The organism is Phenylobacterium sp. (assembly GCF_030681155.1).
In the GTDB taxonomy this organism is placed as follows: domain Bacteria; phylum Pseudomonadota; class Alphaproteobacteria; order Caulobacterales; family Caulobacteraceae; genus Phenylobacterium.
This window is the reverse complement of the sequence record NZ_JAUXXE010000068.1, coordinates 107,885-163,318: the sequence shown is the minus strand read 5'-3', so window position 1 is coordinate 163,318 and position 55,434 is coordinate 107,885. Positions and strand designations below refer to the sequence as shown.

The 55,434-nt window shown below is 66.4% G+C and carries 53 protein-coding genes and 3 tRNA genes (2 of these 56 only partly in view); 30 read left to right on the top strand and 26 right to left on the bottom strand.

Annotation, left to right across the window (positions count from 1 at the left end; all coding sequences use genetic code 11):
• A protein-coding gene (locus Q8M13_RS17785) for an NADP-dependent malic enzyme (RefSeq protein WP_305301453.1) crosses the window boundary here: on the top strand, positions 1–1,238 show its 3' portion. 1,054 nt of this gene lie to the left of the window's left edge; only the last 1,238 of its 2,292 coding nucleotides appear in the window; its start codon lies beyond the left edge, outside the window; the stop codon is at positions 1,236–1,238.
• 146 nt (positions 1,239–1,384) lie between these two features.
• Entirely contained in the window at positions 1,385–2,683 is a 1,299-nt protein-coding gene (locus Q8M13_RS17780) for an Hsp70 family protein (protein WP_305301452.1), read from the top strand.
• A gap of 11 nt (positions 2,684–2,694) precedes the next feature.
• Here the strand turns inward: Q8M13_RS17780 and Q8M13_RS17775 are convergent, their stop codons facing one another.
• The 5 genes from Q8M13_RS17775 to acs all read right to left on the bottom strand — a co-directional run bounded on the left by Q8M13_RS17775 (position 2,695) and on the right by acs (position 10,348).
• Positions 2,695–5,511 (bottom strand): pitrilysin family protein, encoded by a 2,817-nt coding sequence (locus Q8M13_RS17775; protein WP_305301451.1) that lies wholly within the window; start codon positions 5,509–5,511, stop codon positions 2,695–2,697.
• 123 nt (positions 5,512–5,634) lie between these two features.
• Positions 5,635–6,618 carry an NADP-dependent oxidoreductase gene (locus tag Q8M13_RS17770; RefSeq protein ID WP_305301450.1) on the bottom strand — a complete coding sequence of 328 codons (984 nt, stop codon included), beginning with the start codon at positions 6,616–6,618 and terminating at the stop codon, positions 5,635–5,637.
• A 111-nt stretch (positions 6,619–6,729) separates the two neighbouring features.
• A complete protein-coding gene (locus Q8M13_RS17765) occupies positions 6,730–7,713 on the bottom strand; it encodes a small ribosomal subunit Rsm22 family protein (protein WP_305301448.1) in 984 nt (327 codons plus the stop codon).
• Between the two features lie 86 nt (positions 7,714–7,799).
• On the bottom strand, positions 7,800–8,351 hold the full coding sequence (locus tag Q8M13_RS17760) for an SRPBCC family protein (RefSeq protein ID WP_305301447.1): 552 nt from the start codon (positions 8,349–8,351) through the stop codon (positions 7,800–7,802).
• Between the two features lie 44 nt (positions 8,352–8,395).
• Complete coding sequence (gene acs / locus Q8M13_RS17755; protein WP_305301446.1) at positions 8,396–10,348, bottom strand: acetate--CoA ligase; 1,953 nt, start codon at positions 10,346–10,348, stop codon at positions 8,396–8,398.
• A gap of 152 nt (positions 10,349–10,500) precedes the next feature.
• Between acs and Q8M13_RS17750 the strand changes: the two genes are divergently transcribed.
• Both Q8M13_RS17750 and Q8M13_RS17745 read left to right on the top strand, forming a co-directional pair.
• Positions 10,501–12,078: a M28 family metallopeptidase gene (locus Q8M13_RS17750; protein WP_305301445.1), complete on the top strand. Its 1,578-nt coding sequence runs from the start codon at positions 10,501–10,503 to the stop codon at positions 12,076–12,078.
• 121 nt (positions 12,079–12,199) lie between these two features.
• Positions 12,200–12,955, top strand: coding sequence for a creatininase family protein (locus Q8M13_RS17745; RefSeq protein ID WP_305301444.1), 756 nt, complete (start codon positions 12,200–12,202; stop codon positions 12,953–12,955).
• Positions 12,956–12,958: 3 nt separating this feature from the next.
• Here the strand turns inward: Q8M13_RS17745 and Q8M13_RS17740 are convergent, their stop codons facing one another.
• From Q8M13_RS17740 to tsaD, 4 genes are read right to left on the bottom strand one after another with little or no spacing between them, the layout of a single operon-like run.
• Positions 12,959–13,327, bottom strand: a complete 369-nt coding sequence (locus tag Q8M13_RS17740) for a Rieske 2Fe-2S domain-containing protein (protein ID WP_305301443.1) — start codon at positions 13,325–13,327, stop codon at positions 12,959–12,961.
• Positions 13,324–13,611 carry a YciI family protein gene (locus tag Q8M13_RS17735; protein WP_305301442.1) on the bottom strand — a complete coding sequence of 96 codons (288 nt, stop codon included), beginning with the start codon at positions 13,609–13,611 and terminating at the stop codon, positions 13,324–13,326. The genes Q8M13_RS17740 and Q8M13_RS17735 overlap by 4 nt, the downstream gene beginning before the upstream one ends.
• 11 nt (positions 13,612–13,622) lie before the next feature.
• Positions 13,623–14,612: an NAD(P)H-dependent glycerol-3-phosphate dehydrogenase gene (locus Q8M13_RS17730; RefSeq protein WP_305301441.1), complete on the bottom strand. Its 990-nt coding sequence runs from the start codon at positions 14,610–14,612 to the stop codon at positions 13,623–13,625.
• On the bottom strand, positions 14,609–15,700 hold the full coding sequence (tsaD, locus tag Q8M13_RS17725) for a tRNA (adenosine(37)-N6)-threonylcarbamoyltransferase complex transferase subunit TsaD (protein ID WP_305301440.1): 1,092 nt from the start codon (positions 15,698–15,700) through the stop codon (positions 14,609–14,611). Before tsaD ends, Q8M13_RS17730 begins: the two co-directional genes overlap by 4 nt.
• An 81-nt stretch (positions 15,701–15,781) precedes the next feature.
• On the opposite strand from tsaD, the gene hemC reads away from it, so the two are divergent.
• The 5 genes from hemC (at position 15,782) to Q8M13_RS17700 (ending at position 20,025) form a co-directional block, all read left to right on the top strand.
• Positions 15,782–16,750 (top strand): hydroxymethylbilane synthase, encoded by a 969-nt coding sequence (hemC, locus tag Q8M13_RS17720; protein WP_305301438.1) that lies wholly within the window; start codon positions 15,782–15,784, stop codon positions 16,748–16,750.
• 89 nt (positions 16,751–16,839) lie between these two features.
• Entirely contained in the window at positions 16,840–17,523 is a 684-nt protein-coding gene (locus Q8M13_RS17715; protein ID WP_305301437.1) for a uroporphyrinogen-III synthase, read from the top strand.
• A gap of 3 nt (positions 17,524–17,526) precedes the next feature.
• A complete protein-coding gene (locus Q8M13_RS17710) occupies positions 17,527–18,384 on the top strand; it encodes a COG4223 family protein (protein ID WP_305301436.1) in 858 nt (285 codons plus the stop codon).
• Complete coding sequence (locus Q8M13_RS17705; RefSeq protein WP_305301434.1) at positions 18,381–19,907, top strand: heme biosynthesis protein HemY; 1,527 nt, start codon at positions 18,381–18,383, stop codon at positions 19,905–19,907. Before Q8M13_RS17710 ends, Q8M13_RS17705 begins: the two co-directional genes overlap by 4 nt.
• A gap of 42 nt (positions 19,908–19,949) precedes the next feature.
• A tRNA-Thr gene (locus Q8M13_RS17700) sits at positions 19,950–20,025 on the top strand.
• 153 nt (positions 20,026–20,178) lie between these two features.
• Here the strand turns inward: Q8M13_RS17700 and Q8M13_RS17695 are convergent.
• The gene (locus Q8M13_RS17695; protein WP_305301433.1) at positions 20,179–21,144 is read right to left on the bottom strand and encodes a SurA N-terminal domain-containing protein; all 966 of its coding nucleotides are present in this window, start codon (positions 21,142–21,144) and stop codon (positions 20,179–20,181) included.
• A 294-nt stretch (positions 21,145–21,438) separates the two neighbouring features.
• Between Q8M13_RS17695 and Q8M13_RS17690 the strand changes: the two genes are divergently transcribed.
• Entirely contained in the window at positions 21,439–21,735 is a 297-nt protein-coding gene (locus Q8M13_RS17690) for a hypothetical protein (protein ID WP_305301432.1), read from the top strand.
• Here the strand turns inward: Q8M13_RS17690 and Q8M13_RS17685 are convergent.
• Positions 21,732–22,472 carry a Sir2 family NAD-dependent protein deacetylase gene (locus tag Q8M13_RS17685; RefSeq protein ID WP_305301431.1) on the bottom strand — a complete coding sequence of 247 codons (741 nt, stop codon included), beginning with the start codon at positions 22,470–22,472 and terminating at the stop codon, positions 21,732–21,734. The genes Q8M13_RS17690 and Q8M13_RS17685 overlap by 4 nt on opposite strands.
• A 296-nt stretch (positions 22,473–22,768) precedes the next feature.
• On the opposite strand from Q8M13_RS17685, the gene Q8M13_RS17680 reads away from it, so the two are divergent.
• From Q8M13_RS17680 to Q8M13_RS17670, 3 genes are read left to right on the top strand one after another with little or no spacing between them, the layout of a single operon-like run.
• Entirely contained in the window at positions 22,769–24,679 is a 1,911-nt protein-coding gene (locus Q8M13_RS17680; protein ID WP_305301430.1) for a methyl-accepting chemotaxis protein, read from the top strand.
• Complete coding sequence (locus Q8M13_RS17675; protein ID WP_305301429.1) at positions 24,679–25,149, top strand: chemotaxis protein CheW; 471 nt, start codon at positions 24,679–24,681, stop codon at positions 25,147–25,149. The genes Q8M13_RS17680 and Q8M13_RS17675 overlap by 1 nt, the downstream gene beginning before the upstream one ends.
• Positions 25,150–25,201: 52 nt before the next feature.
• The gene (locus tag Q8M13_RS17670) at positions 25,202–27,493 is read left to right on the top strand and encodes a methyl-accepting chemotaxis protein (RefSeq protein ID WP_305301428.1); all 2,292 of its coding nucleotides are present in this window, start codon (positions 25,202–25,204) and stop codon (positions 27,491–27,493) included.
• Between the two features lie 63 nt (positions 27,494–27,556).
• Here Q8M13_RS17670 and Q8M13_RS17665 read toward each other — a convergent pair whose 3' ends face one another.
• Both Q8M13_RS17665 and Q8M13_RS17660 read right to left on the bottom strand, forming a co-directional pair.
• A complete protein-coding gene (locus Q8M13_RS17665; protein ID WP_305301427.1) occupies positions 27,557–27,844 on the bottom strand; it encodes a DUF167 domain-containing protein in 288 nt (95 codons plus the stop codon).
• A 4-nt stretch (positions 27,845–27,848) separates the two neighbouring features.
• Positions 27,849–28,163, bottom strand: coding sequence for a YggT family protein (locus Q8M13_RS17660; RefSeq protein ID WP_304806434.1), 315 nt, complete (start codon positions 28,161–28,163; stop codon positions 27,849–27,851).
• Positions 28,164–28,290: 127 nt separating this feature from the next.
• On the opposite strand from Q8M13_RS17660, the gene Q8M13_RS17655 reads away from it, so the two are divergent.
• Both Q8M13_RS17655 and Q8M13_RS17650 read left to right on the top strand, forming a co-directional pair.
• Positions 28,291–28,366, top strand: a tRNA-Ala gene (locus Q8M13_RS17655).
• Between the two features lie 92 nt (positions 28,367–28,458).
• Positions 28,459–28,740 (top strand): hypothetical protein, encoded by a 282-nt coding sequence (locus Q8M13_RS17650; RefSeq protein ID WP_305301426.1) that lies wholly within the window; start codon positions 28,459–28,461, stop codon positions 28,738–28,740.
• 35 nt (positions 28,741–28,775) lie between these two features.
• Here Q8M13_RS17650 and Q8M13_RS17645 read toward each other — a convergent pair whose 3' ends face one another.
• Positions 28,776–29,192: a cupin domain-containing protein gene (locus Q8M13_RS17645; protein ID WP_305301425.1), complete on the bottom strand. Its 417-nt coding sequence runs from the start codon at positions 29,190–29,192 to the stop codon at positions 28,776–28,778.
• Positions 29,193–29,315: 123 nt separating this feature from the next.
• Positions 29,316–32,174 carry a DNA polymerase I gene (polA, locus tag Q8M13_RS17640; RefSeq protein ID WP_305301423.1) on the bottom strand — a complete coding sequence of 953 codons (2,859 nt, stop codon included), beginning with the start codon at positions 32,172–32,174 and terminating at the stop codon, positions 29,316–29,318.
• A 144-nt stretch (positions 32,175–32,318) separates the two neighbouring features.
• Here polA and Q8M13_RS17635 point away from each other — a divergent pair, with 144 nt between their 5' ends.
• Positions 32,319–34,349 carry an MHYT domain-containing protein gene (locus Q8M13_RS17635; RefSeq protein WP_305301422.1) on the top strand — a complete coding sequence of 677 codons (2,031 nt, stop codon included), beginning with the start codon at positions 32,319–32,321 and terminating at the stop codon, positions 34,347–34,349.
• Between the two features lie 6 nt (positions 34,350–34,355).
• Here Q8M13_RS17635 and Q8M13_RS17630 read toward each other — a convergent pair whose 3' ends face one another.
• Together Q8M13_RS17630 and Q8M13_RS17625 are read right to left on the bottom strand one after the other, a co-directional pair.
• The gene (locus Q8M13_RS17630) at positions 34,356–35,156 is read right to left on the bottom strand and encodes an isocitrate lyase/phosphoenolpyruvate mutase family protein (RefSeq protein WP_305301421.1); all 801 of its coding nucleotides are present in this window, start codon (positions 35,154–35,156) and stop codon (positions 34,356–34,358) included.
• Between the two features lie 96 nt (positions 35,157–35,252).
• On the bottom strand, positions 35,253–35,555 hold the full coding sequence (locus tag Q8M13_RS17625) for a zinc-finger domain-containing protein (RefSeq protein ID WP_370870094.1): 303 nt from the start codon (positions 35,553–35,555) through the stop codon (positions 35,253–35,255).
• A gap of 193 nt (positions 35,556–35,748) precedes the next feature.
• Between Q8M13_RS17625 and Q8M13_RS17620 the strand changes: the two genes are divergently transcribed.
• Together Q8M13_RS17620 and Q8M13_RS17615 are read left to right on the top strand one after the other, a co-directional pair.
• On the top strand, positions 35,749–36,687 hold the full coding sequence (locus tag Q8M13_RS17620; RefSeq protein ID WP_305301420.1) for an ABC transporter ATP-binding protein: 939 nt from the start codon (positions 35,749–35,751) through the stop codon (positions 36,685–36,687).
• Positions 36,688–36,736: 49 nt separating this feature from the next.
• Positions 36,737–36,813: transfer RNA gene (locus Q8M13_RS17615), tRNA-Arg, on the top strand.
• A gap of 126 nt (positions 36,814–36,939) precedes the next feature.
• On the opposite strand, the gene Q8M13_RS17610 is transcribed toward Q8M13_RS17615, so the two are convergent.
• Both Q8M13_RS17610 and Q8M13_RS17605 read right to left on the bottom strand, forming a co-directional pair.
• Complete coding sequence (locus Q8M13_RS17610; protein WP_305301418.1) at positions 36,940–37,587, bottom strand: PEPxxWA-CTERM sorting domain-containing protein; 648 nt, start codon at positions 37,585–37,587, stop codon at positions 36,940–36,942.
• Positions 37,588–38,059: 472 nt separating this feature from the next.
• Positions 38,060–39,133: a 2OG-Fe(II) oxygenase gene (locus Q8M13_RS17605; protein ID WP_305301417.1), complete on the bottom strand. Its 1,074-nt coding sequence runs from the start codon at positions 39,131–39,133 to the stop codon at positions 38,060–38,062.
• A 212-nt stretch (positions 39,134–39,345) separates the two neighbouring features.
• Here Q8M13_RS17605 and Q8M13_RS17600 point away from each other — a divergent pair, with 212 nt between their 5' ends.
• Positions 39,346–40,842 carry an ATP-binding protein gene (locus tag Q8M13_RS17600; protein ID WP_305301416.1) on the top strand — a complete coding sequence of 499 codons (1,497 nt, stop codon included), beginning with the start codon at positions 39,346–39,348 and terminating at the stop codon, positions 40,840–40,842.
• Positions 40,839–41,540 (top strand): response regulator, encoded by a 702-nt coding sequence (locus Q8M13_RS17595; protein WP_305301415.1) that lies wholly within the window; start codon positions 40,839–40,841, stop codon positions 41,538–41,540. Before Q8M13_RS17600 ends, Q8M13_RS17595 begins: the two co-directional genes overlap by 4 nt.
• Here the strand turns inward: Q8M13_RS17595 and Q8M13_RS17590 are convergent.
• Together Q8M13_RS17590 and Q8M13_RS17585 are read right to left on the bottom strand one after the other, a co-directional pair.
• A complete protein-coding gene (locus Q8M13_RS17590; RefSeq protein WP_305301414.1) occupies positions 41,537–42,352 on the bottom strand; it encodes a heme-dependent oxidative N-demethylase subunit alpha family protein in 816 nt (271 codons plus the stop codon). The two genes, Q8M13_RS17595 and Q8M13_RS17590, sit on opposite strands and share 4 nt — an antisense overlap.
• The gene (locus Q8M13_RS17585) at positions 42,349–42,714 is read right to left on the bottom strand and encodes a VanZ family protein (RefSeq protein WP_305301413.1); all 366 of its coding nucleotides are present in this window, start codon (positions 42,712–42,714) and stop codon (positions 42,349–42,351) included. The genes Q8M13_RS17590 and Q8M13_RS17585 overlap by 4 nt, the downstream gene beginning before the upstream one ends.
• Before the next feature lie 101 nt (positions 42,715–42,815).
• On the opposite strand from Q8M13_RS17585, the gene Q8M13_RS17580 reads away from it, so the two are divergent.
• The 3 genes from Q8M13_RS17580 to Q8M13_RS17570 are packed head-to-tail and all read left to right on the top strand — an operon-like array spanning position 42,816 to position 44,566.
• Positions 42,816–43,475, top strand: coding sequence for an HAD-IA family hydrolase (locus Q8M13_RS17580; protein ID WP_305301412.1), 660 nt, complete (start codon positions 42,816–42,818; stop codon positions 43,473–43,475).
• Positions 43,472–43,780, top strand: a complete 309-nt coding sequence (locus tag Q8M13_RS17575) for a 4a-hydroxytetrahydrobiopterin dehydratase (RefSeq protein WP_305301411.1) — start codon at positions 43,472–43,474, stop codon at positions 43,778–43,780. Before Q8M13_RS17580 ends, Q8M13_RS17575 begins: the two co-directional genes overlap by 4 nt.
• 9 nt (positions 43,781–43,789) lie before the next feature.
• Entirely contained in the window at positions 43,790–44,566 is a 777-nt protein-coding gene (locus Q8M13_RS17570) for an SDR family oxidoreductase (protein WP_305301410.1), read from the top strand.
• Between the two features lie 13 nt (positions 44,567–44,579).
• Here Q8M13_RS17570 and Q8M13_RS17565 read toward each other — a convergent pair whose 3' ends face one another.
• Positions 44,580–44,984, bottom strand: coding sequence for a Tat pathway signal protein (locus Q8M13_RS17565; RefSeq protein ID WP_305301409.1), 405 nt, complete (start codon positions 44,982–44,984; stop codon positions 44,580–44,582).
• 108 nt (positions 44,985–45,092) lie between these two features.
• On the opposite strand from Q8M13_RS17565, the gene pseB reads away from it, so the two are divergent.
• Positions 45,093–46,151, top strand: coding sequence for a UDP-N-acetylglucosamine 4,6-dehydratase (inverting) (gene pseB / locus Q8M13_RS17560; RefSeq protein ID WP_305301408.1), 1,059 nt, complete (start codon positions 45,093–45,095; stop codon positions 46,149–46,151).
• A gap of 1 nt (position 46,152) precedes the next feature.
• On the top strand, positions 46,153–47,313 hold the full coding sequence (gene pseC / locus Q8M13_RS17555) for a UDP-4-amino-4,6-dideoxy-N-acetyl-beta-L-altrosamine transaminase (protein ID WP_305301407.1): 1,161 nt from the start codon (positions 46,153–46,155) through the stop codon (positions 47,311–47,313).
• Here the strand turns inward: pseC and Q8M13_RS17550 are convergent.
• Entirely contained in the window at positions 47,310–49,025 is a 1,716-nt protein-coding gene (locus tag Q8M13_RS17550) for a hypothetical protein (protein ID WP_305301406.1), read from the bottom strand. The two genes, pseC and Q8M13_RS17550, sit on opposite strands and share 4 nt — an antisense overlap.
• A gap of 248 nt (positions 49,026–49,273) precedes the next feature.
• Between Q8M13_RS17550 and Q8M13_RS17545 the strand changes: the two genes are divergently transcribed.
• Genes Q8M13_RS17545 through Q8M13_RS17525 form a run of 5 tightly spaced genes read left to right on the top strand, consistent with a single transcriptional unit; the run spans position 49,274 to position 52,747 of the window.
• On the top strand, positions 49,274–49,987 hold the full coding sequence (locus tag Q8M13_RS17545) for a response regulator transcription factor (RefSeq protein ID WP_305301405.1): 714 nt from the start codon (positions 49,274–49,276) through the stop codon (positions 49,985–49,987).
• Complete coding sequence (locus tag Q8M13_RS17540) at positions 49,956–51,581, top strand: stimulus-sensing domain-containing protein (protein WP_305301404.1); 1,626 nt, start codon at positions 49,956–49,958, stop codon at positions 51,579–51,581. The genes Q8M13_RS17545 and Q8M13_RS17540 overlap by 32 nt, the downstream gene beginning before the upstream one ends.
• Positions 51,578–52,063, top strand: coding sequence for an HPr kinase/phosphorylase (locus tag Q8M13_RS17535; RefSeq protein WP_305301403.1), 486 nt, complete (start codon positions 51,578–51,580; stop codon positions 52,061–52,063). The genes Q8M13_RS17540 and Q8M13_RS17535 overlap by 4 nt, the downstream gene beginning before the upstream one ends.
• A 10-nt stretch (positions 52,064–52,073) precedes the next feature.
• Positions 52,074–52,478, top strand: a complete 405-nt coding sequence (locus tag Q8M13_RS17530) for a PTS sugar transporter subunit IIA (protein WP_305301402.1) — start codon at positions 52,074–52,076, stop codon at positions 52,476–52,478.
• A complete protein-coding gene (locus Q8M13_RS17525; RefSeq protein WP_305301400.1) occupies positions 52,475–52,747 on the top strand; it encodes an HPr family phosphocarrier protein in 273 nt (90 codons plus the stop codon). Before Q8M13_RS17530 ends, Q8M13_RS17525 begins: the two co-directional genes overlap by 4 nt.
• A gap of 55 nt (positions 52,748–52,802) precedes the next feature.
• Here Q8M13_RS17525 and Q8M13_RS17520 read toward each other — a convergent pair whose 3' ends face one another.
• From Q8M13_RS17520 to Q8M13_RS17510, 3 genes are all read right to left on the bottom strand, one after another.
• A complete protein-coding gene (locus tag Q8M13_RS17520; protein WP_305301399.1) occupies positions 52,803–54,002 on the bottom strand; it encodes an OmpA family protein in 1,200 nt (399 codons plus the stop codon).
• Positions 54,003–54,241: 239 nt separating this feature from the next.
• Positions 54,242–55,003 carry an ABC transporter permease gene (locus tag Q8M13_RS17515; protein WP_305301398.1) on the bottom strand — a complete coding sequence of 254 codons (762 nt, stop codon included), beginning with the start codon at positions 55,001–55,003 and terminating at the stop codon, positions 54,242–54,244.
• Positions 55,000–55,434, bottom strand: the 3' end of a protein-coding gene (locus tag Q8M13_RS17510) for an ABC transporter ATP-binding protein (RefSeq protein ID WP_370870097.1). 519 nt of this gene lie beyond the right edge of the window; only the last 435 of its 954 coding nucleotides appear in the window; its start codon lies beyond the right edge, outside the window; it ends in the stop codon at positions 55,000–55,002. The genes Q8M13_RS17515 and Q8M13_RS17510 overlap by 4 nt, the downstream gene beginning before the upstream one ends.

Genomic DNA, 55,434 nt, shown 5'->3' with positions numbered 1-55,434 from the left:
CCAACGCGCTGGCGGCCCTGGCTCGTGAAGACGTGCCGGACGAAGTGGCGGCGGCCTATCACGGCATGCAGCTGAAGTTCGGCCCGCAATACATCATCCCGACGCCGTTCGACCCGCGCCTGCTGTCCTACATCCCGCCCTTCGTCGCCCAAGCGGCGATGGACACCGGGGTCGCCCGCAAGCCGATTGAGGACATGGACGCCTATCGCGCGTCGCTGGCCCAGCGGCTCGACCCGACCGCGGCCTTCCTGCAGAAGCTGCAGGGCGCGGTGCTGAAGGCCCCGAAGAAGCGCATCGTCTTCGCCGAGGGCGAAGAGCCGACCGTGATCCGCGCTGCGCACGCCTTCGAAGCCGCCGGTCTCGGCCACGCCGTTCTGGTGGGGCGCGAGGAGCTGGTGAAGGAAAACATGCTCACCGCCGGTCTCGATCCGAACGAGACCAAGCTGGAGATCATCAACGCCCGGGTTTCGCACTGGAACCCGGAATACGTGGACTTCCTCTATGAGCGCCTGTCGCGTCAGGGCTACCTGAAGCGCGACGTCCAGCGGCTCATCAACCAGGACCGCAACTCCTTCGCCGCGTGCATGGTCGCGCTCGGCCATGCCGATGGGATGGTCACCGGGGTCACGCGTTCCTACGACCAGGTGCTGGAAGAAGTGCTGCGGGTGATCGACCCGGCGCCGGGCGGCCGCGTGATGGGCATGAGCGTGGTGCTGGCCAAGGGTCACACCCTGTTCATCGCCGACACCAACGTCACCGAGATGCCCGAGGCCGAGGAGCTGGTGGAGATCGCCATGGAGGCGGCCCGCACCGTGCAGACGCTCGGCTACGTGCCGCGCGTGGCCTTCATGTCCTATTCGACCTTCGGCAATCCGATGGGCATGCGGTCCGAGAAGGTCCGCGACGCCGTCGCCATGCTCGACGAGATGGAAGTCGATTTCGAGTACGAGGGCGAAATGCCGCCGGAGCTCGCTCTCGACCCCAGCAAGCGGGTCAACTATCCGTTCATGCGCCTGACCGGCCCAGCCAATGTGCTGATCATGCCGGCCATCCATTCGGCGGCGATTTCCACCCAGCTCGTCCAGGCCCTGGGCGGCGCCACGGTGATCGGGCCGTTGCTGCTGGGCATGGACAAGTCGGTGCAGATCGCCCCGCTGTCCGCCTCGGTCTCCCGGGTCCTGCAGATGGCGACGCTCGCCGCCTATGAGCAGGACATCGCCGAGGCTCAGGCTTCGTGATCGTGGTCCTGACCACCAACTAAACGGATCGTCCGCTCTCGGGGTGTGGTCGATGCGTCGTCCACACCCCTTCGAGAGTGCGACAGCCGAAACCCGAAGCCGGTTTCGGCGGACTTCGCGCTCCCAGACTAGAGAAAGAGCGCGACATGGCTGATCTCAGCATCGGCATCGATTTCGGCACGACCAACACCGTCATCGCGCTCGCAGGGGCCGAGGGGCCGGCTCATCTGGTGCGCTTCCCCGCGCCGGAGAAGGAGGTCTTCGCCTTCCGCTCGGCGATATCCTTCCACGCTCCGGCCGAACGCCCGAAGGACCGCGAGGTCGAGGCGGGGCCGTGGGCTATCGAGGCCTATGTCGAAGACCCGCTTGAGACGCGGTTCATCCAGTCGTTCAAGAGCTTCGCGGCCTCCGCCAGTTTCAGCGAGACCCAGATCCTTGGTCGCCGCTATCTGTTCGAGGATCTCCTGTCGGCCTTCCTGCTGAAGTTGCGCGACCACGCGGGCGAGGACATGGCGAACCTGCCCAAGCGGGTGATCGTCGGCCGGCCGGTGACCTTCGCCGGCGGCGCGCCGGACGAAGAACTGGCCCTACGCCGCTATGAGATCGCCTTCGAGCGGCTCGGCTTCACCGAAATCCTCTATTCGTACGAACCGGTCGGGGCGGCCTTCTTCTTCGCGCGGGAGCTGAAGGAGGACGCCACCGTGCTGGTCGGCGATTTCGGCGGCGGCACCAGCGACTTCTCGATCATCCGGTTCACGCGGGAGGGCGGGGAGATCCAATCGACGCCGCTGGGCCGGGCGGGCGTCGGCGTGGCGGGCGACGCCTTCGACTACCGGATCATCGACAACCTGGTCTCGCCGCAGCTTGGCAAGGGGTCCAGCTACACCTCTTTCGGCAAGACCCTGCCGATCCCCAACCGCTACTATTCGACCTTCGCGCGTTGGGACCAGCTCGCCCTGATGCGGGCTAGCCGGGACATGCGCGACATTCGCAAGCTGGTCCGCGAGGCGGTCGAGCCTGAGAAGATCGAGCGCCTGGTCGAAGTGCTCGATGAGAACTACGGCTACATGCTCTACCGCTCGGTCTCCAAGCTGAAGGAAGCTTTGTCGTCGCAGGAGGTGGCCGAGTTCCGTTTCGAGGCTGGCACGATCTCCATCGCCCGCGACGTCGCGCGCGCCGAGTTCGAAGGCTGGATCGCTCCCGAGCTGGGCCTGATCGAGAAGGCGGTCGATGAGGCCCTGACCGACGCCGGGCTTGCGGCGGGCCAGATCGACCGGGTGTTCCTGACCGGCGGTTCGTCGCTGGTCCCCGCCGTGCGCGACATCTTCCATCGCCGGTTCGATCCTTCGAAGATCGAAAGCGGCAGCGAACTGGAGTCCATCGCCTCCGGCCTGGCTCTCATGGGCCGGGAGCGCGACCTGACGAAGTGGGCCAGGCGGGCCTAGCTGGGAGGCGCCTACTTCACGGCCTTCTTCAGGGTGACAGAATCCAGGTCGAGCTCGGAAACCGGCACCACCTCCAGGTCCGGGCGACGGGTCTTCAGTTCCGCCTGGAACGCCTTGGCGTCGCCGGCCACGATGACGCTGGCCTTGGCCGGATCGAGGTTCTGTTTGGCGAAGGCCCGGACCTGCCCGGCGGTGACGGCCTCGACCTTGCCGGTATAGGCGCCGACCTCGGTCAGCGGCAGGTCGTAGAGGGCCAGCGAGCCTAGGATTCCGGCCAGTCCGTCGGTGGTGGCGAGTTCGCGGCCGAAGCTGCCGATCAACACCGACTTGCGGGCCTTCAGCTCCTCGGCTGAGGCCGGCGTCTGAGCCAGGCGGGACAGTTCGGCGACGATCAGGTCCAGAACCTGCGGCGCGGACTCGTTCTTGGTCTGGGCCGCGGCGCGGAACAGTCCGGTGGTCCGCATCGCCGACAGGCGCGAGTTCGCGCCGTAGGAGAGGCCACGCTTGATGCGGATTTCCTGGTTCAGCCGGGCCGAATAGCCGCCGCCCAACACCGAATTGGTGACGATGCCCGGATAGTAGGCCGGGTCGCCGCGCGGGATCGCGGCCTTGACGACCGTCACCGCCGCTTGGCCGGTGCCTGGCAGGTCGATAGCGACGGCGCGGGGCTTTGCTTGCGGCGTCACGGCGACACGCGCGGGGGCGGGACCGGCGGGCGCCTTCCAGTCCCCGAAGGCTTGCTCGGCCAGGGCCAGGCCCTGCTCGGGGGTGATGTCGCCGGTCAGCACCAATATGGCGTTGTCGGGCCGGAAATAGGTGGCGTGAAGCGCGGCCAGATCACCGGTCGAGATCTTCGGCAGCGAGGTCTGGGTCCCGGTGGCGACGTGGCCGAACGGGGTGCCGGAGAAGATGACCGGTGAGGCCGCGAAGCCGGCGAGCTGGCCGGGCGACTGGAAGGCCACTGACAAGCCGTCCAGGGCCTGGGCCCGCTGACGGTCGAGTTCTTCCTGGGCGAAGGCCGGATTGCGCGCGACATCAGCCATGATGGCCATGGCCGCTGGCAGCTTGTCGGGCATGACGTTCAGGCTGACGGAGGATGAATCCTGGCCGCCGCCGGATGACAGCGTCGCGCCAAGCGCCTCCGACTGGCTGGCGATCTGCTGGGCGCTGCGGGTCTTGGTTCCTTCGGTCAGCATGCCGGCGGTCATGCCGACGCCGCCGGCCAAGCCCTGGGGATCGGCGGCTGCTCCGGTGCGGACGGTCAGCTCGGCGCTCACCAATGGCAGGTCGGACGATTTGGCCACGATGACCTTCAGGCCGTTGGCGAGGGTCTTTTCCGTCGGGCGCGGCAGGACCGGTGTGACCGGCGTTCCCACCGGCGGCGGGGCCGCGCGCTGGCCGGCTGGCGCCAGGGTGACCACGGGGCCTGTGTACTTGGTCGAGGCGACGACCGGCGGCTTCGGCGTCTGATCGGGCTCCCCCGCGGGACGGGCGGATTCTGGCTGGTAGAGGATGGTCATGCGGCTGTTGTCGGCCAGGTATTTCTGCGCCACCCGCTGGACATCGGCGGCCGTCACCGCCTGCAACTCGGAGAGTTGGCGGTTGGCCAGGGCCGGGTCGCCAGCGGTGTTCAGCGCATAGCCGATTGCGAAGGCGCGCCCGTCGATGGTTTCGCGCTCGCGCAGCTTGCTGGCGATCAGCTCGTTCTTGGCCTCGGCCAATTCCGCCTCAGTGACCGGCTCGTCGCGCAGTCGGGCGACTTGCGCCAGCAGCGCCTTTTCTCCTTCGGCCAGAGTCTTGCCGCTAGCCAGGATGGCGCCGGCCATCACCATGCCCGGCTGCTGCGGCAGCGAGGCGTCGGAATAGACCTCGGCCGCGATCTGCTGCTCATAGACCAGGCTGTCATAGAGCCGCGAGGACTTGCCGCTGGAAAGGATGGCGTCGAGCACGGTGAGGGCGGCGGCGTCAGGGCTGGCGGCGTCTGGCGCATGCCAGGTCATCACCACGGCCGGCAACGGGACGTTGGGGCCATAGCCCTTGTAGACGCCCGGCTGAGTGCGGGGCGGCTCGACCGCGGTCACCCGCTTCATGGGTTCGGCCGGGCGCTTGATGCCGGCGAAGTACTTGTCGACCCAGGCGTCCAGCTCCTTCTGGTCGAAGTTGCCGACGACGATCAGGGCGGCGTTGTCGGGTCGATAATAGGCGGCGTGGAAGGCGCGCACATCGTCGATGGTCGCGGCGTCCAGCTCCTCGATCGAGCCGATGCCGGGGCGTTTGTAGGGATGGGTCGTGTAGCTGGCGCGCGGAACGTCGAGATAGAACAGCCGGCCGTAGGGCTGGGACAGCACCGATTGGCGCAGCTCTTCCTTCACGACGTCGCGTTCCGACTTGAAGGTGCTCTCGTCGACGACGAGCGAGCCAAGCCGCTGGCTCTCGACCCACAGCAATCGCTGCAGATGGTTGGCGGGGACGACCTCGTAGTAGTTGGTGAAGTCGTCATAGGTCGAGGCGTTGTTGAAGCCGCCGACGTCCTCCGTCATGCGGTCGATCGTCTCCGACGGCATGTCGCGGGTCGCCTTGAACATCATGTGCTCAAAGAGGTGGGCGAACCCCGAGCGGCCGACCGGATCGTCCTTCGACCCGACGCCGTACCAGACCTGCACCGTCACGTTCGGGGTCGTCCGATCAACAGACGAGAACACCCGCAGGCCGTTTGGCAGCGTTCGTTCCTGATAGACGATTGGCGGCGCGGTGTCGGCGGCGAGGGCCGGGGCGCCGAGCGTCAGGACGAAGGTGACGGCCAGGGCCGCGGCGGCGTGACGGAGCATGAAGGCTTCCTGAGTGGGCGGGCGCCGGGACCCTAGCACCGGGCACAGCCCAGGAAACCTAAACGGATTGTCACGAACGCCCAAGGCTCACCCCGGCCAGCGCCGAGGTGAGCCGGGAGGTCGCTAGTCCGCGAGCTTGACCAGCATCTTGCCGGAGTTCTTGCCCTCAAGCAGACCGATGAGCGCACTCGGGGCGTTGGTGATGCCGTCCAGGATGGTCTCCTGGTACTTCACCTTGCCGTCCTTCAGCCAGCCGGCCATGTCGCGCTGGAAGTCGGCGTAGAGGTGCATGAAGTCCGTACCGACGAAGCCGCGCAGCATCACCCGCGAATAGATGATGTTCGACAGGTTCGAGACGCTGGAGTGGCCCGAATTGTAGCCGGAGATGAAGCCGCAGACCGGGATCCGGCCGAGCGTGTTGATCCGGCGCAGGGCGGCCTCAAGGTGATCGCCGCCGACATTGTCGAAATAGACGTCGATCCCCTTGGGCGTGGCTTCTTCCAGCGCCTTGCGGATGGGCGTTTCCTTGTAGTTGATCACCGCGTCCAGCCCGACTTCGTCCTTGAGCCAGGCGGCCTTGTCGGCGGAGCCCGTGGAGCCGACCACGTAGCAGCCCTTGATCTTCGCGATCTGGGCGGCGACCGAACCGACGGCGCCGGCGGCGGTGGAGACGAAGACCTGTTCCCCGTCCTTGAGCTGGCCGATGTGCAGCAGCCCGCCATAGGCGGTGAAGCCGGTCATGCCGAGCGCGTGCATGTGGGTGGTCAGCGACAGGTCGGGGTCGGCCTTCAGCTTGGTCAGGCCCTTGCCGTCGGAGGTGAAGAACTCGCGGAAGCCCAGGCGATTGGACACCAGGTCGCCCACGGCGAAGTCCGGGTTCTTGGATTGCACGACGCGGCCCAGGGCCCCGCCCATCATCGCGACGTTGAGATCTTGGCCCGCCGTCAGGCGCGGACGCATGGCCGGATCGACCGACATGTAGAGGTTCTGAACCAGGACTTCGCCATCGGCGGCGTCCGACACGTTCGTTTCCACGAGGGCGAATTGATCTTGCGTCGGCATGCCGTCCGGGCGGGCGACGAGGTGGATCTCACGGCTTTTGGGCATATGGCCTCCCTTTTGTTTTGAAATCGCACGGCCCTGAATGCGGTGGGCCTGGATCAGGGTTGTCGCCCGGGGAGCCGGGTTCGGCCAGTAAATTAAAACGATCGTTCTATTTTATTCGCCAGGCAGGGCGTCGCCCCAGTCGAGGCGCCGGGCGATGGCGTAGGCGGGCTTGTCGCGGCGTGGAACGAAGGTCGCCTCGGCGCGGCCATCCAGAGTGCAGAGCTTCAGGTCGATCCCGGGCTTGGCCATGTGCGGCGGAGCGAGCACGCGCGGGGTCGGCGCCAGGACCTGGACACCGGGGCGGGCGACGACGAGGTAGCTGAACTTCTCGTCCTCGAATGGAACCTCGGCGCCCTTGGCCAGGCGATGATCGCGCGATCGCGCCAGCCGTTGGCTGAAATGGCACCAGTCGGGAGCAACCAACGGGCAGGCCTGGTTGTGCGGGCAGGGCGCCAGGATCGCGCCGCCGGCCGCGATCAGGGTCTCGCGGGCGGCCAGGATGCGGGCGTAGCCGGCTGGTGTGCCAGGCTCGACGAGAACCAGCATCCCTTCGGTCGAGGCCCACAGCGCACTCACCGTAGCGGCTTGCTTGGCCGGTGCGATTTCAGCCAGGGCGTAGCTGGCGACCACCAGGTCGGCCTGGGGCCAGTCGGCTGGCGCGGTCAGGTCCCCCTTGCGAAGCTCGGCCTCGCGCAGCGGCGGGGGACCATCGGCGGCGAGGGTCGCGGCCATGTCGAGGAAGGCGCGGTTGGAATCGAGCAGGGTCGCTTGCCGCAAGCACGGCCACGCCTCCAGTGCGGCCCAGCCTGCGCCGCCAGGTCCGGCCCCTGCGTCCAGCAAGCTGGCCGGTTCAAAGCCGGGCGCCCGCTCGGCGGCCTCTTCGAAGACGCGGGCGCAGGCGGCGTAGGTGGCGGGCAGGCGGGTCAGGACATAGGCGGTCGCGTCGGCGTCGGAGCCGACCACCCCGGCCGATGTTCCGCCGGCCCGATAGCGCGTCGAGATCGCTGAGGCCCGCTCGGCCATGTCACGGCGCGAGACGCCTTGCATGAGGCGGTCGGCGGCGAGGCGGAGCGGCGCGGGCAGGTCGGAAGACATCGACGGCAGCGTTAGACCCTGCTCCCCCCTTCGTCATCCTCCCGATCGTCTTTCAGACGACCGGAGGATGACGAGCTTTTGGGAGGCTATCGCCGCGACATCACCTCGCGCCGCAGGGCGGCCAGGGCTTCGGGGACGTCGTGGCGCAGGATCATCCTGGCGATGGGGGCCGGGACGGCGAAGGGGGCCGAGGCGCGGCTTTCATAGAGAACCTTGGTGCGGGTTCCGCCGGTCAGCGGGATCAGTCGCCACTCGCCTTCCAACACCTTCACCTCGCCGCCCGAGCGCTTGAAGCGGATGTAGCGCGGCCGATCATATTCTGATCGGAACACGCTTCGGACGGCCGGCAGCGGACCGGCTCGACTGACGTGCTCGCGCACGTCCCAACGGCCCTGCGGATCGCGCTCCAGGATGCGGCAACTCTTCAGGCGGGCGACCATCTGCGGGGCGACGGCGCAGTCGATGAGGACTTCCCAGACCTGCTCTGGCGTTGCGTCGATCTCGACCGATCCCCGGATCAGTCCCGACGCGCCGCCGGGATCTGGCGTGATCTCGACATGAATGCCGCCCGCCTCCGGCGCGGCCCAGGCGGGCGGCCCGGCCAGCATCAGGACCGCGAGAAGGATCATCACCCGCATTGAACAGCCTCATGGCGGAGCTTCCTCCGCCATGGGCTAACGCATCAAGCGCCGTGGCGGTTCTTTACCAAGTCGTCGACCACTGAAGGATCGGCCAGGGTCGAGGTGTCCCCGAGGTTGGCGAGATCGTTTTCGGCGATCTTGCGCAGGATGCGGCGCATGATCTTGCCCGAGCGGGTCTTGGGCAGGCCCGGTGCGAATTGCAGGACGTCCGGCGCCGCAAACGGGCCGATTTCGCGACGCACCCAGCCCTTGAGCTCGGCCATCAGGATGTCGGTCGGGACCACGTCGGCCTTGAGGGTCACGAAGCAGTAGACACCCTGGCCCTTGATATCGTGCGGGAAACCGACGACGGCGGCCTCCGCGACGTTCTCGTTGCTGACCAAGGCGCTTTCGATCTCGGCGGTGCCCAGGCGGTGGCCCGAGACGTTGATCACGTCGTCGACCCGGCCGGTGATCCAATAGTAGCCGTCCTCGTCCCGGCGGCAGCCGTCGCCGGTGAAGTACTTGCCGGGATAGGTCGAGAAGTAGGTGTCGAAGAACCGCTGATGGTCGCCATAGACCGTGCGCATCTGACCCGGCCAGCTATCGGTGATGCAGAGGTTGCCGGAGGCCGCGCCGGTGAGGACCGCGCCCTCGGCCTCGACCAGTTGGAACTTCACGCCGGGCAGCGGCATGGCGCAGGAGCCGGGCTTGGCGGCGTGGGCGCCGGGCAGGGGCGAGGCCAGGCACGCCCCGGTCTCGGTCTGCCAATAGGTGTCGACGATCGGGCAACGGCCCTCGCCCACCACCCGGTGATACCAGAGCCAGGCCTCGGGATTGATCGGCTCGCCGACGGTGCCGAGCAGCCGCAGCGAGGTGCGCGTGGTCTTCTTCACCGGCTCGTCGCCGTCGCGCATCAGGGCCCGGATGGCAGTTGGGGCGGTGTAGAAGATCTCGACCTTGTGCTTGTCGATCACCTCCCAGAAGCGGGAGTTGGTCGGATAGTTGGGCACGCCTTCGAACATCACGGTCGTGGCGGCGTTCGCGAGCGGGCCGTAGACGACGTAGCTGTGGCCGGTCACCCAGCCCACGTCAGCCGTGCACCAGAAGACCTCGCCGGGCCGATAGTCGAACACCAGCTCGTGGGTGTGCGCGGCCCAGGCCAAATAGCCGCCCGTGGTGTGGAGCACGCCCTTGGGCTTACCGGTCGAGCCGGAGGTGTAGAGGATGAACAGCGGATCTTCGGCGTTCATCGGCTCCGGATCGCAGCTGTCGGACACGTCCTTCTTCAGGTCGCCGAAAAAGGCGTCGCGGCCTTCGGTCATCGGGACGTCGGCGCGGGTGCGGCGGATGACGATGACGTCGGTCACGCCCGGGCAGGCGGCCAGGGCCTCATCCACGTTGCGCTTCAGCGGCACGACCTTGCCGCCGCGCAGGCCTTCGTCGGCGGTGATGACGATCTTGGAGTCGCAGTCCTGGATGCGGCCGGCGATGGAGTCAGGCGAGAAGCCGCCGAAGATGACCGAGTGCACCGCGCCGATCCGGGCGCAGGCCAGCATGGCGACCGCCGCCTGCGGGACCATCGGCAGGTAGATGGTGACGCGGTCACCCTTCTGGACGCCCTTGGCCTTCAGGATGTTGGCCATGCGGCAGACTTCCGCATGCAGCTCGCGATAGGTGACCTTGGTCCACTGCTCGTCGTCAGCTTCCCAGATGATCGCCGTCTGATCGCCGCGCGTGGCCAGGTGACGGTCCAGGCAGTTGACCGAAACGTTCAGAACGCCGTCGGCGTACCAGCGGATGCGGAAGTCGTCCTTGTTGAACGAGACGTCCTTGACCACGCTGAAGGGGGCGATCCAGTCCAGGCGTCCGGCGACCTTGGTCCAGTAGGCGTCCGGATTGGCCTCTACCTCGGCGACGGCGGCGGCATAGCCCGCGGCGTCCATATGCGTACGTTCAGCCCAGGACTTTGGAACCGGAAACACTTCGCCGTCGCTCACGCTGCGCACTCCCATTTCACGCTTTTCGGGAGTTATGCGGGTTGGGGCGGTCGGCGCAACCGTCCAGCGCCGCGAACTTGCGTTTCCCCCGCTGCGACGCCCGCGCGCCTTGTCGCAGCCGGCAGGATCGGAGATGTGTGGCGGCTTGGCTATTGGAGACCCGCCGCATGCGTCCCGTCCTTGCTTTCGCGCTCGCCGCCCTGATCACATCGCCGGCGCTCGCCGCCGACGCCGATGGGGCGAAGTGGTGGTCGCATGTCGAGACCCTGGCCGGGCCGCAGTTCGAGGGTCGCCTGACGGGCAGCCCCGGCTATGACAAGGCCGCCGCCTACGCGGCCGAGCGGTTCAAGGCCTATGGCCTGCAGCCAGCCGGCACGGACGGCTATCTGCAGCCGATGAAGTTCACGGTTCAGCGCATCTTGTCCGATCGCTCGAGCGCGGCCCTGGTGATCGATAGACAGGTTGAGCCCCTGCAGGTGGGCCCCGACATCCTGCTGGGCTCGCGGCTGCCGCAGCCCAAGGCCATCGAGGCGCCGCTGGTCTTCATCGGCTATGGTCTGCATCTGCCGGAGATCGGCTACGACGATTTCGCCGGCCAGGATCTGAAGTGCAAGATCGCGGTCTATGTGAATGGCGGCCCGTCCGACATCTCGGCGGCGCTGAAGTCTCACTCGCGCGGGTCCGAGACCTGGCGCGCGGCCCAGGCGGCCGGCGCGGTCGGTCTGATCGCCCTGCCGACTCCCAAGTCGATGGACGTGCCCTGGGAACGGCAGATCGCCAATTCTAGCCAGCCCGGCATGTACCCCGCCGATCTCGCCTTGCGCGAGGTGAAGGGCGAGCGGTTCTCGGCCAGCTTCAATCCGGCGCAGGCTGAAAAGCTGTTCGCGCGTTCGGGCCACAGCTTCGCCGAGGTGCTGGCCCTCGCCGACGCCTCCAAGCCGATCAAGGGCTTCGACCTGAAGATCGGCCTAAAGGCCCAGGTCGCCGCCGACGTCACCGAGGTCGCCTCGTCCAATGTCGTGGCGAAACTGCCGGGGACCGATCCGAAGCTGAAGGCCGAGCACGTGGTGATCACCGCCCACCTTGATCACCTCGGGCTCAACACCACGGGCAAGGGGGCGCCCTACTATGCCGGGGCCATGGACAACGCCTCGGGCGTCGCCTCGGTGCTGGAGATCGCCCGGACGCTCAGCGAGTCCAAGGCCAAGCCGAAGCGCTCGATCCTGTTTGTGCTGGTGACGGGCGAGGAAAAGGGCCTGCTGGGCTCGAAGTATTTCGCCGAGCGTCCCAGTGTCCCGGCCGCCTCGGTGGTCGGCAATCTGAACATGGACATGGCCTTGCCGCTTTGGCCGCTGAAGTCGGTGATCGTGCTGGGCGTCGATGAGAGCACGCTGGGCGACGCCGCGCGCGCCGCGGCCGTCGCTCAAGGCCTGGAGGTGGTCGCCGACCCCTATCCCGATCGCAACTCATTCATCCGTTCAGACCAGTACAGCTTCATTCGGGCCGGGGTGCCGGCCCTGGCTTTCAAGTTCGGCTTCACGGCCGGCACGCCGGAGGCCCAGATCGAAAAGACCTGGCGCGCCGAACGCTATCACGGCCTGGCCGACGACCTGACCCAGCCGGTGGAGCGCGCCGACGCGGTGAAGTTCAACGCCTATATGGCGCAGGTCGCCATGCAGGCCGCCGACGCGCCCGAGCGTCCGACCTGGAAGGCCGACAGCTTCTTCAAGCGGTTCGCGAAGTAGGAGGCGACATCGGCCAGCCGCAGCGCCATCTAGAGGCCTCCTTCGCGCGGTTGGATTATCGGCCCGGGCGAACGGTAGGATGCTCGAACCTCGGACGCACTGTGCTGGATTAGGAAATTAGATGCTGCTCCACCTCTCCACTTGGCAAGAAGTCGAAGCCTATCTGGAACGCTCCAAGACGGTGGTCGTGCCGATCGGCTCCAACGAGCAGCACGGCCCTACCGGCCTGCTGGGCACCGACTGGCTCTGCCCGGAGATCATCGCCCACGAGGCGCAGAAGACCTCCGACCTGCTAATCGCCCCGACCTTCAATATCGGCATGGCCCAGCACCACCTGGGCTTCCCCGGCACGATCTCGCTGCGCCCGACCACCTTCATCGCCGCGATCGGCGACTGGTGCCGCTCGCTGGCCGGGCATGGGTTCGAGAAGATCTATTTCCTGAACGGCCACGGCGGCAATGTCGCCACCATCGAGGCGGCGTTCTCGGAGCTCTACGCCGAGGCCAGCTTTGGCCGGACCGAGCGCGGCTTCGCCTGCAAGCTTAAGAACTGGTGGGAACTGCGCGGCGTCAACGCGCTGGCGCATCGGCAATTCCCGGTCGGACACGGCAGCCACGCGACGCCGTCGGAGATCGCCGTCACCCAGTGGGCCTATCCGGACGCCATCAAGACCGCCAACTACGCGCCGCAGATCGCGCCGACCGGGCCGATCCGCGAGGCGGTCGACTTCCGCGCGCGCTATCCCGACGGCCGCATGGGGTCCGATCCGGCCCTGGCGACGCCCGAGAAAGGCGGCGAGTTGGTGGCGCTGGCCGCCGAGGGCCTGATCGCCGACGTGGCCGATTTCTCGGCCGAGGCGTTCCCCGCGCGGAGCTAGAATCTAGGCGGTGATGATCTGGCCGTCCACGACGGTGATCGGCCAGGGCGTCAGGCGCTCATCAGCGCAGGGTCCGGCGATGCACACCCCGTCCAGTGGCCGAAACAGCGCCGCGTGGCCACCGCAGAGGATCAGGTCGCCCTCGCGGGTCAGGTAGCGGTCGTCCCAGGCCGCCAGCGGCCAGCCGGCATGGGGGCAGGAATCCACATACCCGCGGATCTCCTCGCCCATCCGCACGACGAAGCCGGCGAACATCTTGCTGTCTGCGCGGAACCGGAAGCCCTTCGATCCAGGATCGGTCAGGTCGGCGACCGCGCAGAGTGCGACGCCGGCGGGCGGCCTCGCCGGATTGTCTGAGGCCTCGCGCGTCAACCCAGCTTCCCGAGCGTGGGGCGGAAGGCGCTGATGTGGACCCGCTCGAACAGGCCGGCCTGGTTGTAGGGGTCGCTGGCCGCGAAGGCCTGGGCCTCGGCGAAGGTTTCCATCTCCACCATGATGATTGATCCGGCCATGTCGCCGCCCTCGTTCAACATCGGGCCGCCTAGCCGCAGTTGCTCTCGGAAGCCGCCGACATAGGCCAGGTGGGCCTCGCGGGTGGCCATGCGCAGCTCCAGGGAGTTCGGCTTGTCGACGCAGTGGATGGCAAAGAGGGTCAAGGCGGCGGTCCTTATCGTTCGGTGGTGATGGGGCGGGCGAGCAGGGCGGCGATAGCCTCGTCAACCTGCATCTCGCCGGCCAGGATGGCGGCGACGGCGGCGCAGATTGGCGTCTCGACGCCGAGCTTGCCGGCCAGCGCCAGAACGGCGGGCGCCGAGGCGACGCCTTCTGCGACCGAGACCTTGCCGGCCAGCGCCTGTTCCAGGGTCTGTCCGCCGCCCATCGCCAGGCCGACGCTCATGTTACGTGATTGCGGGCTCGAGCAGGTGAGCACCAGGTCGCCGAGCCCGCAAAGACCGGCGACGGTCTCGGCCTCGCCGCCCAGCGCCACGGCCATGCGGGTCATCTCGGCGAAGCCACGGGTGATCACCGCGGCATGAGCGCTGCGACCCAGGCCCCGGCCCTCGACCACGCCGCAGGCGATGGCCAGGACGTTCTTCATCGAGCCGCCGATCTCGGCCCCGATCATGTCGGTGGCCAGATAGGGGCGGAAGGTCGGCAGGCTGAGCGCGGCGGCCAGATGGAAGCCGAGCTCTTCGTCCGGGCAAGCCAAGGTGACGGCGGTGGGTAGACCTCGGGCGACGTCGATGGCGAAGCTCGGCCCCGACAGCACGGCGGGCGAGGCCTGGGGCAGGCCCTCGTTCAGCACCTCGGTCATCAGCTTGAGCGAGCCCTGCTCGACGCCCTTGGAGCAGAGGACCATCGGCACGCCGGCGCGGGCGTGGGGCCGGAAGGCGTCAAGGCTGGAGCGCAGATGCTGGGCCGGGCTGACGTTCAGCACCAGATCGGCGGCGGCGAGGTCAGCGAGGTCGCCTGTCGCCCTGACGGGGGCGTCGAACACCACGCCGGGCAGGAAGGTCTTGTTCTCGCGCGTCTCGTTGATGGCGCTCACCACCTCGGGCTCGCGGGCATAGAGCGTTGTGGCCAGGCCCGCGCGGGCGCAAACCAGGGCCAGGGCGGTGCCCCAGGCCCCGCCGCCGATAACGCCAGCAGTCTTCATGCCTTGGCTCCTTTACGGCCGGGAACGTGGGTCGGGTTGGCCAGGGCGGCGGCCTCGTCCAGCGGCCAGCGCGGCCGGGCCGGCGCGTCGAGCCGGTCGCTCATGCCCAAGGCCAGTCGCTCTGCGCCGGCCAAGGCGATCATGGCGGCGTTGTCGGTGCAATAGGCGAGCGGCGGGGCGTCGAACGAGAAACCACGCGCAGTCGCGGTGTCTTGCAGCTTGGCGCGCACGGCCTTGTTGGCCGCGACCCCGCCGGCGACCACGAAACGCAGCGGCGCGCCTTGTTGCTCATGAGCATAGGCGACCATGGCCTTGTCTGTGCGTTCGGACAATTGGCGCGCGATGGCGACCTGGACGGCGGCCGCGAGGTTCTTGCGTTCGCTGTCGGTGGTCACTGTCGCGGCCATGCGGGCGGCGGCGGTCTTCAGGCCCGAGAACGAGAAGTCGAACCCATCGCGGCCCAGGAGGGCGCGAGGCAGGACATATCCGGTGGGATCGCCGCCCTCGGCCAGTTTCTCCAGGGCCGGGCCGCCGGGATAGGGCAGGCCCATGCTCTTGGCGATCTTGTCGAAAGCTTCGCCAGCCGCGTCGTCGATGGTCGAGCCGAGGCGGCGGCAGGCGCCCACGCCCTCGACGGCGAGGATCTGGCAGTGGCCGCCGGACACCAGCAGCAGCAGGAAGGGATAGGGGATGTCAGCGGCCAGCCGCGCGGAGACCGCGTGGCCTTCCAGGTGGTTCACCGCCACCAGCGGCAGGTTGCGCGCCAGGGCGACGGCCTTACCGAACGACAGGCCGACCATCACCCCGCCGACCAAGCCGGGCCCGGCGGTGGCCGCTACGCCCGTGAGATCGCCATAGCCGACGCCAGCGGTGGCGAGCGCCTCGGCGACAATTGAGTCGATGGTCTCGACATGGGCGCGGGCGGCGATTTCGGGCACGACGCCGCCATAGGGCGCGTGGGCCGCGATCTGCGTGCCGACGATGGAGGACAGCACCTCGACCACGCCGGAAGCATCCAGGCGCACGACCGCCGCGGCGGTCTCATCGCAGCTGGTTTCAAGGCCCAGGACGGTCAGCGGCTCGATCACTCGGTCTCCCGGTGGTTGCGACTTGCGGTCCCGTCCTATAGGCCGGGACCTCCTTTGAAACGCCGAGGTAGACCGCGCGTCGTGCCCACGCAACAGCCCGTCCGGATCGGAGCCCGCGGCTCCAAGCTTTCGCTGGCCCAGGCCGGCATCATGCAACGCCGTATCGCAGCGGCGCTCGGAGCCGATCCGAGCGACCCTGCGCAGGTGGAGGCATTCGCGCCTCTGATCGTCATCACCACGACGGGGGACCGGATTCAGGACCGCCGCCTGCTGGAGATCGGCGGCAAAGGCCTGTTCACCAAGGAGATCGAGGAGGCGCTGCTCGACGGCTCGATCGACTGCGCCATCCACTCGATGAAGGACGTGCCGGCCGTGCTGCCGGACGGACTGTGCATTTCGGCGATCCCCGAGCGGGAAGATCCGCGCGACGCCTTCCTAAGCCACAAGGTCGATCGCCTGGAGGATTTGCCGCAGGGCGCCGTGCTCGGCACCGCCTCGCTGCGTCGTCAGGCCCAGTCGTTGCATCGACGTAGCGACCTCAACGTCCAGATGCTGCGCGGCAATGTCGACACTCGCTTGGCCAAGCTCGCGGCCGGCGACGCCGACGCCATCCTGCTGGCGATGTCGGGCCTGAACCGGTTGGGTCTTGGTCATTTGCCCAAGAGCCTGATCGATCCCGTAGAATGCCCGCCGGCCCCTGGCCAGGGCGCGCTGGCGATCGAAACCCGCATCTCCGATATTGGCGCACCTTGGCTTGAGGCCGTCCGTCACGCCCCGACCGCCGTCGCGGTCGCCGCCGAGCGCGGCGCCCTGACCGCCCTGGAAGGCTCGTGCAAGACCGCCATTGGCGCGCACGCCCGGCTGGCCAACGGCGGCCTGCATCTGATCGTCGAGGCGCTGTCGGCGGACGGCGTCCACCGCTTCCGGCGTGAGGGCTCGGCCGAACTGTCGACGGCCCAGGATCCGTTGGAGGCGGCCCGCGCGCTCGGCCTTTCGCTGGGCGCAGCGGTGCGCGAAGAGGGCGGCGATCTCATCGTGGTTCCGGATTGATCCGAACGGCGGATTGATTCTGCGGGCGTCCCCCTCCAGGGTTGTGGGAACGATTGGTTTCTCCACCTGCGATGAATGGCGCTCGCCCCTTGAAGATCTGGATCACGCGCGCGCAGCCCGGAGCGGACGCCACCGCCGCGCGCGTCCACGCGCTTGGCCACGCAACCCTCGTGGCGCCGCTGCTGGCGGTGGAGATGCTGGAAAACGCCGAGGTCGATCTGCGTGATGTGGGCGCCCTGGCCTTCACCAGCGCCAACGGATTGCGAGCGTTCACCCGGCTCAACGCCGATCGCTCGCTGCGGGTCTTCGCGGTTGGAGCGGCGACCGCCTTGGCGGCGCGGCAGGCGGGCTTCAAACAGGTGCTGTCGGCTGATGGCGACGTCGAGGCCCTGGCCCGGGGGATAGCATCGCGTCGCGCCGAGATCGCCGGCGTTGTTCTGCACCCCGGCGCGGCCGAACTGGCGGGCGATCTGGCCGGCGCATTGGAGCGCGCCAGGATCGAGGTGCGCGCCCTCACGCTCTACGACACCTTGCCCACCCGGCTTGAGCCGTTTCAGATCGAGGAACTGGCGCGGGTCGACGTCGCGCTTGTCCATTCGGCCAAGGGCGCCGCGGCCTTGGCCGCAGTCCTGGCTAGCCATCCTCAACCCCATCTGAGGGTGCTCGGCCTTTCGAAGGCCGCGATGGAGCCGCTGGCGAAGGTTGGCGTCGCCGAGCAAACCTTCGCGCCCTTCCCCCTCGAAGCGGCTCTGCTGAATCTGATAGACCGGTAGGCGATGAGCGATCCGATCGAGCTTTCCGCGCCCCGCGATCCCGGCTCCTATCGCCGAGGCCGCCCGGTGGGGTGGGCCGTCTGGGCGGTGATCGTGTTCGGCCTGGCCTGTGTCGCCGGCGGTTATCTCGCCGCGCGGTTCGGACCCGAGCTTTACCCCAGCAAGCCGCGCGCCGGCGTGATGGACACACCCGCGCCAGCGCTCGCCCCCCTGACGGCTCCTTTCGCTCCTGCGACGCCCCAGGCCGGTGGTGAGCTAAGTCTTTCGGCCGAGCCCGCCACCGGCGAGATCGCCTCCCGCATGGATGCGTTGGAGGCGGGCCGCGCGCGCGTGGCCTCCGCTGCGGCCTCGGCGCTGACGGCGGCCGCCCTGGTCGAGGCCTCGCAGACGTCGCGGTCGTTCGCGGGCGAGCTTCAGGCCTTGGCGGCGAGCGCGCCGTCTCTTGATCTTCGGTCGCTGACCGCCGACGCCGAGCGTGGCGCGCCCAGCCGCATGGCCCTGGCGGCCAGCTTCCCAGACTACGCCGCTCGCGCCGCCTCCGCCGCCCGGGCTCCAGGCGACGGGGCCGGCGTTCTCGACCGGATCGGCTACGCCCTCTCGCGAGTCGTCACCCTGCGCCGGGTTGGCGATGTGCCGGGCGAGGGCCTCGACGCAGTGCTGGCCAAGGCCGAGCAGCAGGTCGAGGATGGCGACCTCACCACCGCACTGGCGACGCTCGAGGCGTTGCCGCCGGCCGGCAAGGACGCCCTCGGGCCGTGGCGCGACCGCGCCGAACGGCGCGCTCGGATCGACCGCAACATCGCCGAGGTCCGCGCCCAAGCCTTGAAGGACCTGACCGACTTGGCCCGGAGCGGCGGATGATCCGCGCTGCAATCATCGTCTTCCTGGTCGCCGCCCTCGCGACGGCGATGCTGGCGATCACCGGGGAGCCGGGCCACGCCAATGTCGTCTGGCTGGGCTGGCGGGCCGACATGACGGCCGCGGCATTCGTGCTGATCACCCTTTTCCTGGCTCTATCGGCGATGGTCGCATGGCGATTGCTGCTGTGGGCGGCCGAGGCCCCGCGCCGCGCCGCCCGGGCGCGGGCTGAGGGGCGGCGTCGCCAGGCCAACGACGTACTGACCCGCGGTTTCGTCGCTGCGGCCGCCGGCGACGGATCGGAGGCCCGCCGCCTGGCCCAGAAGGCGGCCGAACTTGCCGACGAGGCGCCTGGTCTGGTCCGGGTGCTGGCCGCCCAGGCCGCAGAGGCGGCGGGTGACGCAGCCGCCGCCCAAGCCGCCTATGGCGCAATGCTGGGCCTGCCCGACATGCGCCTGGCCGGCCATAAAGGACTGATGCAACTGGCGCTGGCCCAGGGTGATCGCGCGGGCGCCATCAGTCACGCCGAGCAGGCCTATGGCCTGGCCCGCACAGGCCGTTGGGCTTGGCGCGTATTGTTGGAAGCCAAGCTCGAGGACGGCGACTGGAGCGGCGCGCGTGAGCTGGCCAAGGGCGCCCTCGATCGCAAGATCGTTTCGCCGATCGTCGCTGAGCGCGCCCGCGCCGCCTTGCTCGCGGCCTCCGCGGGTCAGCTTGAGGCCTCGGCCGATCCCAACAGCCAGGCCCAGGCCCTCGAATTCGCGGTCGAGGCCGCCAAGCTGCAGCCGGGCTTCGCGCCTGGCGTGGTGATGGCCGCGCGTCTGTTGGGGGCTTCCGGCAAGCCGGCGCGCGCGGCGCAGGTTCTCGAAGGGGCCTGGAAGGTCGCGCCCCATCCGGCCTTGTGGCTCGCCTATCGCGATCTGCGGACCAGTGAGACGCCGCGCCAGCGCGCCGATCGCTTGCGCCAACTGGCCGAACTGAACCCCGGGGCTCGGGAGAGCCGCATCCTGCTGGTCGAGCAGGCCTTGATCGCCGGAGATACGTCGCGGGCGCAGGCCGCCGCCAGGGCGCTGGAGCCTGAAACCGTCACCGCCCGGATCGCCGGGCTGATGGCGCGGGTCGCATTCGCGGCCGGGCAGCCGGATGAGGCGCGGGTCTGGATGGCGCGCGGCGTAAAAGCGGAAAGGGAAGCCGACTGGTCCGATCTAGACCCCGAAGGCCGCGCCTTTGCCTACGAGGCGGCCGATTGGGCGCGTTTGGTGATGAGTTTCGCTGAAACGGGCGAACTGATTCATCCGCGCCATGAACGCCGCGAAAGGACGATGAGAGAACTGCCCGCCTTGCCGATTTCTTATGTAGATTCAGTAGCTTTCTTGGAAGCGCATGAGGTTGATGCGGCGCCTTACCCCGTTGAGGAAGGGGTCTATGAGGAGGATGAAACTCTAGTCCCGCCGGTCCCTCAGCCTGGTCAGCGGCGACCTCAAGCAAGGCGGCGCTTGGCGAGCGGGCCGAGAGTCGCTAAGTAAACCCTCCTTCGCGGGGCAAATCGCTCCACGAACGTGTACCAGGCCGCTTTAGCTCAGCTGGTAGAGCACCTCATTCGTAATGAGGGGGTCACAGGTTCGAGTCCTGTAAGCGGCACCATTTTCCACGAACGGATCGGCGGCGCGGCGAATAAAGCCGACCCGGCCGTGTGGAAGACATCAGGAAATTTAGAGACACGTGGCCAAGCGCTCAGGCGCTTCAGGCCTGCAGGCGATGTGGGCGCGGCAGGGAAGCCTGCCGCGCCCTGTCGTCCTAGGTCGGCGCGGCGCCGGCCGGAGCCGTCGCGGCCGGGGCGGCCGGAGTAGCTGGCGCGGGAGCGGTGGCGGCGGGCGCGGCAGGCGCCGGCGCAGCCTTGGCGGCCGGAGCGGCCGGCTTGGCGGCGGCCTTAACGGGCTTGTACTTGTCGTTGTAGGTGATCTCGCCCTCGCCGGCCTTGCGGATGGCTTCGAGCTGCTTGGCCAGGGCTTCCTGGGTGCGGAGCGACTTCAACCCCGCCATGGCGTAGTTGATGGCGCGGTCGCCGGTGAACGGCATGACCCGGTTGTCGCGGATCTGGTTCACAAACACCGCGTTGCCACGCGGAAAGATGAAGATCTCGTTCGGCGGCAGATTAGCCAAGGTCTTGGTGAGGTCTTCCGGAGCGTTCAGGGTGTCGAGCACCGTGGTGGTCCGCTGGAAGTCGAGGTTTTCACGAACCAGGACCGCCTCGATCTGCTCAAGGGTGGTCAGTGGCTCGAACTCTTTCATGAGCTCAGGCTTGAAGGACCCGACCACGATCTGGTCCACGACCATCACGCGGCGGTCTGCAAACATGTTGGGATGTTCGGCGACGAACTTTTCGCCTTCGGCGCGGGTCGGCGCGACGACGGTCGAGGCGATCTTGCGCTGCATGGCGCCGACCAGCATGGCTTCCTTCGCCTGCAGTTCCTGCTGGGCGAAGATCGGCGTCTTGTCGAGTTTCTGATCCTTCGACGCCTGGGCGACCAGCTTACGCGTGATGATCGATTCCAGGGCGGCCTGTTCGGCGGCCTTGCGCTCGGCCGGATTGGCTGGAGCCGCGCCTGCGAGTTCGCGATTGAGTTCGGTGACGGTGATCTCTTCACCATTCACCGTGGCGACCACCTGCCCCTTGGGGGCCTTGTCGCCGCCGATCATGCCGCAGCCGCTCAAGGCGATGCAGGCCAGCAGCGCCGCGCCATGAGTCCATTTCAGTTTCATCGGTTTCTCCCCCGAATGTCCTTGCGACGGGCGCCTTCCAGGCCGAGCGCCGCGCCAGCAACGGCGAGCGCGTCAGCAACCAGGAAAGTCCGTTACTCTCTTTAACCTCGAAACTTCTTAAGCGCTCACGAAGATCGATCCGCGACGAGGAGCGCCCGTCGCGCGACTGGACAATCTCGCGAGATTGAATTCGTTTCCCTTTGGTGTTGCAAGTCAATCCCGGACAAGGGAGAACCGGCTTTACCCCGGCCGCGCCGTGACGTGTCCACACGTCGGAGTCACAAGTCCTAGATCATGAGCGACGAACCTAAGCGACGTCCTATCCTGTCGCTGAAGAACCCACCGAAAGTTGTTCTGCCGGAGGGGCCGAAGAAGAAGCCTGCGCGCGCGCCTGCGCCGCCTGCCCCCGCGCCGGTCCAGCATGACTGGAAGTGCAAGCCCTGCGGCGCCGGGTTCTCGATTGAGGCCAGCCTCGCCGACGACGTCGTGATCCGCTGCCCGTCTTGCAACGCCAAGCTCGGCACGGTGGCGGATTTCCGCGCCGATCCACCCCCCACCAAGTTGCGCGCGCGACCAACCAGGCGCGCCTAGGCGCCGACGATCTCGCTCAGCGCCGGACCGATTTCGTCATGCAGGACGATGTCGGCATGCGGGTCCTGATCCGTCGCTTCGCGGTTGACGATGGCCAGCATCGCTCCGTTCTGCTTGGCCATTAGCGGGAAGCCGGCGGCCGGATAGACCACCAAAGAAGATCCGAGGACCAGGAAGAGGTCGCAATCGAGTGTCGCGGCTTCGGCCCGCTCCATCGGTTCTTCCGGCATGCTCTGCCCGAAGGAAATGGTCGCCGATTTCACCAAGCCGCCGCAGGCGCGGCAGACCGGGATTTGGGCGTGCTCAAGGAAGCTCTCCCGGAACTCCTCGAACTCGTGTCGAAGGCCGCAGGCGAGACAGCGCGCATAGTGGGCGTTGCCGTGCAGTTCGATGATCTGACTGTCCGGAATGCCCGACTGTTGATGCAGATTATCGACGTTCTGGGTGATCACCGCGCTGGCCCTACCTTCGGCGATCAGGCGCGCGACGGCGGTATGACCGTCGTTCGGCGCGGCCCCAGTCCACCGGGCGGCCCCAGAAAACACGCGTGACCAGGCCTCCCGGCGCCGCTCTTCGTCGCTGACGAATTCCTGGAAGTAGATCGGCTTCATCCGGCTCCACACGCCGCCGGGACTGCGGAAGTCCGGCACGCCGGATTCCGTGGAAATACCAGCCCCGGTGAAGATCACGATGTTCCGCGCTGCGTCGATGGCGTTGGCCAATTGTCGGCGGCTCATACGGCGCCACTCCCTTCGTTGCGGTCATCCAGATAGGGCGTCGCGCGATTGATCGCCAGTCATCCCCGCGGCGGTCATTCTCCAGGATTCAAGTATGGCTGCCCTTAAGGTGCAGGTATTACCGACGTTTAAGGTCGATATGGAGGTATATCGAAAGCCAATTATGTTTGTTTTGCGACGTCACGAGGAGGACCTCTTGTGTGCGACAATTTGTCGGGCGCCGATTAAATGCGATTAACGATCCAGAAGCCCGGCGCGAGTGATGAACAGTTGTTATTACTCTCGGGGCGTCGTTCATGAACTTCAACAATATGCGTATTTCCACCAAGTTGAGCGCGGCGTTCGCCGTGATCCTCGGGGTCTTCACGCTTTCAGCCGTGATGGTGTTCGTTAGCCTGAACACCATCGACGCGGCGGCGGACCAGAACAGCATCAGCAACCTGAACATCCAGGATGTCACCGCTGTTCTCGCGCATTCGGTTGAACAACAGAACGGCGCTCGCGGCTTCGCGGCGACCCAGAACAACGACTTCCTGAAGAGCTATGGGGAAGACGGGGTCTCGGCTGACAAGAGCCTCGAAGCCTTCTCGAGCCGCACGACGCGCCCCGAGCAGCGCGAGCGCGCGGCGCGGCTGAAGGCGGCGTTGATCGAATGGCGGGCCAAGAACGATCAGATCGTCGCCCTTTCTCGCGATCCCGCCACGCTGGAGCAGGCGCGAGCCATGATCGACGACGTGCGCCTCAGCGATGTTCGCAACGTTCAGGGCGAGATCCTCACCGCTCAGCGGGCGCTGGTCGCTGAGCGTTCGGCCGCCCAGCAGAAGGCCATTGGCGAGGCGAAGTTGACCTTGATCATCGGCAGCCTGATCGCCGTCGTCGCCGCCGCCGCCATGGCCTGGGTTCTGTCCAAGGCCATCGCCGCCCCGGTCGGCGCCATGTCCCGTGTGATGGGGCGCCTGGCTTCCGGCGACAACACGGTCAATGTCCCGGCCATTGGCCGCAAGGACGAGATCGGCGAGATGGCGCAAGCCGTGCTGGCCTTCAAGGATGCGGCGATCGAAAAGCTGCGTCTGGAAGCCGACGCGACTGAGCACCGCGCTGCGGTGGAAGCCGAGCGTCAAGTCCGCGAGCAGGAGAAGGCGCGTGACGCCGAACAGGACGCCATCGCCATCGGCTCGCTGGCCGAGGGGCTGGGCAAGCTGGCTCGTGGCGACCTGACATTCCGCATCACCGCCGCCTTCGCGCCGAAGGCCGAGCAACTGAAGACCGACTTCAACGCCGCCGTCTCGACCCTGCAGAGCACGATGTCGGTGATCACCGGCAATACGACCAACATGCGCTCCGGCGCTGGCGAGATCAGCCAGGCGGCCGACGACCTGTCCCGCCGCACCGAGAAGCAGGCCGCCAGCCTGGAAGAAACCGCCGCGGCGCTCGACCAGATCACCGCCACGGTCCGCAAGACCGCCGAGGGCGCCAACCACGCCCGCACCGTCGTGGAAACCGCGCGATCGGACGCCGAGCAGAGCGCGGTGATCGTCAGCCGGGCCACCGCCGCCATGGGCGAGATCGAGGGCTCGTCCAAGCAGATCGGCCAGATCATCGGGGTGATCGACGAGATCGCCTTCCAGACCAACCTCCTGGCGCTGAACGCCGGGGTCGAAGCCGCCCGCGCGGGCGAAGCCGGTCGTGGTTTCGCGGTCGTCGCCTCCGAGGTTCGGGCCTTGGCCCAGCGCTCTGCGGAAGCGGCCAAGGAAATCAAGTCGCTGATCACCGCCTCGTCGGCTCAGGTCGGCCAGGGCGTCGAGCTCGTGGCGCAGACCGGCAAGGCGCTGCAGCGGATCGCGACCCAGGTGGCGGAGATCAATGGCGCGGTTTCGGAGATCGCCGCCAGCGCCCAGGAACAGGCCGTCGGCCTGCATCAGGTCAACACGGCTGTTAATCAGATGGATCAGGTTACGCAGCAAAATGCGGCCATGGTCGAAGAGTCCACCGCCGCCAGTCACGCGCTCGCCAGCGAAGCGGTGGAGCTTGCCCGTCTGATGGGCCAATTCACGATCGGCCAGGACAACGACCGCTCGACCGTTCGCAAGACCGCCGCGCCGCCTCGCGCGCCTCGGCCCTCGCCGACACGGGGTTACAGCTCTGGCGCCGCGACCGCGGCGAAATATGAGCCTGTCGGAGAAACCGACTCTTGGGAGGAGTTCTGATGGAAATTTCCACTTCACGTATCCCGTCACCGGGCGCCGAGCTGATCTCGGTCCGCATCGGTGATCAGGCCTACGCGATCGATATCATGGCGGTTCGTGAGATCCGGGGCTGGACGGCGGCGACGCCGTTGCCCCATGCGCCGCCGCATGTGCTCGGGATGATGAATCTGCGCGGGGCGATCCTGCCGGTCATCGACCTGGGCGCCCGGCTTGGCCTTGGCCCCGCGTCGCCTAGCGCGTCGTCCGTGGTGGTCGTGGCCCAGATCGGCGAGGCCCAGATGGGCCTGGTCGTCGATGCGGTCTCCGACATTCTGACAGTCACCGAGGGGCTGATCCAGCCGCCGCCGGAAGTGGGCAGCCAGGAGTCTGCGGCCTATGTCGCCGGGGTGATGACTACGGACACCGGGATCGTGTCCCTGCTTTCCCTGGATCACATCCTGCCCGCCGATATCCAGGCGGCCGCCGCCTAGGGCGCGCCAGCCCTTCTGCGAGTATCGAGTCAGTCGTCAAGGAACCACGAGTATGTTGGCCCGTCTGTCTATCGCCTGGAAGCTGATGATCGCCGCAGGATGCGCGATCGGGGCGTTGCTCTTGCTGGCGGCGGCGCTGGTCGCCACCAACGCCAGCGGGATGGTTAGGAACCTCTCCAACGACAATGCCGAGGCCTTGGCCGGCAAAGCGGCCGCCCAGGTGGCCACCGACCTGGGTCAGATCCAGGGCATTGGCTCGGCCATGGCCTTGACGGTGGGCGCCGCCCATGAGGCGGGCGTCCGCGATCGTGTCGTGCTGGCGCAACTGCTCAAGCCCACCGCCTCGGCCTCGCCGATGATCCTCGGCGCCTGGTTCATGGCGATTCCGGACGCGCTGGACGGTCAGGACGCGGCTCACCTGGGCGACACCGCCGGCGGCTCCAACAAGCTCGGCCAATTCACACCGTACTGGGTGAACAATGGCGGCAAGGTCACCCTGGAGCCGTTGGACACCGGCACCGACTATGAGCAGCCCTTCTATCAAACCAGCTTCAAGAGCGGCAAAGCCGCCATCGTCGAGCCCTATCCCTATGAGGTCAGCGGCAAGACCGTCTCAATGACCTCGGTGACCTTCCCGGTCATGTCGGGCGGCAAGATGATCGGCGTCGCGGGCCTCGATCTGGCGCTGGACGACGTGTCGAGCCGACTGGGCGCCCTGAAGCCCTTCGGCGATGGCCGAGTGATGCTGGTCTCGCCGGCCGCGAACTGGGTCTCCCACCCTGACGCGGCGCTCCGGATGAAGCCCTATGCCGACGCCGGCGCGAGTGAGGTGAAGAGCGCGCTTTCCAGCGGCCAGTCGGTTCTGCTGAGCGGCGTCGAACAGTCGATCGGCAAGGTGGAACGTCTGGTGACGCCCGCCCCACTGCCCGGCCTCAATTCCACCTGGGCGGTGATCATGGATGTGCCGACCAAGCACATCACCGGTCCGGCCCGCCAACTGGCCATCGGCCTGGCGGTCGGGGGTCTGGTGATCCTGGCCCTGGTTTTGGGCGCGCTGTTCATCGCCGTGGGCAAGCTGGTGCGCCAGCCCCTGGCTCAGATCACCACAGCGGTCGGCGAACTGTCGGCCGGGCGCTACGACAAGGCGGTTGGCGGAGCTGACAAGGGTGACGAGGTGGGCGAGATCGCGCGCGCCCTGGAAGGTTTCCGTCACGGTCTGGCCGAGAACCGCGCGCTGCGCGCAGGCCAGGAAGCCGCCAACCTGGCCGCCGAGACCGAGCGTCGCCGGGCCGAGGCTGAGCGGGCCGCTGTCGCCGAAGAGCAGGCGAGGGTCGTCAGCGCCCTGGCCCAGGGGCTGGAGCGCCTGGCCCACGGCGACCTCACCGCGCGCGTCGAGGGCCAGTTCGCGCCGGAGTACGAGGCGCTGAAACACGACTTCAACATGGCCATGAGCCAACTTCAGAACACGATGGGCGTCGTCGTCGGGGCGACCGCCAATATGCGATCCGGCGCCGATGAGATCAGCAAGGCGGCCGACGATCTCTCGCGCCGTACCGAGCAACAGGCGGCCAGCCTGGAAGAGACCGCCGCGGCGCTCGACCAGATCACCGCCACTGTCCGCAAGACCGCCGAAGGCGCTACTCACGCCCAGGGCGTGGTCCAGACTGCGCGCACCAACGCCGCCGAGAGCGCCGATGTCGTGCGTCACGCCACCGACGCCATGGGCGAGATCGAGACTTCGTCGAAGGAGATCGGCCAGATCATCGGCGTGATCGACGAGATCGCCTTCCAGACCAATCTGCTGGCGCTGAACGCCGGCGTCGAGGCCGCCCGCGCTGGCGAGGCCGGCCGTGGTTTCGCTGTCGTCGCCTCCGAGGTTCGTGCTCTGGCCCAGCGTTCGGCCGATGCGGCCAAGGAGATCAAGGCCCTGATCAACACGTCCTCGACCCAGGTCGGGCGCGGGGTGGGCCTCGTCGCCGAAACCGGCAAGGCGCTGCAACTGATCGTCACCCAGGTGGCGGAGATCAACGGCATAGTCGCCGAAATCGCCGCCAGCGCCCAGGAGCAGGCCACCGGCCTGCACCAGGTCAATACGGCCGTGAACCAGATGGATCAGGTCACCCAGCAGAACGCCGCCATGGTCGAGGAATCGACCGCCGCCAGCCATGCCTTGGCGAGCGAAGCGGTGGAGCTCGCTAGGCTGATCGGGCAGTTCAAGACCGGTGCGGCCGAACCGGCGCAGCGCCCCGTCGAGCGCCAACGTCCAGCGCAGCGGCAAGCGGCGGGCGGCGCGGGTCCGCGCCTGGTCGCCGAGCGCCAGGACAGCGGATGGGAAGAGTTCTAGCCCTTATCGGAGAATCTTGTGGCCGGCGTCCTGCGCCGGCCAACTCGCGGCGGGCGCCTGCGGCTAGGCGCTAAGGGGGCGCGCGCCGAACGCCGCCTCCATGGCCGCCTCGTCCACGCCGTCAATCTCGATGATCTTCAGCCGCGCCGTCTCGCCGGAGACGATCCGCACAGCCGACCTGGGGCGCTTCAGCGTCTTGGCGATGAAGGTTGTCAGCGCCGCATTGGCCTGGCCGTCGGTGGGCGCGGCCGAGACCCTGACCTTCAGATAGGCTCGTCCTGCGGGGTCAAGCGCCCAGCCGTCGACGCCGTCGCGGCCGCCCTTGGGCGTCACCCTGACGGGCAGCCGCATGGTCCTAGGCGAATAGCCCGATCAAGCCGTTGGCCACGGCGGGCAGCAGGTAGCGCTGGATGCCGGAGATCACCAGGATCGCCAGCACCGGGCTGATATCCACCCCGCCCAGGTTCGGCATGATCTTCTGGAAGGGCGCCAGGACCGGCCGGGTTACGGCGTCGAGGAAGCGGGCGACGTTGTAGACGAACTGGTTGCGCAGATTGATCACGTCGAAGGCGACCAGCCACGACAGGATGGCGCTGGCGATCAGCGCGAAGACCAGCAATCCGAGGATTGCGTTCACGATGTAGAACACGAAGCCGATCAGCGAGATCATCAGGAATTCCGAGGCGGAGGAGAGGTCCTGTATCGTCTGGCGGCGAGCGGCTGGCAAGTCGCGAGGCGGTCTTGCAACGAGGCGGCTTGACAGGGTGGGGTCCAAGCCCCTAATTCCGCGCCTTCCTGGGGCCGTAGCTCAGTTGGTAGAGCGCCTCGTTCGCAATGAGGAGGTCAGCGGTTCGACTCCGCTCGGCTCCACCAGGAACCTTCCGCGCTTAAGCGAACGCGGATTTGTCTGGCCCGGCGGGTTGGGCTATCTTTCAGCCAATTTTACAGGCTGGAGCTTACGCCTCGTGTTCATACTATCTCTCGCCGCCACGCTGATGATGGCGGCTTCGAGCCCCTCGGCGCCTGCGGCGACCGAAACTACGCCGCCCGCCGCGGCCGCGACCCCGGCCACACCCGTCGCCAAATCCGATAAGGACCGGATGATCTGCAAGACCGAAGCCCTGGCCGGCAGTCGCGTGCCCAAGAAGGTTTGCGCCACCAAGTCCGAGTGGGACGCACGCCGGCAGGAAGACCGCGATCAGCTGGAAAAGGCCCAGAAGGCCGCGAGCGCGCCCCGCGGCTTCTGACGACGGCGAGCTTGCGCCGCCGCCGTTGAGGCCAGCTAGATTTTTGTGCCGGGGCCGTCCTCGGTAAGCACGCCGTCGAAGTGATCTTCGGCGGCCTCTACTTCCGGCTTGCTCGGATGCACGACGCCGTCGCGATGCTCGGGCGGTGCGTAGAGCGTGTAGAGCTTCAGCGACTTCTCGCCGGTGTTGATCACGTTATGGCGCGCGCCCGCTGGGACGATAATCGCGTGGTCGCCCTTGATCTTGGTGCGGACGCCGTCGATCCAGACCTCGCCCTTGCCCTTTTCCACGCGGAAGAACTGGTCGTGTCCGGCGTGGACTTCCTCGCCGATTTCTTCGCCCGCCTTCAGCGACATCAGAACCAGTTGCAGGTTCTTGCCGGTGTAGAGCACGCGGCGGAAGTCTTTGTTGCTTTCGGTCAGGTCCTCGATGTCGTCGACGAAGCCCTTCATGGCGATCCTCCATGGGTGGTGAGAGGCCGAGCCTACGCTTCTGGCCTCACTTCCCCATGACTGAAGTCAAAATCGGCGTCGCTCTCAAGCGAACGTGAGGACCCCGACTTGACCTCTGCGACGCTAATGCGCGTCGTCCCAGTTCGCGGCGGCGCGCGCCTCGACCACCAACGGCACGGAGAACGCCACTGCCGGTTCGGCGGCGCGCTCCATGACTTGCTTGGCCAGGGCGATGACGGCGTCGGCCTCGGCTTCCGGAGCCTCGAAGACCAGTTCGTCGTGCACCTGCAGCAGCATGCGCGCCGTCAGGCCGGCCTGCTGAAGCGCGCCGGGCATGCGGATCATGGCGCGTCGCATGACATCGGCCGCCGCGCCCTGGATTGGGGCGTTGATCGCCGCGCGATCGCCAAAGGCGCGCTCGGCCGCCGACTTGGACTTCACCGCCGGAATATTGACCTTGCGGCCGAAGACGGTCGTGACGAAGCCTTGGGCGCGGGCGGCTTGCTTGGTCCGGTCCATATAGGCGCGGATACCCGGGAAGCGCTCGAAGTAGGTCTTGATGTAGGCTCCGGCCTCGTCCTGCGGGATCGATAGCTGATTGGCGAGACCGAAGGCCGAGATGCCGTAGACGATGCCGAAATTGATCGCCTTGGCGCGGCGGCGGGTTTCGGAGGGCATGCCCTCGATTGGCACGCCGAACATTTCCGAGGCGGTGGCCGCGTGAATGTCGTGGCCTTCCAGGAAGGCCTTCTTGAGCTGCGGGATGTCGCCGACGTGGGCGAGGATGCGCAATTCGATCTGGCTGTAGTCGGCGCTGATCAACACATGTCCCGGCTCGGCGATGAAGGCCTTGCGGATCTTGCGGCCTTCCTCGGTCCGGATCGGAATGTTCTGCAGGTTCGGATCGTTGGACGACAGCCGCCCGGTGGTCGTCGAGGCCAGGGCATAGGAGGTGTGGATGCGGTTGGTGCGCGGCGCGATCGCGGCGACCAGATTGTCGGTATAGGTGCCCTTCAGCTTGGAGAGCTGGCGCCAGTCGAGGAGCACGCGCGGCAGTTCGTGGCCTTGGGCGGCGAGGTCTTCCAGCATGGAGGCGTCGGTGGAGGCGGCCCCGCTGGCGGTCATCCGGCCCGAGGCCAGTCCCATCTCCTGGAAAAGCAACTCGCCGACCTGTTTCGGCGAGCCGAGGTTGAAGGGCCGGCCCGCCAGCTTGTGAGCCTCGGCTTCAAGTTCGCCCATCCGGTTGGAGAAGTCGTAGGAGAGTTTGCGCAGCTGGTCCGGGTCGACCTTGATCCCGTTGTTTTCCATCATAGCCAGGACCGGGGGCATGCCCCGTTCCAACGTCTCATAGACGGTCAGCAGGCCTTCAGCGATCAGGCGCGGCCGCAGGTACTGGTAGAGCCGCAGGGTTACGTCAGCGTCCTCTGCGGCGTAGCAGGTGGCTGGCTCCAAGGGCACGTGCTTGAAGCTCTTCTGCGCCTTCCCGGCGCCCGTCACCGAGGCGAACTTGATCGGCTGATGTTCCAGCCAGCGCTTGGATAGCTCATCCATGCCATGGCTTTTGTGGAGTCCGGCTTCCAGCGCGTAGCTGATCAGCATGGTGTCGTCGATGGGACCAACCCCGATCCCATAGCGTGACAGCACGGCGATATCGTACTTCGCGTTCTGGGCCACCTTCAGGACGGAGGGGTCTTCCAGCAGCGGCTTCAGCCGGGCGATCACCTCCTCGCATGGGATCTGCTCGATCTCGGCCGGGGTCTCGAACTCCAGTCCGCCGGCGCCTTCGTTCTCGTGGCCGACCGGGATGTAGCAGGCCTCGCCCGGCGCAACCGCCAGGGAGACGCCGCAGAGCTCGGCGTTGGCCGAGGAGAGGGCGTCGGTCTCAGTGTCGAACGCCACCACGCCGACTGCCCGTGCGCGGGCGATCCAGGCGTCCAGCGTGGCCAGGTCGCGGACGCAGACATAGGCGGTGGTGTCGATGGCCGGGTGGTCGGGCGTGCTGGGCTTGGCGGGCGTCGTGGCGGCTTGCGCCGACGCGGCGGACCCGCCGGACACGCGGCGCGCCAGGGTGCGCAGTTCCATCTCTTCCAGGAACTTGCCCAGGACCTCGGGGTCCGGCGCGGCCACCACCAGATCGTCGATGGGGGCGGGCAGCGGCGTTTCGCAGTCCAGCCGCACCAGTTCGCGCGACAGGCGGATCTGGTCGGCGAACTCGATCAGGGTGTCGCGGCGCTTGGGTTGTTTGATCTCAGCGGCGCGCGCCAGCAGTGTGTCGAGGTCGCCATACTCGTTGATCAGCAGGGCGGCGGTCTTGACGCCGATCCCGGGCGCGCCCGGCACGTTGTCGACGCTGTCGCCGCAGAGCGCCTGGACATCCACCACCTTGTCCGGCGGCACCCCGAACTTCTCGATCACCTGATCATGGCCGATCTTCAGGTTCTTCATGGTGTCCAGCATGGAGACCTGCGGGCCGACCAGCTGCATCAGGTCCTTGTCGGACGACACGATGGTGACCTCGCCGCCGGCGTCGCGGACCTTGCAGGCATAGGCCGCGATCAGGTCGTCGGCCTCATAGCCCGGCAGTTCCAAACTCGGTACGCCAAAGGCCCTGGTGGCTTCCCGCACCAGCGGGAACTGGGGAACCAAGTCCTCGGGCGCGGGCGGACGGTGAGCCTTGTATTGAGCGTATAGCTCGTTGCGGAATGTCTTTTCCGAATGATCGAAGATGACCGCCAGGTGGGTCGGACCCTCCGCCTGGGCCTGCATGTCGACCAATAACTTCCACAGCATGTTGCAGAAGCCCGACACCGCGCCGATCGGCAATCCATCGGACTTCCGCGTCAGCGGCGGCAAGGCGTGATAGGCGCGGAAAATGAACCCGGAACCATCGACCAGATAGAGCCGTACCGCCGGCCCGTCCTGGGTCGGCTGGCGCGGGATGTCGTCGAGGGTGGCGGGGGCGTCGAGGGGCGCGTCGGTCATGCCGGGAAGATAGGGACCAGATGGCCTTTGGTCACCCTCCCGTTCGCGCCGTTAAGGCTACGCTTACTTCCTATGCGACAGGTTGTGTTTTGAGAACAACCATGAGGCGTGGTTGGTGGCGAGCTCCCGGGGGGTGAGCGGGTCATGCAGATACTGGGGCTCTGTTTCAGCAATTCGGCCACGGGCGTCCCGACGCACCATGACGCCGCCCTTGTCGTGCTGTCATACCTGATTGCGGTTGTGGCCTCCTTCACGGCCCTCGACATGGCCGAGCGGCTTCGCACCGCCGCCCCCTCTTCCCGCCGCTTCTGGCATTTCGGCGCTGCGCTCGTGCTGGGCGGCGGCGTCTGGTCGATGCACTTCATCGGCATGCTGGCTTACCGGACGCCTTTCACGGTGCAGTACGATGCGGGGTTGACCATCATCTCCGGGGTCATCGCCGTCGTCGGCGTCGCCGCCGGATTGCAGGTGGCCGAGAGGGCGAGCCCGCGACGAATTGTCGGCGGCGGGATCCTGGTCGGGTTGGCGGTTTGCGTCATGCACTACATGGGCATGAGCGCCCTGCGCGGACCGGGAGACATCTACTACCGGCCCCTGCTTTTTGGCCTCTCAGTGTTGATCGCGCTGGGGGCCTCCACGACCGCGTTGTGGCTTGCGGTCACCCTGCGCACCGCGAGGCAGCGGGCGATGGCCGCCCTGGTGATGGCCGTCGCGATCTGCGGCATGCACTTCGTCGGCATGGCCGGCACGGTCATGGTGGTCGCCCCCGATCTGGCCGAAGAGGCTGACCATTCGCTGGTCTCCGGCTCGTTGCTGGCGGCCACGATAGTCGCCTGTATGGCGCTGATCCTCGGTATCGCGTCGATGTGCGCCTATCTGGACCGCCGGCTGGAAGCGCGGGCGATGGCCGAGGCCGGACGGTTGCGCGCGATCAACGAGGATCTGGAAGCCGTGGTCCAATCGCGCACCATCGACCTGACCACGGCTCTAGGCGCCTTGGACGATCAGCGCCGCAGGGCCGAGTCCGCCAATCGCGCCAAGTCCGATTTCCTGGCCAATATGAGCCACGAGCTGCGAACGCCGCTCAATGCGGTCATCGGTTTCGCCGAGGTCATGCAGATGCCCGGCGGCGGCGACACGCTCAGCCCGCGGCAGTCCGAGGCCATCGAGCAGATCCAGACCGCGGGGCGTCATCTGCTGGCCTTGATCGAAGAGGTCTTGGACTTCGCCAAGATCGAGAGCGGCAAGGTCTCTATCTCGATGGAAGCCATTGATCCTCAGGATCTGGCGCAGGGGCTGTATGGCAGCTTCAAGCTGGCGGCCGACCGGGCGGGTATCGGCCTGGTGATCGCCTCCAGCCAAGAGGCCGTCGCCGTTCGCGCCGACCACCTGCGGCTGAGGCAGGTGCTGTCGAACCTGATATCCAACGCCATCAAGTACAATCGTCCGGGCGGGTCTGTGCGGGTGGAGATACGGCTTGTCGGGGATCGGGTGCTGCTCAGCGTGGCCGATACCGGCCTTGGTATTCCCGCGCACAGAATGAACGACCTGTTCGAGCCCTTCGAGAGGCTTGGGCGCGAGGGACTGGACGTCGAAGGGGCGGGTCTGGGATTGGCGCTCACGCGTCGCTTGGTCGAGGCCATGAACGGCGTACTGCGTGTCGAAAGCCGAGAGAATGTCGGTTCGAGCTTCACCGTTGATCTGCCCTCGGCCACGCCGGATCAGGTCGAGGTGCGGGCGCCGTCGCAGGGCGTTCAGGTTCCGCTTGGCGCGGGTCCCGAGGCCAGCGTGCTCTATATCGAGGACAACGCCTCCAACATCCGCCTTATGCGGCATATCGCCGAGGCGTTGGGCGGTCTGGAGCTTCACGTCGCCGAGCACCCCGTCGAGGGGTTGGAAATGGCCGCAAGCCTGAAGCCGGACGTCATTCTATTGGACATCAACCTGCCCGGCATGGACGGCTTCCAGGTCAAGGCGCGGCTGGAAGCCAATCCCGCCACCCGTCAGATTCCGGTGATCGCGATCTCCGCCAACGTGCTGGCCGAGACGATGACGCGCGGACAGTCGTCCGGCTTCCACGGCTATCTGACGAAGCCCATCAGTATTGGGGCGCTGGTGAGCGCTATCCAGGAGGTCACGGCGCCCTCCCATGCCGGCGACGCGCTCACGGCCTGAGCTGCGTCAGCCAAACCGTTTGTTGAGGTCCGGCGCGCCCTTGCCAGCCTCGGCCAGGGCGGCCGGGTCCCCGTCGGCGAGGTAGGTCTCCACGGCTCGCGCTAGAGCTCCATAGGCCGCTCGGAACGGCGCGGTCGCCGAGCTCAATCGTCGAACGCCCAGCGCCTGCAGTTTGGAGGCCGGCGCCATGTCGCCCCGACCCATGACATTCAACGGCAGGGCGATTTCACGCGCGAGAGTTTCCAGCAGCGTCTCGTCGGTCGGGCCTGGCACGAAGATGCCGTCAGCGCCGGCCGCTCGGTAGAGTTCAGCCCGCTCCAGGGTCTCGGCCAGCGCCGGAGCGCCCTCGGCCAGGCCGCGCAGATAGACGTCGATCCGTGCGTTCACGAACAACGGGACCCCGCTCTTGACGGCCACTTCGCGCGCGGTCTCGATCTTGCGGGCGTGGAGATCGCGTGGGCGTCCGCCATCCTCGAAATTGATCCCGACGGCGCCGGCGTCGATGACGCCCTTGATCGTGTCGGCCAGCGTAGCGAGGTCGTCGGAATAACCGCCCTCGATGTCGGCGGTCAGCGGAACCTTCAGCACTCGGCTCATCTCGCCCAGGGCCGAGAGCAGGGTTGGGATTGGCAGTACGTCGCCGTCGGCATAGCCGTGCGCCCAGGCGAGCGCCGCCGACGAGGTGGCCACGGCCTTTGCGCCGGCGTCTTCCATCATCGCCGCGCTGGCGGCGTCCCAGGCGTTGGGCAGGACGAGGATCTCTGGACCCTCGTGCAGTCGTCGGAATGTGTCGGCTTGCTTGCTCATCGGGCGCCTCCGTCTGACAGGGTGGTTCCTGGTCAAGACGATATAGGTAGCGCCCCTGTGACGTGCTGGCGGAAAACGGCCGTTGACGTCCTGGTGTTAGTGCCCGTGCGGGCCCTCATAGACCCCGGGCGCAAGGCGTTCGTCCTCGGGCCCCTCGGAGCCTTCGGGCAGGACGAAGCGGCGATCGCAGTAGGGGCACTCGACGAACGAGGCCTCGCCCATCTCCAGCCAGACGCGCGGGTGACCGAGCGCGCCGCCGACGCCGTCGCAGGCGACACGGCCAGACCGTACGACGATCACTTCCGAGGCCGGCAGATGCGACGCCTGCGCGCCCTTGGCGGGCATCGGCTCCAGCTTGGTCGAACGGCCTTGATCAGGAACGGGGGCTTTGCGGGCCATTTGAACTCTCCGGCGGCGGAAGCTTGGCGGATGCTCCGCGCGCGCCTAGGTATGCGACCACGGCTTTCGTCGTCAATGCACGCCCCTGGTCCGCTGTTCGTTTCGATTGATCGAAACGGTGTTCCAGCCCCTTTATCTGCAATTCCCGCCGGGGGTTTCGCCTGGCGAGGTCGCGCTTGGTACAAAGAGACGCATGACCCTTCCCGAATTCGCCATCGAAGCCGAAGACGTGGTCAAGATCTATCCGGCGACCAAGACCTCGCCGGAGATGCATGCCTTGCGCGGGTTGAACCTGAAGATCCCACGCGGATCGATTTTCGGTTTGCTGGGCCCCAATGGCGCCGGCAAATCGACCTTCATCAACACCCTGGCCGGCCTGACCAAGAAGACCAGCGGCACGGTGAAGATCTGGGACCGGGACATCGACGTCCGGCCGCGTGACGCCCGCGCGGCGATCGGCGTGGTGCCCCAGGAGATTTCCGCCGACCCGTTCTTCACCCCTCGCGAGTCGCTTGAGGTCCAGGCCGGCATGTATGGCGTGCCCGCCAAGGAGCGCCGGACGATGGAGCTGCTCAATGCGCTCGGCCTGGGTGACAAGGCCGAGGCCTATGTCCGTCAGCTGTCCGGCGGCATGAAGCGGCGGCTGATGGTCGCCAAAGCCATGGTCCATAACCCGCCGGTGCTGATCCTCGACGAGCCAACCGCCGGGGTGGACGTCGAGCTGCGCCGTCAGCTCTGGGCCTATGTGCTGGAACTGAACCGCAAGGGCGTGACCATCGTGCTCACCACCCACTATCTCGAAGAGGCCCAGGAGCTTTGCGACCAGATCGCCATCGTCAATCGAGGTGAGGTGGTGGCTTGCGAATCTACTTCGAGCCTGCTGCGCCGCCTCGACACCCGCAATGTGGTGGTGACGCCTGAGGAGCCCTTGGCCGAGGCGCCGCTGCTGGCCGGCTTCGAAACTCGCCCGCGCGCCGGCGGGGCCTTTTCGGTCACCTATCGGACTGGCCAATCCAGCGTGGAGCAGGTGCTCGCGGCTGTCCGCGCCACTGGTCTGCACATCAAGGATATCTCCACCGAGGACCCGGATTTGGAGGACGTGTTCGTTTCCTTGACGACGGCAGGCGCCTAAGCCTTCCGTTTCGCCGCGCTTTCAGTTAGACAGCGCAACCTCTGAAGACGCACCCGTAGCTCAGCTGGATCGAGCGTTGCCCTCCGAAGGCAAAGGTCACACGTTCGAATCGTGTCGGGTGCGCCAGAGTTTTCATTAAAATCAACCGGCTCGCGCCGCAGTGAGCGCATGACCTAGCGCCGCGCGTTCAGGCAAAGAAAAGCCGGCGAGGCCTGAGCCTCGCCGGCTGATCAGTCTTGATCTTCGATCGTCTTAAGCGACGGCGAGGATATTCCGACGACGGCGTATCGCCGCGCCAGCAAGGCCGAAGCCCGTGATCATCATCGCCCAGGTCGCCGGTTCCGGAACCGCCGAGCCGCTCAGGGCGTCGACTTCGAAGGAGTTCGAGCTCGAGGCGAAAGTGACGCTCTTGATCGCGTTTGCGCCGTCCCAGACCGCATAGTAACGGCCATTATTGGAGGAGCTAGTTTGATTGCCGCCACCCGGGTTTCCGATAATATTGTGCGTGGTTCCGTCGGCCAGGGTGATGGTCAGAGTGTTGTACGTATCGATGGAGCCCCAATCGAAGCTGATGCTCTTCATCAGTTTGTCAAAGGTGATCGTCGCCGAGCCGCCGCCAAGGACGGACAGGTAGGGGGTGTTCGCTGGATTCGAAAACGGGTTCTGAGCGCCGGAGCCGTCCGAGCCCGTGTTGTGAATGGCGACTAGGGCTGGATTGTAGCCCGGGTCGATCATGCTCAGGTCGCCGAGCACGTCGAAGTTATAGAGCACCGAATCCGGCGCGCGAGGGGCTGGCAAGCCACCCTCGAAACCAAAGGCGCTCAGTGCGGCGTTCGCCGAACCGGAAATTGCAAAACTTGCGACAGCAGCGACCGCTGCCGTCTTCAGGAACTTATTCATAGGGTTAGCCCCTCAGTTCGTTTGCTGACGCCCGCCGAGCGCGATCGCCTTCGATAACATCGATACCCGAAGGTGCTTGGTAAGTAAATATCAACCTTCTCAGATTGGTCAGATTCTGGCCGCACTTTATGAGAAGAGCACAAGTAAGTTGATCTAGGTTCTCGGAAGTTTACTTCTTGACGCGAGCAGGCAAAAATCTCCTGCGAGGCGAGTTTGGTTAAGGTGCCGAGTAACGAAGCCATAGAATCTGCGGTCAGTTTTTCCGCCATCTCGCTCGGGGCGCCCAGCTAGACGTGAGCGAGCCCAGGTCGCCGACCGGCTTGATTGGCATGTCGTTGGAAAAACTGAAAAACGACCTGTGACCAAGTGTATTGGTGACAAGCTGAGCAATTGGTTGGCCTAGACGTCGCGATGTATTCGCCACAATTGCTTTGTGTCGGGTAGCCCACTCAACTGGCGTGGCCGCCGGTCGCTAGGCGGCCGGAGGGTTCGGCGCCTCATCTGGGAGGACCAGTTTGTGCAGATTGCGTTGGCGGATCTGCTCTCCGGCCTCGTCATAGAAGAACGGCAGGAAGGCGTAGCGCTGGCCGCGCGTGACCGGCGTAGCTTCGTGCAGCAGCGAGCATGAGAACACCACCGCCCCGCCGGTGGGCGGCCGATACGTCCGGGACCCGAATTCCGGGAACCGCAGGTCGCCGCCCTCGAACTCCTCGGCGTTGAGGTTGATCGAGCAGGCGAATTTTCGGTGGGCGGTCGCCGATGTGGTGTTGTCGCGGTGTGGCCGGAAGTATCCCCCGGTTTCGCCGTCATAGCGGGCGACGAGATACCGCTCGATCCGTGACGGCTGGAATTGGAACGATCGGACGATCTGCGAGATGAGCCGCTTCTCGATCCGCTGCAGAAGCTCGCCGCGGAAGGCCACGTCTCCGATGGTGGCGTCGCTGCGCCGCTTGAAGTCGTCGAGGACGCCGATGGTCTTGCCTCCGACCTCGCGCATCACGCCGGACGGCTTTCCGCCCGTCTGGTCATAGAAGTCGATCAGCCGTCGGCACATCTCCGGCTCGAACACGCGCGGAACGATGAGGACCGGTGCGTGCAGGGGAACGCCGGCGTGACCGTCGGGGCGCGGCAACTGATGCAAGGTTCCAAAGATACGGTCGGTCTCGGCCATGCTTCCGGTCGCAAAAACGCGCAGGGTCGGATCAAGGATCAGCCACCTTGGCTCATCGAAGCCCTCGTTGGTGATGGCGCCATAGGCCCGGCTGATCTGTCGGTCAGCGTCGAGGAACCAGCGGACGCCCGGCGTGTCGCGAACTTCCTTGAAGGCCATCGGATCGCATATGACGCAAAAGGCGAGCAGGTTGGTCTGATCAAACAGCGCGTGGCTGGCGTCCAGCCGGGCCATCGCGGCGGCTTGCGCCGCCGGCTCGCGTGGCAAGAAGGCCAACAACACGTATCGACCGGCCACGCTGGAAAACGCGAACTGCGGGTTGGACGGGGTTGGGGCGGTGAACCAAGGCGCGGCTTGGCCAATGATCAGGCTCATGGACCAGTTTGGTGCGGTGACGCGCCAAACGGGGCAAGCATAAGAAGTTTATAACCTCGGGCGCTGCCTGGCGCATAAGCTTGGCATAATTGAAACGGTCGGTCGGGTGGCCCATCGTCGTTCGTGTCGGCGGCCTCGCTCGTCTCCCCGATCGAGCCTGGGTTCCCACGGACAGGCGGGAGCCGCCGGCGACCGGCTTTGCAAGGATCCGCATGGCGCGGCAATGGACAATGCGGCGGATCACGCCTCTGCGCGGAATCTGGCGATACGCCGCGGCCTTCGGTCTTGTCGTTGGCGCCACACTGGTCGCCGAGGGCGTCTATCGGCTCTTCGACACCGACCGCCTGTCCATGGTGTTCCTGGCCGGTGTCCTGATCACCGCGGTCACCTTAGGATCGGGCCCAGCCTACTTCGCCGCCGCCACCGCCTTCGTCATTTACGACATCTATTTGGTCGAGCCTCGCTTCGAGTTCACGATGAACTCGGCCGAAGACTATCTGGTCCTTTCCGTGTTTCTCGCGGTCGCCATGTTGACCGGTCGGCTGGCCGGCCGGGTCCGCGAGGCGCAGGGGCGCGCGGAGGTGCAGGCGCGTACCGCCGGCGCGCTATTCCGGGCCAGCGAGGAGTTCTCCTCTTCCGACAATGAAGACGCCGTTCGTCAAGCGCTGGCCCAGAGGATTGCTGAGGCAGGCGGTGGCGAAGCCATGGTGCTGCATGACAGCCGGTCGTGGAGCTGGCCGCCAGGACTGGCGATCCCTTCGGCCTTGGCCGAGCTCGCCGCACGGCCAGCCAGCGAGGCTGCGGCGCGGGAGAGCGGCTGGCGTCTGCGCCAACTGCGAGCCGACGGCGTGATGGTCGGGGCTGCAGCTTGGCGGGTCACCCCTTTGGATGATCGACCGACCGATAGTCCGGAGGACGACGAGAAGCTGGTCTACGTACTGGTTGATATGGCGGGCGCCGCGATCGCGCGCTTCCGCCTCGCCGCCGAGCGGGCCGAGATGCAGGCCCGGGCTCAGACCGAGCAGCTTCGCAATGCGCTGCTGTCCTCCATCTCGCATGATCTGAGAACGCCCTTGGCGGCGATTCTCGCCTCGGTGACGAGCCTGCGCGAGTTTGGGGACCGCTTCGACGCCGAGGTTCGCGAGGATCTCACCCTGACCATTCAGGAAGAAGCCGAGCGCCTGAACCGCTTCGTCGCCAATCTGCTCAACATGACCAAGCTGGAATCAGGGGCCCTGACCATCGAGGGAGTCAGCTTCGGCGTCGCCGAGGTCGTCGGCCGCGTTGTTCAACGCGTTCAGCGCCAAGCCGGCGCCCGCAAAGTCGTCAGCGGCATCCGCCCCGACGATCTCGCCGCGTTCGGCGATCCGATCCTGACGGAGCAGGCCTTGGCCAATGTCGTTGAGAACGCCGTCAGGTTCGTACCGAACGGCGGCCGCATCGAAATCCTGGGGCGGTCCGTCGGCGGCAAGATCGTCCTGGAGGTCGTCGACGATGGGCCCGGTGTGCCGGAAGCTGATCTCCAGATGATTTTCGACAAGTTCTTCCGGTCGGCCGCGACGTCGGCAAGCCAACAGGGCACCGGTCTTGGACTGTCCATCAGCCGGGGTCTGGTCGAGGCGATGGGCGGCGAGGTCTTCGCCCGGCCTCGCGGCGATGGCCATTCGGGCCTTGTCGTCAGCGTTATCCTGCCGGGGGCGCCGTCATGAGCGGCGTGTTGGCCCATCTGCTGCTGGTCGACGACGAGCAGCAGATTCTTCGTGCGCTGAAGCCGGCGTTGGCGGCCGCAGGCTACGCCGTGGCGACGGCTGAGACCGGCCACGAGGCGATGGCCTATCTGGCGGGTGAAGCCTGCGACGTGGTAATCCTCGATCTCGGCCTGCCGGACATGGACGGCAAGGAGGTGATCTCGCGCATTCGCGAATGGTCCGAGACCCCGATCCTGGTGCTCTCGGCTCGCGATCTCGAGCACGAGAAAATTGCGGCCCTGGACCTTGGGGCCGACGACTTCATCAACAAGCCCTTCGCGGTCGGGGAGCTGCTGGCCCGCATCCGCGCGGCCTTGCGCGGGCGGGAGCGCCGCTTCTCGACCCATGCGGTCTTCAAGAGCGGCGACCTAGAGGTCAACTTCGCCACCCGCCGCGTCGCTCTTCAGGGCTATGAGGTCCGGCTGACGCCGCGCGAATATGACCTGTTGAAGGCCTTGGCTCGGTACGGCGGGCGGGTGGTGACCCATCGCCAGTTGATCGCCGCGGTCTGGGGTCCGGCCGCCCAGGTCGACGCCCAGTTTGTGCGCGTGCTGGTCGCCCAGCTTCGGCAGAAGATCGAGGAAGAGCCTTCTACGCCGCGCATCCTGCTGACCGAGCCGGGCGTCGGCTATCGGCTGACCCCGGAGGACGAGGCCTAGCCGGCCCCGTGGTCGCGGAGGAAGCCCTCGACCAGATCGTCATAGAGGCCAAGCCGCTTGTAGTCGCGAAAATCGGCGGGCGCGGCGCGCCAAGCCCTGGCGAAAGCCGCCAGCCGTGGCGGGTCATCCAGCAGGTCGTCCAATGGATGGAGCCACACGCGGATCGTGAAGAGCGCCCCACCGGTTTGTGGCAGTCGTCGCAGCGTTTGACGCTCGACCCGCACGAACAGTTCGAATCCGGCGTCCGCAGGGTCGATCGAGCCGATGCGCGCGCGGATCGGCGCCGGGTCCGGGGTGAAGGACTGGTCTGAATTCACCAGGCTCCAGTTTCGCCGCTCGAGGATCAGGCCAGGGCGTAAGCCTTCGAAAATGCGCTCGACCCGGGCGAGGAAGCGGGCGGCGAAGCCATGCACCGGGCCATGGATTTCGGCCAAGCTTCGCCCCAGAACGTCATGCGCTGTGAAGAAGGTGGGCGCGCAAAGCGACAGGGCCGAGACGCGCCAGGCGCCGTCGTGCTTTTCCATCAGCACAAGGTCATCGGGTGTGCGCCGGGCCGCTGCATAGAGGTCCGGCAGGTCGGGTTGGTGCGACGCGGGCCCCAGCGTCTCGTCGATCAACCGCAGCACCTCTGCCTGGCCGGTGTGCGATCGCGGCGTCTCGCCCCAGACGACTTCGCGGCAGGTTGCGAACAACGGGTCCTTGCGTGCGGCGGGATCAGTTTCGCCACCTTCCAGCCACGCCGCCTCGCCGATGGGTTTCAGGCCGATGGTGAAATCGGCGCTCTCCTCATAGGGGGCGTGGCGCGGGATCATTTTGGCTTGAACCGCCGGGCGATGGCCCACAGGACATAGGCCAGGAAGATGCCGATGGAGTTGGCCAGGGCGTCATGCCAGTCGCCCTGCCGGCCAAAGCCCATCAGGCTCTGGGCGATCTCGACCCCGACACCGAGGCACCAGACGCCCAGCACCACCATCCAGCGGCGCCGGGTCGACATGAACAGGCCGACGAGGGTCAGCAGGCCATAGGCGATGGTGTGGGCGGCCTTGTCCCAGATCATGCCCGACCCGGGCACATCCTCGTTGGGCGCAAGGGTGAGATAGAGGATCACCGCCACCGCCGCGAAGAACACTGCAAGGCGGATCGGGCGAGGGATGAAGGAGAAGAGTGGACGCATGGCGCCAACTAGTAGCGAGCGCCTTGCGGGACGGCGAGACTTTCAAAGTCGCTCAATGCCAACTAGCTTCCGGTCAGAAATTCAAACACGGGTTTAGATGTATGACGGTCGAGGCGGTGATCTGGGATTTCGGCGGGGTTTTCACCACCTCGCCCTTCGAAGCCTTCGCGCGCTACGAGGCGGAGAAGGGGTTGCCCAAGGATCTGATCCGCAAGGTGAACTCCACCAATCCGGACTCCAACGCCTGGGCCTTGTTCGAGCGCAACGAGATCGACGCCAAGGGCTTTGACGAGCTGTTCTTGGCGGAATCGACGGCCCTGGGTCACCCGGTTCCCGGCCGCGAGGTCCTCCCGTTGATCTCCGGCGCGGTGCGGCCGCGCATGGTCGCGGCGCTGAAAGCCTGCAAGCAACACTTCAAGGTCGGCTGCATCACCAACAACATGGTCAGCCACCACAGCCCCGGCGCCGACGAGCCGCAGCGCGCGGCTGGCGCGATGGGCCAGATCCTGCCCTTGTTCGACCATGTGATCGAAAGCTCGAAGGCGGGCGTCCGTAAGCCCGACCCGGCGATATATCTGATGATGTGCGAGGCGTTGGGTGTGAAGCCCGAAACCTGCGTCTATCTCGATGACCTGGGCATCAACTGCAAACCGGCCGCGGCGCTGGGCATGCGGGCGATCAAGGTGGTCGATGTCGATCAGACCCTGGCGGAACTGTCGGCGGCGACTGGGCTGAGCTTCGAGGAAGAGGTAGTGGCGTGACCCGCCCCACCAGGATCGGCGCCGACGCAGCCCTGGCCCGCTCGCCGGGCTGGAAACTGGCCGACGAGAAGCGCGAGGCCATCCACCGGACGTTCCGCTTCGCCGACTTCAACACCGCTTTCGGGTTCATGACTCGCGTGGCGATCCGCGCCGAGCAGTTGGACCATCATCCGGAATGGTTCAACGTCTACAACCGGGTCGAGGTGACGCTCACCACCCATGACGCCGACGGGGTGACGGAGCTGGATGTCGCCCTGGCCGGCTTCATGAACCAGGCTGCGGAGGCGGCCGGAGCAAAAGACTAGGAGGAAGCGATGGCGGGACGGGTCGCGGGCAAAATGGCCTTCGTCACCGGCGGGGCGCAAGGCCTGGGCGCGGCGATGGCGCGCATGCTGGCGCAGGAAGGTGCCAAGGTCTCGATCGCCGACATCAATCACCACGGCGCGAAGGCGGTGGCCGCCGAGATCAACGCCGCCCTTGGCGAGGACACGGCCTTCGCCTTTCCGCTGGACGTAACCAAAGAGGATCAGTGGATTTACGCCCTGGAGGAGGCCGATGCGGCCATGGGCGGGATCTCAGTGCTGGTGAACAACGCCGGCATCAGCCGTGGAGGAAATATCGAGCAGCTGTCCTATGAGGACTGGAAGCTGGTCATGAGCGTCAATGTCGATTCGGTGTTCCTTGGGACCAAGCACGCCCTGAGATACATGCGCGCCCACCAGCCGGGCTCGATCATCAACATCTCGTCCATCGCAGGCCTGATCGCCGCCCACAATTCTCCGGTTTACAACGCCTCCAAGGCCGGGGTCTGGCTGCTGTCGAAGGGCATCGCCCTGCATTGCGCCAAGCAGGGTCTGGATATCCGATCGAACTCGATCCATCCGACCTTCATCGACACCCCGATCCTCGATCCGCTGCGCCAGCAATTTGGGACCGAGGTCGCTCATGGCAAGCTGGCCCGCCAAATCCCGCTCGGCCATATTGGCGAGCCCGGCGATATCGCCAGCGCGGTGATCTATCTAGCCTCCGACGAGAGCAAGTTCATGACCGGCGCGGAGCTGAAGCTCGACGGCGGCATTTCGGCGATGTGAGACTTAAGCCGGGCTAGGTGATCAGCATGGTGCCGAGCAGCAGGCGGGCGCCGGTCTGGCCGAGCACGCGGTCGGCTTCACGTTGCAGCAGCTTGGTCAGGATCTCTGCATTGGGAATGTGGCCTGGGGACATGCCGGAGGCGTAGATCTGCAGGCTCTGGACGAAGGCGGCGCGAATGCGCGGCAACACGCTGGTCGCCTTGGCGCGCAGCTTTTCATTCGGGATATCGAGGCCGCTCTCGACTGTCAGCACCCCGCGCCGGCCATTGGCCAGCAAGATCGTCGCCGTTAGCGCGCTGATCTGTAGGAAGCTGGCCCCGCCACCCTTCTTTTTCTCTTCTTTCGCCGGCGCGGCCGCCATCAGGCCCGGCGTCAGGGCGACCAGGGCGGCGAAGGCGAAGAGGCGGCGACGGTGCATGGGCGACACCACGCCACATCATGGTTAGCGGTCTCTTTACGAGCTGAGCCGAAGAGTGCGCCGACGATTCGCATTTTCCGCTTCGTGTCCTCTGAGGAGCACCCGCGCTTGGGCCGGTTCGCACCAAATTCTCTCGATCTCGACGGCAAGGTAATCCTGGTCACTGGCGGCACCGGTTCGTTCGGACGACGCTTCATCGAAACGGTGCTCACCCGCGCCAAGCCGCGCAAGCTGATCGTCTATTCGCGCGATGAGCTGAAACAGCACGAGATGCAGATCGACCTGGCCGAGAAGTTCGACCCGGAGACCATGTCGCGCATGCGTTTCTTCCTGGGCGACGTTCGCGACCGTGAGCGGCTGCAGCTGGCCGTGCGCGGGGTCGATATCCTGATCCATGCCGCGGCCCTGAAGCAGGTGCCGGCGGCGGAGTACAACCCGTCCGAATGCATCCACACCAACATCATGGGCGCCGAGAATGTGGTGTGGGCCTGCCTCAACAACCGCGTGAAGCAGGTGGTGGCGCTCTCCACCGACAAGGCCTGCAACCCGGTCAATCTCTACGGCGCGACCAAACTCGCTTCGGACAAGACGTTCGTCGCGGCCAATAACCTGTCGGGCGATATCGGCACCCGGTTCTCGGTGGTGCGCTATGGCAACGTGGTCGGATCGCGCGGCTCCGTGGCTCCGCTGTTCCAGCGCCTGATCGGCAAGGGCGCGAGCGAACTGCCGATCACCGACGCGCGGATGACGCGGTTTTGGATCACCCTGAACCAGGGCGTGGATTTCGTGCTGTCGTCGCTGGAGGTCATGCGCGGCGGAGAAATCTTCGTGCCCAAGATTCCGTCGATGAAGATGACCGAACTGGCCAGCGCCATGGCGCCTGACCTGGCGATCAAGGTCATCGGCATTCGGCCCGGCGAAAAGCTGCACGAGATGATGATCTCGGTGGACGACGCCCGCACCACGGTCGACCTGGGCGATCGCTACGCCATCGAGCCGGCCTTTGTGGAATATTCCCGCACCCCCTACGCCGAGACCTATCCGCTGGTTGACGAGGGGTTCTCCTACGCCAGCGACACGAACGACGAGTGGTTGTCGGGCCAGGGCCTGCTGGAGCTGCTGCACGACGGCGGGCCGGCGCCGCTGCGGCGGCGGGCCACCGACTAAAATGGCGGCCATGCTTCCCTACGGCCGTCAGTCGATCGACGAGGATGACATCGCCGCAGTCGCAGAAGCGCTGCGCAGCGACTTCCTGACCACGGGGCCGCGGGTCGAGGCCTTCGAAGCCGCCTTCGCCGAAAAGGTCGGCGCCGGCCACGCTGTGGCCTGCTCCAACGGCACGGCGGCGTTGCACCTGGCCATGCTGGCCCTAGACATCCAGCCGGGCGAGGTGGTGATCGCCCCTTCGATCACCTTCCTGGCCACCGCCAATTGCGCCCGCTTCGTAGGCGCCGAGGTGGTGTTCGCCGACGTCGATCCGCTGACCGGCCTGATGACGCCCGATACGCTGAGCGAAGCTATGAGCCGGGTGGGGGACCGACGCCTGCGCGCCGTCCTGCCCGTTCACTTGCGGGGCGACACCGCCGAACTGCCGGCGCTGAAGGCTTTGGCCCAGGTCGCCGGCGCGGTGCTGGTCGAGGACGCGCCCCATGCGCTGGGCTCGACCCTCCGGTTTGGAAACGCCGTCCAGCAGGTCGGCGACTGCGCCTATTCGGCGATGGCCACCTTCTCGTTCCACCCGGTGAAGACCATCGCCACGGGCGAGGGCGGCATGGTCGCCACCAATGACCCGGCCCTGGCCGAGCGCCTGAAGCGGCTACGCAGCCACGGCATGATCCGGCCCGAGGGCGCCGATCCCTGGTGGTACGAGATGCCGGAGGTGGGCTTCAACTACCGCCTGCCCGACATCCTCTGCGCGCTGGGTCTGTCGCAGCTCGCCAAGCTCGACCAGTTCGCGGCGCGCCGGCGGATGCTGGCGGCGCGTTACCACGATGGATTGGCCGCGTTCGCGCCGCTGCTGCGACCCGCCGCCCGGCCAGATTGGAGCGATCCGGTCCTGCACTTGATGGTCGCGCTCATCGACTTCGAGGCGGTCGGCAAGACGCGTCGCCAGCTGGTTGATGCGTTGAAGGCGCGCGGCGTTGGGACCCAGGTTCACTACATACCGGTTCACACCCAGCCCTATTACCGCCAGCGATATGGGGCGATGGACTTGCCTGGCGCGAACGCCTGGTACGAAAGCTGCCTGTCGCTGCCGCTTTATCCTGGGATGGACGAGGCTGATGTTGACCGGGTGATCGCGGCCTTGGGCGAGGTTCTGAGCGCCTAGGCGGCCGCGCCGAGTTGCTGGATCAGGTCGCGCACCTGGCCCATCCGTTCCGGGTTGGCGGCCAGATCGGCGCGGGTGTCTTCGAGGCGGACGAGCCGCATGGCTTCCTGGCGCGCGCGGTCGGCGGCCGGACCGCTGGGGGCCGTCTCGCCTATGGCAAGCTTTAACATCAGCATCAGCTTCTGCCCTGGAGACGCCGGGGTGCGAGCGAGCGTCGGGACCAACCGGGCGTCGGCCTCCACCATGCCGCCGACATCGCCGATCTTGGCTTGGATCGGCAGGTAATCCTCCGGCGCAAGACCGCCGCGCGCCACGGCCCGTTGCAGCGCCGCCAGCTTTTGCAGCTTCACCGCGGCGGTGTCAGGGCCGTAGCGGAATTCCTTCTCGAACCGCAGGGCCGAGATGCCGGCCGACAGATAGCGCCCAGCCTGGCGCTTATTGGCCGCGCCGATGACATTCTCCACCAGCCACATGAGGGCTTCGGCCTCGTTGCGGGCGGTGCGTTCGCCGCCGCCTAGATAGCTCTCCACGAAGTCGCTGGTGACCAGCATGCGCGAGCGTTGGCTGAAGGCGGCCTGGACATCTTCAGGCTGCAGCAGACTGCCGGCCGCGGCGGTCAGCGCCATGGCCAGACCCCGCATCACTTCGATTTCACCGGCGGCGTCGCCCGGCCGCAGGCGGCGCGGGCCGTTCAGGTCGCGAACCACCCGCTTGGTGATCGCCACGCGCACGCTCTGGAAATCCTCGGCCGCCAGCCAGCGGGCGAGCCGGGTCGCCGCCTCCGACAAGGGCGGCATGATCTTGGCCACCGAGGGTTCGATCCGCATCAGGGCGTCGATGGTGTCGCAGGCCGCTAGCCTGGTCATGGCGGCCAATTGGCCGCCGAGGTCGAGGTCCAGGCCGATGACGTGATCGAGACCGGTGCGCGAGCCCAGGATCTCGGCCAGGGGCTGCTCGATGGTCTGCAGGGCAAGGCCGCGTGGCGGGCCGGTGATGGGTGCGGCGTCAGCCAGATCCAGCAGGCGGGAGATCTTTTCCGGCCAAGTCCGAGCCGGGGCGATGCAGACGGCGACCCCGGCGCCCAGCAGGTAAGCGCGTTCAGGATCACGGCTGACCCGTTCGGCCGCGCGGGCGAAGCCCTCTTTGTCGAGGTCGGGCATGCCGCCCTTGCGGAAGTCCTTCAGCAGGCGGTCGATGGTGCGTTCGACCAGGGTGGTGAACGTCCGGATCACCTCATGGACGCTCAGGCCGCGGGCCTGGGCCTCGGGGATCGCCACCTTCTGGATGGCGTGCTGCAGGTCGGTGCCCGACGCCTCCAGCTCTTCGACCAAATCGGCGCGATGCAGAAGCTCGAAGGGCGTCGCGCCCTTCCGCTCCAGCCAGCCTTCCAGCAGCCGCCCGATCCGCTCGCGGGCGTGGACGGTGTAGAGGTCCTGGGGCGAGACGCACAAAGGGTCGAGATTCTCGACAACCTTCTTCTTCTTGGGCGTCTCGGTCGCGCCCAGATTCAGGATCGTGACCGATTGAAACTCGCGGGTCTCCGGGTGAAGGGTCTCCTTCGTCACCCGGACGGCGGCGACCTTGCCGGCGCTCATCAGCTCTTCGGCGTTGGAGATCGCGGCGGCCCGGTTCTCGGTGGCCATGTCCAGAGTCCAACCGCCGCCCGGCGTGCGCCGGATGAACAGTTCGTAATGGACTTGTTGGCCGTTCACGCGGACGCTCCTTTTCGGACGTCCATGTTCTGCCAATTGGCTTAAATATCGCTTTATCGAAACCGCGTGGAAACGGCCTATTTCGCCTGGCGATTGGCGGCTCAGCAGCGGTTACTCAACTTCTCTTGGAACCGCTGCCGTGACTATTACTTTCCTCGGAGCGTAGTCCGTCGTTCAATCGCCCCATTGAGGCCATGCTGGCGGACCACTAGCTATGCAAGCTTCGCTGAAGGATGCGACACGAACCTATGGCCAAGATCACCCTGGTGGATGACGACGAAAACATCGTCACCTCTGTCAGCCTCGCGCTGGAAAGCCATGGCCATGAGGTCAAGGCCTACTATGACGGCGCTGCCGGACTGGCGGCGCTTGAGAACGAACCGCCCGATCTGGCGATCCTCGATGTGAAGATGCCGCGCATGGACGGGATGGAGGTGCTTCGCCGCCTTCGTCGGACGTCCGACATGCCGGTGATCATCCTTACGTCGAAGGACGAGGAGATCGATGAGATCCTCGGCTTCAACCTGGGCGCCGACGACTACATGCACAAGCCTTTCAGTCAGCGCTTGCTGATCGAGCGGGTGAAGGCGGTGTTGCGCCGCGCTGGTATCGAAGGCGAGGAGCCGGCGACGGCCGCCGGGGCGGCCGGCGAGGCCGGCAAGGCGCTGAAGCGCGGCAAGCTGACGCTCGACCCTGCCCGCCACGACTGCCTGTGGGACGGCAAGCCGGTGAAGCTCACCGTGACCGAGTTCCTGCTGCTGCAATCTTTGGCTCAGCGGCCCGGCTTCGTGAAGAGCCGGGACAACCTGATGGACGCGGCCTACGATGACCAAGTCTATGTGGACGACCGCACCATCGACAGCCACATCAAGCGCATGCGGAAGAAGTTCCGCGAGGTCGATAACGAGTTCGACGCGATCGAAACCTTGTATGGCGTCGGATACAGATACCGCGAAGCCTGATCCGAAGACCGACGCCCGCAAACCCAGCCGGGTAAGCCGTCCGTCGCTTTTTCGTTGGCTGCCAGGCTCGCGCCTGGGGCGGCTCATAATCCTGCTCAACGTACTGGGGCTGGCGATCATCATCGCCGGCTCCCTGCTGTTGAACGAGCTGCGGCGCGGTCTGGTGGGCGCGCGCATCGACAGTCTGACGACCCAGGGCGAGCTGATCGTCAACGTGATCAATCGCGCCGCCACGGTGGGCGAGCCGACGCCGGAGCTGGATCCGCAGGCCGCCAGCGAGATCCTGCAGATGCTCTCCAACCCACGCTCGCAGCGCGCGCGCCTGTTCGACGCCAAGGGCAACCTGATCGCCGACAGCTACTGGGTCGCCGACCGGGTGGAGTGGAAGGTGTTGCCGCCGGCCCGGCCGCGCGACGACGGTGGGCTTTCGCTCGATCTGAAGATGGGCCGTCCGCCGCCGCCGGTGGCCCCTGCCGCCCAGCGCGCCTTGATGATGGAGGTCAACCAGGCCCTGCATGGGGTCCACTGGGCCGGCATGCGCCGCGCCGAGGACGGCGAGCGTGTGGTGTCGGTCTCGATTCCGATCCAGCACGTTCAGGCGGTGCTGGGCGTCCTGACCCTGGAGGCCAGCGACGTCGACGAGATCATCCGCGCCGAACGCCAGGCCCTGGCTCCGTTCATCCTGATCGCGATCTTTGTCTCGCTGGTGTCCTCGATCCTGCTCAACAACCTGATCGCCCAGCCGGTCCGTATGCTGGCGCGGGCGGCCGACCGGGTGCGGATGTCACGGGCGCGGGCGATCTCGCTGCCGCAGCTCGCCCGGCGCGACGACGAATTGGGCGACCTTACCCGGTCACTGGAAGACATGACCCACGCGCTGTCGGAGCGCATGGACGCCATTGAACGGTTCGCTGCCGACGTCGCCCATGAAATCAAGAATCCGCTGACTTCGCTGCGCTCGGCGGTGGAAACTCTCGACCTGGTCAAGGACCCGGCGGCGCGCGAGCGGCTACTGGCGATCTTGAAAAACGACATCCAGCGGCTGGACCGTCTGGTGACCGATATCTCGAACGCCTCACGCCTGGACGCCGAGCTGTCTCGCGAGGACATCAGAGCGGTGGATCTTGGCCGCCTGATCTCCGAAGTCGTCCAGCTCTATCAGGACACCGCCCGGCCCGGCGACGTCGCCGTCAGCTATGAGGCGCCGGACGCCTTGGAGCCGATTATGGTGTCCGGTCGCGAGGGGCCTTTGGGGCAGCTCCTGCGGAACCTGATCGACAATGCCCGCTCGTTCAGCCCGAAGGGCGGCGAGGTCCGCGTTCACCTCGAACGGGGGCGCGGCCAGGCGGTCTTGCGCGTCGATGACGATGGTCCCGGCATCCCGCCCGACAATCTCGAGACAATCTTTGAACGGTTCTACACCTCCAGGCCCAAGGGTGCGGCGTTTGGCGGCAATTCAGGCCTGGGGCTTTCGATCGCGCGCCAGATTGTGGAAGCCCAGGGTGGGGCGATCCGCGCTGAAAATCGCCAGGACGACGGCGGCAAGGTGACGGGCGCCCGCTTCATCGTGACCTTGCCGGAGGCGCGCCGATGATCCTGCACGCGGGCCTGGTCTCGACCTATCTGGACGGCTTCTGGCGGGGCGTGCTCATCGAAGGCCCATCCGGCGCCGGCAAGAGCGACCTTGCTTTGCGCATGCTGGACCAGGGTTTTCGGCTGGTCGCCGACGATCGAGTGCTGATCTGGGCCTCCGGCGGGGCGCTCTATGGCCGTGCGCCCCAGACCCTCGCCAATTTGATCGAAGTGCGTGGCCTGGGGATCTGCCCCGAGCAGGCCCTGCCGTTCAGCCGTATCGTGCTGGCGGCCCGGTGCGAACCGGCCGAGCGGTTGCCGGATCCCGCGCACAACGATTACGTCGGGTTGAGTATCCCGGTCGTTTCAATCCATCCATTGGAAGCTTCGGCGCCTGCGAAACTCCGCCGCGCACTGCAACATCTTGGACGCAGCGCGGAAGGAGCGTATCTAGGCGACCTCGCGGCAGACGTCTCGCCGCGGCCGGGTGGGGATTCCCGTTGAGAGAGTTGGCATGATCGGGCTCGTGATCGTCACGCACGGGCGTCTGGCTGAAGAGTTCATCTTCGCCATGGAGCATGTGGTTGGCCCGCAGACAGCGGTGGCCGCCATCTGCATCGGGCCGGAAGATGACATGGAGCGTCGGCGCAAGGACATCCTGGCGGCGTGCGAAGCCGTGGACACCGGGGCCGGGGTTATCCTGCTGACCGACATGTTCGGCGGCACCCCTTCGAACCTGGCCATTTCGGTCATGGAGCAGACCCGCGCCGAAGTGATCGCCGGCCTGAACCTGCCGATGCTGATCAAGTTGGCCTCGGTTCGCACGCGCCAAAATCTGGAAGACTGCGTCGCCTGCGCCCAGGAGGCCGGCCGCAAATACATCTCCGTCGCGTCCTACGTGTTGGCCGGCGAAAAGTGACAGCGACGCGCACGGTCGAAATCATCAACAAGCGGGGTCTGCATGCGCGGGCCTCGGCGAAGTTCGTCAAGTTGGCCGCCACGTTCGAGGCTGAGGTCAAGGTCTGCAAGGATGGCCAGAGCGTCGACGCCCGCTCGATCATGGGCCTGATGATGCTGGCGGCCGGTCCTGGCAGCGCGATCGATATCGAGGCCGAGGGCAAAGAGGCCGAACCTGCGGTCGAAGCCCTCGCGGCTCTGGTCGCTGCCCGTTTCGACGAGGACGAGTAGGGCCGCCACCGCCGGGGACGCGCCCCGACGATGACGATCCTGGTCTTGAACGCTCTTACTTCCTGACAATCACCAGTTCGGTCCGCCGATTCTTGGCGCGGCCATCTTCGGTCGCGTTGTCGGCGACCGGGTTGGCATCACCCATGCCCGCCGTTTCCAGGCGGTCGGCGGCGACGCCGGAGTCGATGATCTTCTTGGACACAGTCGCGGCGCGGTTATCCGACAGCGTCTTGTTCGCGGCCGGGTCGCCCTGGTTGTCGGTGTAGCCGACGACGCGCGCGCGGACGTTCGGATAGGCCTTGAGGATCACCACCAGCGTATCGACGGTGGCGTTGCTTTCCGGCGTCAGGGCGTTGGAGGCGGTGTCGAAGTTCAGGTTGTCGAAGATGAAGGTCTTCGGCGCAGGCTCCCGGGAATCCAGGAACTTGGCGACGCTGTAGCCGATGGAGCCGGGCGCGACCGAAATGGTGGTCCCGCCGGGCAGGCTGAGCGTTTCCGGCGGGGGAACGACCGGGGCCACGACCACTGGGGCCTCGGCGACGGGCGGAACGACGGGTGCGGGTTCGACGGCCTTTTCCTTGCCGCAGCTGCGCATGCCGAAGATCAGGGCCAGGACGACCGCCGCGGCGATCAGCCAGGGCAGGATCTTCATCAATCCGCCGCCACCAGTGGCCGCCGCGGTCCCTGCCGCGGCCGTGGCTCCGCGCGCCGCCTGGGCCGCGCCGCCGACGCCAAATAGTGACCCAAGTCCCGGAGGCAGCGCGCCGAGGATGCTGGAGCGTTGTTCCGAGAGCAGGGCTTGTACACCCGATGCGGTCCTGCTCGGGCCGAGCGCCTTGCCGATCGCCCCCATCACCAAGGGCGCGGCCAGGGCGATGATGCTGGAGGCCGAGCCGCCCTTGAGGCCGGCGAAGCTGGCTAGGCTGTTGGCGGCCGCAGCGCTATTGGCGCCGAGCAGGCCGTCGGCCAAACCCTTGCCTTGGCTCAGCAGCCCAGCGCGGGCGGTGTCGTCCGACAGCAGGGCCGGAAGGCGCTCAAGGATGTCGCCGCCGGCAGTGACCTGGCCGATCATGTCGAGCAGGCCATTGGCGCCGGTGGTGGTCGAGCTTTGTTGAAGGGCTGCTGCGAGCAGCGCGGGGGCTGCGGCGCTGACGCCTTTGCCGACGGAGCCTGGAGACTCCCCAAGAAGGCCGGAGAGTTTGGTGATCAAGTCCGGTGTCACGGCGTTGATCACGGTCTGGACAAGGTTGCTCACAACAGATCTCCCAATGAGGTTGGGTCGTGTCCAGTCAGCGCTGATCAGTTCGTAAGCTTGGCCTTATCGTCCGGTACAAAGGTTGGTGCGCTATGGGGACGCGATCCGACAGTTGGCGAAACTCCTAAGTCGCCCCTCAACCTTTTAGGCTCGCGCGGAATAGTTGCAAGTCTGTCGACTGCACTCAACAAGCCTGGCTATGAAAGCCCGAAATCGCCAAGTTCTAATGCGAAGCTTCTCTAGGTCTTCAGCTTGTAGCCCGTGCGGAAGATGGCCCAAACGCCGATCAGGCACAGCACCATGAAGCCAAACGTCGCCGCGAGACTGATCCGCACATCGACGTCTGAGATGCCGTAGAAGCTCCAGCGGAAGCCGGAGATCAGATAGACCACCGGGTTGAACAGGGCGATCTTCTGCCAGACCTCGGGCAACATGCTGATCGAGTAGAAGCTCCCGCCAAGGAAGGTCAGGGGCGTCACGATCATCATCGGCACGATCTGCAGCTTCTCCCAGCCGTCGGCCCATACGCCGATCATGAAGCCGAACAGGCTGAATGTGACCGCGGTCAGCACCAGGAACGAGATCATCCAGAATGGGTGCAGGATGCTGAAGTCGACGAACAATCGCGCCGTGGCCAGGATGATGAGGCCCAGGATCACCGACTTGGTGGCCGCCGCCCCGACATAGCCGACCACGATCTCTACGGGCGAGATCGGGGCCGAGAGGACCTCGTAAATCGTGCCCGAGAACTTGGGCATATAGATGCCGAACGAGGCGTTCATGATGCTCTCGGTCAGGATCGACAGCATGATCAGGCCGGGCACGATGAAGGCGCCGTAGCTGATCCCGTCGATCTCCACCATTTTCGAGCCGATGGCCGACCCGAAGACGATGAAATAGAGCGAGGTCGAGATCACCGGCGAGGCGATCGACTGCATCAGGGTGCGCCAGGTGCGCGCCAGTTCGAACTTATAGATGGCCTTGATGGCGTAGAGGTTCATGGCCGTGCGTGCACCAGGCTGACGAAGATGTCCTCCAGGGAGCTTTCCTGGGTCTGGAGGTCCTTGAAGTCGACGCCCTGGCTCGCGAGCTGGCGCAGCAGGGCGGCGATGCCGGTGTCCTGGGCCTGGGCGTCGAAGGTGTAGATGAGTTCGGCGCCGTCGGCCGCCAGTTCGAGCTGATAGTCCGCAAGGCCGGCGGGAATGGCCGCCAGCGGCTCCTGCAGATGCAGGGTTAGCTGCTTCTTGCCGAGCTTGCGCATCAGGACGTCCTTGTCCTCGACCAGGATGATCTCGCCCTTGCTGATCACCCCGATCCGGTCGGCCATCTCTTCGGCCTCCTCGATGTAGTGGGTGGTCAGGATGATGGTGACGCCGCTTTCGCGTAGGCCGCGGACCATCTGCCACATGTCGCGGCGCAGCTCGACGTCGAC

Bases quoted from the DNA above. Each gene is read 5' to 3' on its own strand.
- acs (WP_305301446.1), bottom strand. From the start codon at position 10,348: ATGGGAGTGCGCAGCGTGAGCGACGGCGAAGTGTTTCCGGTTCCAAAG.
- Q8M13_RS17610 (WP_305301418.1), bottom strand. From the start codon at position 37,587: ATGAATAAGTTCCTGAAGACGGCAGCGGTCGCTGCTGTCGCAAGTTTT.
- Q8M13_RS17595 (WP_305301415.1), top strand. From the start codon at position 40,839: ATGAGCGGCGTGTTGGCCCATCTGCTGCTGGTCGACGACGAGCAGCAG.
- Q8M13_RS17625 (WP_370870094.1), bottom strand. From the start codon at position 35,555: ATGGCCCGCAAAGCCCCCGTTCCTGATCAAGGCCGTTCGACCAAGCTG.
- Q8M13_RS17675 (WP_305301429.1), top strand. From the start codon at position 24,679: ATGGAAATTTCCACTTCACGTATCCCGTCACCGGGCGCCGAGCTGATC.
- Q8M13_RS17690 (WP_305301432.1), top strand. From the start codon at position 21,439: ATGAGCGACGAACCTAAGCGACGTCCTATCCTGTCGCTGAAGAACCCA.
- Q8M13_RS17770 (WP_305301450.1), bottom strand. From the start codon at position 6,618: ATGCCCAAAAGCCGTGAGATCCACCTCGTCGCCCGCCCGGACGGCATG.
- Q8M13_RS17730 (WP_305301441.1), bottom strand. From the start codon at position 14,612: ATGAAGACTGCTGGCGTTATCGGCGGCGGGGCCTGGGGCACCGCCCTG.
- Q8M13_RS17780 (WP_305301452.1), top strand. From the start codon at position 1,385: ATGGCTGATCTCAGCATCGGCATCGATTTCGGCACGACCAACACCGTC.
- Q8M13_RS17580 (WP_305301412.1), top strand. From the start codon at position 42,816: ATGACGGTCGAGGCGGTGATCTGGGATTTCGGCGGGGTTTTCACCACC.
- Q8M13_RS17545 (WP_305301405.1), top strand. From the start codon at position 49,274: ATGGCCAAGATCACCCTGGTGGATGACGACGAAAACATCGTCACCTCT.
- Q8M13_RS17660 (WP_304806434.1), bottom strand. From the start codon at position 28,163: ATGATCTCGCTGATCGGCTTCGTGTTCTACATCGTGAACGCAATCCTC.
- Q8M13_RS17670 (WP_305301428.1), top strand. From the start codon at position 25,202: ATGTTGGCCCGTCTGTCTATCGCCTGGAAGCTGATGATCGCCGCAGGA.
- Q8M13_RS17535 (WP_305301403.1), top strand. From the start codon at position 51,578: ATGATCCTGCACGCGGGCCTGGTCTCGACCTATCTGGACGGCTTCTGG.
- Q8M13_RS17565 (WP_305301409.1), bottom strand. From the start codon at position 44,984: ATGCACCGTCGCCGCCTCTTCGCCTTCGCCGCCCTGGTCGCCCTGACG.
- Q8M13_RS17750 (WP_305301445.1), top strand. From the start codon at position 10,501: ATGCGTCCCGTCCTTGCTTTCGCGCTCGCCGCCCTGATCACATCGCCG.
- Q8M13_RS17600 (WP_305301416.1), top strand. From the start codon at position 39,346: ATGGCGCGGCAATGGACAATGCGGCGGATCACGCCTCTGCGCGGAATC.
- Q8M13_RS17585 (WP_305301413.1), bottom strand. From the start codon at position 42,714: ATGCGTCCACTCTTCTCCTTCATCCCTCGCCCGATCCGCCTTGCAGTG.
- Q8M13_RS17685 (WP_305301431.1), bottom strand. From the start codon at position 22,472: ATGAGCCGCCGACAATTGGCCAACGCCATCGACGCAGCGCGGAACATC.
- Q8M13_RS17630 (WP_305301421.1), bottom strand. From the start codon at position 35,156: ATGAGCAAGCAAGCCGACACATTCCGACGACTGCACGAGGGTCCAGAG.
- Q8M13_RS17695 (WP_305301433.1), bottom strand. From the start codon at position 21,144: ATGAAACTGAAATGGACTCATGGCGCGGCGCTGCTGGCCTGCATCGCC.
- Q8M13_RS17590 (WP_305301414.1), bottom strand. From the start codon at position 42,352: ATGATCCCGCGCCACGCCCCCTATGAGGAGAGCGCCGATTTCACCATC.
- pseC (WP_305301407.1), top strand. From the start codon at position 46,153: ATGGCGGCCATGCTTCCCTACGGCCGTCAGTCGATCGACGAGGATGAC.
- Q8M13_RS17570 (WP_305301410.1), top strand. From the start codon at position 43,790: ATGGCGGGACGGGTCGCGGGCAAAATGGCCTTCGTCACCGGCGGGGCG.
- polA (WP_305301423.1), bottom strand. From the start codon at position 32,174: ATGACCGACGCGCCCCTCGACGCCCCCGCCACCCTCGACGACATCCCG.
- Q8M13_RS17530 (WP_305301402.1), top strand. From the start codon at position 52,074: ATGATCGGGCTCGTGATCGTCACGCACGGGCGTCTGGCTGAAGAGTTC.
- Q8M13_RS17665 (WP_305301427.1), bottom strand. From the start codon at position 27,844: ATGCGGCTGCCCGTCAGGGTGACGCCCAAGGGCGGCCGCGACGGCGTC.
- Q8M13_RS17540 (WP_305301404.1), top strand. From the start codon at position 49,956: ATGGCGTCGGATACAGATACCGCGAAGCCTGATCCGAAGACCGACGCC.
- Q8M13_RS17605 (WP_305301417.1), bottom strand. From the start codon at position 39,133: ATGAGCCTGATCATTGGCCAAGCCGCGCCTTGGTTCACCGCCCCAACC.
- Q8M13_RS17710 (WP_305301436.1), top strand. From the start codon at position 17,527: ATGAGCGATCCGATCGAGCTTTCCGCGCCCCGCGATCCCGGCTCCTAT.
- Q8M13_RS17765 (WP_305301448.1), bottom strand. From the start codon at position 7,713: ATGTCTTCCGACCTGCCCGCGCCGCTCCGCCTCGCCGCCGACCGCCTC.
- Q8M13_RS17620 (WP_305301420.1), top strand. From the start codon at position 35,749: ATGACCCTTCCCGAATTCGCCATCGAAGCCGAAGACGTGGTCAAGATC.
- Q8M13_RS17760 (WP_305301447.1), bottom strand. From the start codon at position 8,351: ATGCGGGTGATGATCCTTCTCGCGGTCCTGATGCTGGCCGGGCCGCCC.
- Q8M13_RS17680 (WP_305301430.1), top strand. From the start codon at position 22,769: ATGAACTTCAACAATATGCGTATTTCCACCAAGTTGAGCGCGGCGTTC.
- Q8M13_RS17515 (WP_305301398.1), bottom strand. From the start codon at position 55,003: ATGAACCTCTACGCCATCAAGGCCATCTATAAGTTCGAACTGGCGCGC.
- Q8M13_RS17745 (WP_305301444.1), top strand. From the start codon at position 12,200: ATGCTGCTCCACCTCTCCACTTGGCAAGAAGTCGAAGCCTATCTGGAA.
- Q8M13_RS17635 (WP_305301422.1), top strand. From the start codon at position 32,319: ATGCAGATACTGGGGCTCTGTTTCAGCAATTCGGCCACGGGCGTCCCG.
- Q8M13_RS17775 (WP_305301451.1), bottom strand. From the start codon at position 5,511: ATGCTCCGTCACGCCGCCGCGGCCCTGGCCGTCACCTTCGTCCTGACG.
- Q8M13_RS17645 (WP_305301425.1), bottom strand. From the start codon at position 29,192: ATGAAGGGCTTCGTCGACGACATCGAGGACCTGACCGAAAGCAACAAA.
- Q8M13_RS17705 (WP_305301434.1), top strand. From the start codon at position 18,381: ATGATCCGCGCTGCAATCATCGTCTTCCTGGTCGCCGCCCTCGCGACG.